The sequence below is a fragment of the Onishia niordana genome (assembly GCF_004798965.1).
GTDB lineage: Bacteria > Pseudomonadota > Gammaproteobacteria > Pseudomonadales > Halomonadaceae > Onishia > Onishia niordana.
On record NZ_SDSD01000004.1, the window covers coordinates 112,444 to 168,954 of the forward strand.

At 62.7% G+C, this 56,511-nt stretch carries 52 protein-coding genes and 1 other RNA gene (1 of these 53 only partly in view); 33 read left to right on the forward strand and 20 right to left on the reverse strand.

All coding sequences use genetic code 11. The features are described 5' to 3' along the window. Window positions 1-42 precede the first annotated feature (42 nt). From dnaN to gyrB, 3 genes are all read left to right on the forward strand, one after another. On the forward strand, window positions 43-1,146 hold the full coding sequence (dnaN, locus tag ETC27_RS09420; protein ID WP_136254742.1) for a DNA polymerase III subunit beta: 1,104 nt from the start codon (window positions 43-45) through the stop codon (window positions 1,144-1,146). A gap of 64 nt (window positions 1,147-1,210) precedes the next feature. Further along, window positions 1,211-2,320 (forward strand): DNA replication/repair protein RecF, encoded by a 1,110-nt coding sequence (gene recF, locus ETC27_RS09425; RefSeq protein WP_136254743.1) that lies wholly within the window; start codon window positions 1,211-1,213, stop codon window positions 2,318-2,320. A 3-nt stretch (window positions 2,321-2,323) separates the two neighbouring features. Then, a complete protein-coding gene (gene gyrB, locus ETC27_RS09430) occupies window positions 2,324-4,744 on the forward strand; it encodes a DNA topoisomerase (ATP-hydrolyzing) subunit B (protein WP_136254744.1) in 2,421 nt (806 codons plus the stop codon). A gap of 183 nt (window positions 4,745-4,927) precedes the next feature. On the opposite strand, the gene gmhB is transcribed toward gyrB, so the two are convergent. The 3 genes from gmhB to glyQ form a co-directional block, all read right to left on the reverse strand. Then, window positions 4,928-5,518 carry a D-glycero-beta-D-manno-heptose 1,7-bisphosphate 7-phosphatase gene (gene gmhB, locus ETC27_RS09435; protein WP_136254745.1) on the reverse strand — a complete coding sequence of 197 codons (591 nt, stop codon included), beginning with the start codon at window positions 5,516-5,518 and terminating at the stop codon, window positions 4,928-4,930. Between the two features lie 212 nt (window positions 5,519-5,730). After that, entirely contained in the window at window positions 5,731-7,797 is a 2,067-nt protein-coding gene (glyS, locus tag ETC27_RS09440) for a glycine--tRNA ligase subunit beta (protein ID WP_136254746.1), read from the reverse strand. A 3-nt stretch (window positions 7,798-7,800) separates the two neighbouring features. Beyond that, window positions 7,801-8,748, reverse strand: a complete 948-nt coding sequence (glyQ, locus tag ETC27_RS09445; protein WP_136254747.1) for a glycine--tRNA ligase subunit alpha — start codon at window positions 8,746-8,748, stop codon at window positions 7,801-7,803. A gap of 117 nt (window positions 8,749-8,865) precedes the next feature. Between glyQ and rfaD the strand changes: the two genes are divergently transcribed. Both rfaD and waaF read left to right on the forward strand, forming a co-directional pair. Further along, window positions 8,866-9,822, forward strand: a complete 957-nt coding sequence (gene rfaD / locus ETC27_RS09450) for an ADP-glyceromanno-heptose 6-epimerase (protein WP_136254748.1) — start codon at window positions 8,866-8,868, stop codon at window positions 9,820-9,822. After that, the gene (waaF, locus tag ETC27_RS09455; RefSeq protein ID WP_136254749.1) at window positions 9,815-10,855 is read left to right on the forward strand and encodes a lipopolysaccharide heptosyltransferase II; all 1,041 of its coding nucleotides are present in this window, start codon (window positions 9,815-9,817) and stop codon (window positions 10,853-10,855) included. Before rfaD ends, waaF begins: the two co-directional genes overlap by 8 nt. Here the strand turns inward: waaF and ETC27_RS09460 are convergent. Next, complete coding sequence (locus ETC27_RS09460; RefSeq protein ID WP_136254750.1) at window positions 10,839-11,603, reverse strand: glycosyltransferase family 2 protein; 765 nt, start codon at window positions 11,601-11,603, stop codon at window positions 10,839-10,841. The two genes, waaF and ETC27_RS09460, sit on opposite strands and share 17 nt — an antisense overlap. A gap of 281 nt (window positions 11,604-11,884) precedes the next feature. Between ETC27_RS09460 and ETC27_RS09465 the strand changes: the two genes are divergently transcribed. Continuing rightward, a complete protein-coding gene (locus tag ETC27_RS09465) occupies window positions 11,885-12,925 on the forward strand; it encodes a glycosyltransferase family 4 protein (protein ID WP_240724866.1) in 1,041 nt (346 codons plus the stop codon). Window positions 12,926-13,080: 155 nt separating this feature from the next. Further along, the gene (locus ETC27_RS09470; RefSeq protein WP_136254752.1) at window positions 13,081-14,061 is read left to right on the forward strand and encodes a glycosyl transferase family 90; all 981 of its coding nucleotides are present in this window, start codon (window positions 13,081-13,083) and stop codon (window positions 14,059-14,061) included. On the opposite strand, the gene ETC27_RS09475 is transcribed toward ETC27_RS09470, so the two are convergent. Further along, a complete protein-coding gene (locus ETC27_RS09475; RefSeq protein ID WP_306462163.1) occupies window positions 14,037-14,684 on the reverse strand; it encodes a 3-deoxy-D-manno-octulosonic acid kinase in 648 nt (215 codons plus the stop codon). The genes ETC27_RS09470 and ETC27_RS09475 overlap by 25 nt on opposite strands. A 130-nt stretch (window positions 14,685-14,814) precedes the next feature. Here ETC27_RS09475 and ETC27_RS09480 point away from each other — a divergent pair, with 130 nt between their 5' ends. The 3 genes from ETC27_RS09480 to waaA are packed head-to-tail and all read left to right on the forward strand — an operon-like array spanning window position 14,815 to window position 18,624. Beyond that, on the forward strand, window positions 14,815-15,885 hold the full coding sequence (locus ETC27_RS09480; protein ID WP_136254754.1) for a glycosyltransferase family 9 protein: 1,071 nt from the start codon (window positions 14,815-14,817) through the stop codon (window positions 15,883-15,885). Next, the gene (gene hldE / locus ETC27_RS09485) at window positions 15,875-17,305 is read left to right on the forward strand and encodes a bifunctional D-glycero-beta-D-manno-heptose-7-phosphate kinase/D-glycero-beta-D-manno-heptose 1-phosphate adenylyltransferase HldE (RefSeq protein ID WP_136254755.1); all 1,431 of its coding nucleotides are present in this window, start codon (window positions 15,875-15,877) and stop codon (window positions 17,303-17,305) included. The genes ETC27_RS09480 and hldE overlap by 11 nt, the downstream gene beginning before the upstream one ends. Continuing rightward, window positions 17,305-18,624 (forward strand): lipid IV(A) 3-deoxy-D-manno-octulosonic acid transferase, encoded by a 1,320-nt coding sequence (waaA, locus tag ETC27_RS09490; RefSeq protein ID WP_136254756.1) that lies wholly within the window; start codon window positions 17,305-17,307, stop codon window positions 18,622-18,624. Before hldE ends, waaA begins: the two co-directional genes overlap by 1 nt. Window positions 18,625-18,632: 8 nt before the next feature. Here the strand turns inward: waaA and rpiA are convergent, their stop codons facing one another. After that, window positions 18,633-19,313 carry a ribose-5-phosphate isomerase RpiA gene (rpiA, locus tag ETC27_RS09495; RefSeq protein WP_136254757.1) on the reverse strand — a complete coding sequence of 227 codons (681 nt, stop codon included), beginning with the start codon at window positions 19,311-19,313 and terminating at the stop codon, window positions 18,633-18,635. A gap of 214 nt (window positions 19,314-19,527) precedes the next feature. Here rpiA and ilvA point away from each other — a divergent pair, with 214 nt between their 5' ends. Beyond that, window positions 19,528-21,042, forward strand: coding sequence for a threonine ammonia-lyase, biosynthetic (gene ilvA / locus ETC27_RS09500; RefSeq protein WP_136254758.1), 1,515 nt, complete (start codon window positions 19,528-19,530; stop codon window positions 21,040-21,042). A gap of 541 nt (window positions 21,043-21,583) precedes the next feature. Here ilvA and ETC27_RS09505 read toward each other — a convergent pair. The 3 genes from ETC27_RS09505 to ETC27_RS09515 form a co-directional block, all read right to left on the reverse strand. Continuing rightward, window positions 21,584-22,273, reverse strand: coding sequence for a 5-formyltetrahydrofolate cyclo-ligase (locus ETC27_RS09505; RefSeq protein WP_240724867.1), 690 nt, complete (start codon window positions 22,271-22,273; stop codon window positions 21,584-21,586). A 35-nt stretch (window positions 22,274-22,308) separates the two neighbouring features. Next, a non-coding RNA gene (ssrS, locus tag ETC27_RS09510) (6S RNA) lies at window positions 22,309-22,493 on the reverse strand. Window positions 22,494-22,538: 45 nt separating this feature from the next. Continuing rightward, a complete protein-coding gene (locus tag ETC27_RS09515; protein WP_136254759.1) occupies window positions 22,539-22,838 on the reverse strand; it encodes a cell division protein ZapA in 300 nt (99 codons plus the stop codon). 141 nt (window positions 22,839-22,979) lie between these two features. Here ETC27_RS09515 and ETC27_RS09520 point away from each other — a divergent pair, with 141 nt between their 5' ends. The 4 genes from ETC27_RS09520 (at window position 22,980) to ETC27_RS09535 (ending at window position 27,537) form a co-directional block, all read left to right on the forward strand. Further along, window positions 22,980-23,555: a UPF0149 family protein gene (locus ETC27_RS09520; protein WP_136254760.1), complete on the forward strand. Its 576-nt coding sequence runs from the start codon at window positions 22,980-22,982 to the stop codon at window positions 23,553-23,555. A gap of 20 nt (window positions 23,556-23,575) precedes the next feature. Continuing rightward, complete coding sequence (pepP, locus tag ETC27_RS09525) at window positions 23,576-24,913, forward strand: Xaa-Pro aminopeptidase (protein WP_136254761.1); 1,338 nt, start codon at window positions 23,576-23,578, stop codon at window positions 24,911-24,913. A 77-nt stretch (window positions 24,914-24,990) separates the two neighbouring features. Further along, window positions 24,991-26,250 carry a 2-octaprenyl-6-methoxyphenyl hydroxylase gene (gene ubiH / locus ETC27_RS09530; RefSeq protein ID WP_136254762.1) on the forward strand — a complete coding sequence of 420 codons (1,260 nt, stop codon included), beginning with the start codon at window positions 24,991-24,993 and terminating at the stop codon, window positions 26,248-26,250. Between the two features lie 39 nt (window positions 26,251-26,289). Then, the gene (locus tag ETC27_RS09535) at window positions 26,290-27,537 is read left to right on the forward strand and encodes a UbiH/UbiF/VisC/COQ6 family ubiquinone biosynthesis hydroxylase (protein ID WP_136254763.1); all 1,248 of its coding nucleotides are present in this window, start codon (window positions 26,290-26,292) and stop codon (window positions 27,535-27,537) included. A gap of 284 nt (window positions 27,538-27,821) precedes the next feature. Here the strand turns inward: ETC27_RS09535 and ETC27_RS09540 are convergent, their stop codons facing one another. The 3 genes from ETC27_RS09540 to gpmI all read right to left on the reverse strand — a co-directional run bounded on the left by ETC27_RS09540 (window position 27,822) and on the right by gpmI (window position 32,023). Next, window positions 27,822-29,126 carry a S41 family peptidase gene (locus ETC27_RS09540; protein WP_136254764.1) on the reverse strand — a complete coding sequence of 435 codons (1,305 nt, stop codon included), beginning with the start codon at window positions 29,124-29,126 and terminating at the stop codon, window positions 27,822-27,824. Between the two features lie 78 nt (window positions 29,127-29,204). Beyond that, window positions 29,205-30,380, reverse strand: coding sequence for a murein hydrolase activator EnvC family protein (locus tag ETC27_RS09545; protein ID WP_240724868.1), 1,176 nt, complete (start codon window positions 30,378-30,380; stop codon window positions 29,205-29,207). A gap of 71 nt (window positions 30,381-30,451) precedes the next feature. After that, window positions 30,452-32,023, reverse strand: a complete 1,572-nt coding sequence (gene gpmI, locus ETC27_RS09550) for a 2,3-bisphosphoglycerate-independent phosphoglycerate mutase (RefSeq protein WP_136254766.1) — start codon at window positions 32,021-32,023, stop codon at window positions 30,452-30,454. Between the two features lie 238 nt (window positions 32,024-32,261). Between gpmI and ETC27_RS09555 the strand changes: the two genes are divergently transcribed. From ETC27_RS09555 to ETC27_RS09600, 10 genes are all read left to right on the forward strand, one after another. Then, a complete protein-coding gene (locus tag ETC27_RS09555) occupies window positions 32,262-32,684 on the forward strand; it encodes a rhodanese-like domain-containing protein (RefSeq protein WP_136254767.1) in 423 nt (140 codons plus the stop codon). 60 nt (window positions 32,685-32,744) lie between these two features. Further along, window positions 32,745-33,254 (forward strand): protein-export chaperone SecB, encoded by a 510-nt coding sequence (gene secB / locus ETC27_RS09560; protein ID WP_136254768.1) that lies wholly within the window; start codon window positions 32,745-32,747, stop codon window positions 33,252-33,254. 27 nt (window positions 33,255-33,281) lie between these two features. Next, window positions 33,282-34,016 carry a 16S rRNA (uracil(1498)-N(3))-methyltransferase gene (locus tag ETC27_RS09565; protein WP_136254769.1) on the forward strand — a complete coding sequence of 245 codons (735 nt, stop codon included), beginning with the start codon at window positions 33,282-33,284 and terminating at the stop codon, window positions 34,014-34,016. Window positions 34,017-34,147: 131 nt separating this feature from the next. Continuing rightward, a complete protein-coding gene (locus ETC27_RS09570) occupies window positions 34,148-34,906 on the forward strand; it encodes a CvfB family protein (protein WP_136254770.1) in 759 nt (252 codons plus the stop codon). 150 nt (window positions 34,907-35,056) lie between these two features. Then, complete coding sequence (gene gshB, locus ETC27_RS09575) at window positions 35,057-36,052, forward strand: glutathione synthase (RefSeq protein ID WP_136254771.1); 996 nt, start codon at window positions 35,057-35,059, stop codon at window positions 36,050-36,052. Between the two features lie 9 nt (window positions 36,053-36,061). Next, window positions 36,062-37,000 (forward strand): energy transducer TonB, encoded by a 939-nt coding sequence (locus ETC27_RS09580; protein ID WP_136254772.1) that lies wholly within the window; start codon window positions 36,062-36,064, stop codon window positions 36,998-37,000. 14 nt (window positions 37,001-37,014) lie between these two features. Further along, window positions 37,015-37,572: a YqgE/AlgH family protein gene (locus ETC27_RS09585; protein ID WP_136254773.1), complete on the forward strand. Its 558-nt coding sequence runs from the start codon at window positions 37,015-37,017 to the stop codon at window positions 37,570-37,572. Beyond that, entirely contained in the window at window positions 37,572-38,027 is a 456-nt protein-coding gene (gene ruvX, locus ETC27_RS09590; RefSeq protein WP_136254774.1) for a Holliday junction resolvase RuvX, read from the forward strand. The genes ETC27_RS09585 and ruvX overlap by 1 nt, the downstream gene beginning before the upstream one ends. A gap of 288 nt (window positions 38,028-38,315) precedes the next feature. Then, window positions 38,316-38,666 (forward strand): gamma-glutamylcyclotransferase family protein, encoded by a 351-nt coding sequence (locus ETC27_RS09595; protein ID WP_136254775.1) that lies wholly within the window; start codon window positions 38,316-38,318, stop codon window positions 38,664-38,666. Between the two features lie 381 nt (window positions 38,667-39,047). Then, window positions 39,048-40,712: a diguanylate cyclase domain-containing protein gene (locus ETC27_RS09600; RefSeq protein WP_136254776.1), complete on the forward strand. Its 1,665-nt coding sequence runs from the start codon at window positions 39,048-39,050 to the stop codon at window positions 40,710-40,712. A gap of 144 nt (window positions 40,713-40,856) precedes the next feature. Here ETC27_RS09600 and pyrB read toward each other — a convergent pair whose 3' ends face one another. From pyrB to uraD, 3 genes are all read right to left on the reverse strand, one after another. After that, a complete protein-coding gene (gene pyrB / locus ETC27_RS09605) occupies window positions 40,857-41,888 on the reverse strand; it encodes an aspartate carbamoyltransferase (RefSeq protein WP_136254777.1) in 1,032 nt (343 codons plus the stop codon). A 111-nt stretch (window positions 41,889-41,999) separates the two neighbouring features. Next, on the reverse strand, window positions 42,000-42,830 hold the full coding sequence (locus tag ETC27_RS09610) for an IclR family transcriptional regulator (RefSeq protein ID WP_136254778.1): 831 nt from the start codon (window positions 42,828-42,830) through the stop codon (window positions 42,000-42,002). Between the two features lie 165 nt (window positions 42,831-42,995). Beyond that, on the reverse strand, window positions 42,996-43,538 hold the full coding sequence (gene uraD / locus ETC27_RS09615) for a 2-oxo-4-hydroxy-4-carboxy-5-ureidoimidazoline decarboxylase (protein WP_136254779.1): 543 nt from the start codon (window positions 43,536-43,538) through the stop codon (window positions 42,996-42,998). 96 nt (window positions 43,539-43,634) lie between these two features. Between uraD and uraH the strand changes: the two genes are divergently transcribed. From uraH to ETC27_RS09630, 3 genes are all read left to right on the forward strand, one after another. Next, the gene (gene uraH / locus ETC27_RS09620; RefSeq protein ID WP_136254780.1) at window positions 43,635-43,985 is read left to right on the forward strand and encodes a hydroxyisourate hydrolase; all 351 of its coding nucleotides are present in this window, start codon (window positions 43,635-43,637) and stop codon (window positions 43,983-43,985) included. A gap of 21 nt (window positions 43,986-44,006) precedes the next feature. After that, a complete protein-coding gene (locus ETC27_RS09625; RefSeq protein WP_136254781.1) occupies window positions 44,007-45,197 on the forward strand; it encodes a urate hydroxylase PuuD in 1,191 nt (396 codons plus the stop codon). A 72-nt stretch (window positions 45,198-45,269) separates the two neighbouring features. Beyond that, the gene (locus ETC27_RS09630) at window positions 45,270-46,019 is read left to right on the forward strand and encodes a GntR family transcriptional regulator (protein WP_136254782.1); all 750 of its coding nucleotides are present in this window, start codon (window positions 45,270-45,272) and stop codon (window positions 46,017-46,019) included. Window positions 46,020-46,101: 82 nt separating this feature from the next. Here ETC27_RS09630 and ETC27_RS09635 read toward each other — a convergent pair whose 3' ends face one another. The 3 genes from ETC27_RS09635 to ETC27_RS09645 form a co-directional block, all read right to left on the reverse strand. Beyond that, window positions 46,102-47,559, reverse strand: coding sequence for an NCS1 family nucleobase:cation symporter-1 (locus tag ETC27_RS09635; RefSeq protein WP_136254783.1), 1,458 nt, complete (start codon window positions 47,557-47,559; stop codon window positions 46,102-46,104). Window positions 47,560-47,642: 83 nt separating this feature from the next. Then, window positions 47,643-49,007 carry an NCS1 family transporter gene (locus ETC27_RS09640; RefSeq protein WP_136254784.1) on the reverse strand — a complete coding sequence of 455 codons (1,365 nt, stop codon included), beginning with the start codon at window positions 49,005-49,007 and terminating at the stop codon, window positions 47,643-47,645. 135 nt (window positions 49,008-49,142) lie between these two features. Further along, window positions 49,143-49,889: an aspartate/glutamate racemase family protein gene (locus ETC27_RS09645; RefSeq protein ID WP_136254785.1), complete on the reverse strand. Its 747-nt coding sequence runs from the start codon at window positions 49,887-49,889 to the stop codon at window positions 49,143-49,145. Between the two features lie 382 nt (window positions 49,890-50,271). Here ETC27_RS09645 and ETC27_RS09650 point away from each other — a divergent pair, with 382 nt between their 5' ends. Together ETC27_RS09650 and ETC27_RS09655 are read left to right on the forward strand one after the other, a co-directional pair. Further along, on the forward strand, window positions 50,272-50,760 hold the full coding sequence (locus ETC27_RS09650) for an ureidoglycolate lyase (protein WP_136254786.1): 489 nt from the start codon (window positions 50,272-50,274) through the stop codon (window positions 50,758-50,760). Between the two features lie 109 nt (window positions 50,761-50,869). Further along, on the forward strand, window positions 50,870-52,072 hold the full coding sequence (locus ETC27_RS09655) for an amino acid deaminase (RefSeq protein WP_136254787.1): 1,203 nt from the start codon (window positions 50,870-50,872) through the stop codon (window positions 52,070-52,072). A gap of 95 nt (window positions 52,073-52,167) precedes the next feature. On the opposite strand, the gene trhO is transcribed toward ETC27_RS09655, so the two are convergent. After that, the gene (gene trhO / locus ETC27_RS09660; protein WP_136254788.1) at window positions 52,168-53,151 is read right to left on the reverse strand and encodes an oxygen-dependent tRNA uridine(34) hydroxylase TrhO; all 984 of its coding nucleotides are present in this window, start codon (window positions 53,149-53,151) and stop codon (window positions 52,168-52,170) included. A gap of 234 nt (window positions 53,152-53,385) precedes the next feature. Next, a complete protein-coding gene (gene serA / locus ETC27_RS09665; RefSeq protein WP_136254789.1) occupies window positions 53,386-54,636 on the reverse strand; it encodes a phosphoglycerate dehydrogenase in 1,251 nt (416 codons plus the stop codon). Between the two features lie 396 nt (window positions 54,637-55,032). Between serA and ETC27_RS09670 the strand changes: the two genes are divergently transcribed. The 3 genes from ETC27_RS09670 to dxs form a co-directional block, all read left to right on the forward strand. Further along, window positions 55,033-55,287 (forward strand): exodeoxyribonuclease VII small subunit, encoded by a 255-nt coding sequence (locus ETC27_RS09670; protein ID WP_136254924.1) that lies wholly within the window; start codon window positions 55,033-55,035, stop codon window positions 55,285-55,287. Window positions 55,288-55,349: 62 nt separating this feature from the next. Then, a complete protein-coding gene (ispA, locus tag ETC27_RS09675) occupies window positions 55,350-56,207 on the forward strand; it encodes a (2E,6E)-farnesyl diphosphate synthase (protein ID WP_439331804.1) in 858 nt (285 codons plus the stop codon). Window positions 56,208-56,223: 16 nt separating this feature from the next. Continuing rightward, window positions 56,224-56,511, forward strand: partial view of a 1-deoxy-D-xylulose-5-phosphate synthase gene (dxs, locus tag ETC27_RS09680; protein ID WP_136254790.1) — the start only. The gene runs 1,620 nt beyond the window's last position; 288 of the gene's 1,908 nt are visible here — the first part of the coding sequence; it begins with the start codon at window positions 56,224-56,226; its stop codon lies off the right edge, out of view.

The window sequence follows — 56,511 nt, forward strand, 5'->3', positions numbered from 1 at the left end:
CTCGCATCACGTCATCGAATTCAGGACAAGAGTGGAGCACACATGAAATTTTCCATCTCCCGGGAAGCCCTGCTGCGGCCTCTGGCCTTGGTCGCCGGTGTGGTCGAGCGTCGCCAGACCTTGCCAGTACTCTCCAATGTGCTGATCCAGGTCCAGGATAACCAGGTGGCTTTGACGGGTACCGACCTCGAAGTCGAGTTGATTGGACGCACTGCACCGACTCAGGTCGACGAACCCGGTTCGGCTACGGTACCCGCCCGTAAGCTGATGGATATCTGCAAATCGCTGCCCGAGCAGTCAGAGATCCAGTTCGTGCTGGAAGATGGGCGCGCCGTGCTGCGAAGCGGCCGTTCGCGTTTCACGCTGTCGACATTGCCGGTGGCGGAGTTCCCCAATATCGAGGACGGCCAGGGTAGTGCTGAACTTAGCCTGCCGCGGGGCACCCTCAAGCATCTTATTGACTCGACGTCCTTTGCCATGGCGCAACAAGACGTACGTTATTACCTCAATGGCATGCTGCTGGAGTTGCGTTCCAACCTGGTGCGCACTGTCTCGACTGACGGCCACCGTCTCGCCGTCTGCTCGCGCTCGGCGGATATCGAGGTCGAGCCGGCACAGAAACTGATCGTGCCGCGCAAGGGCGTGCTCGAGATGTCGCGCCTGCTTGATGACAGTGACGAGCCGGTCAGTCTGACGCTTGGCTCAACCCACGTGCGCGCTCACACCGGTGAGTTTACCTTCACCTCCAAGTTGGTTGACGGCAAGTTCCCGGACTATGAGCGTGTGGTCCCGCGCAATGGCGATAAGGTATTCATTGCAGACCGTGCCGAGCTGCGTCAGGTCCTGTCGCGTACCTCGATTCTCTCCAACGAGAAGTATCGTGGTGTTCGGCTGCACCTCGAAGAGGGCAATCTGCGCGTCATGGCCAATAATCCCGAGCAGGAAGAGGCCGAAGAAAACGTCGCCATCGAGTATAGCGGTCCGGCCCTGGAAATCGGCTTTAATGTCGGCTATCTCATTGATGTGCTTGGGGTTATTGACGAAGACCGCGTCCAGATGACCTTGGCTGACCCCAATAGCAGTGCCCTCATGGAAGAGCCTGGCGGCGGCGATGCCATGTACGTGGTCATGCCGATGCGCCTCTGATCTCTTCTTGTTCTGCGCCACGGTTAATGCCCGCCACGTCGGGCATTAACCCGGAAAGCCTGTCATGACCCTCGACCGTCTCGCCTTTATGGGCCTTCGCAACCTGGCCAGTCTGGAAATGGCACCCCGGCCAGGGATCAACATCATTGTCGGGGCCAACGGTAGCGGCAAGACCAGTATCCTCGAGGGTATCCACATCCTCGGTATGGGGCGCTCTTTCCGGACCCAGCAACTCAAGCATGCCATCGACCATGACGATCAGGCGATGATGTTGCATGGTCGCCTGGCCGGCGATCCGCCGCTACCGCTAGGTATACGCCGTCGCCGTGATCAGTCCGAGCTTGAGATGAGAATGGCCGGTGAAAGGGTGGCGCGGGTCGCTCAGCTGGTCGAAGCTCTTCCGCTGCAACTCATTAACCCCGATGCTTTCCGCTTGCTGGAAGGTTCTCCCTCCTCGCGTCGTGAATTTCTCGATTGGGGTGTGTTTCACGTGGAACATGATTTCCTCGACGCTTGGCGACGTGTGCGGCGAGCGCTGAAACATCGGAATGCGTTGCTCAGGCGTGATAGAATTGACGGTCGTTCACTGGATGTCTGGGACCATGAGTTGGCGCAGTGGAGTGAGCGAATTGATGCGTTACGACATGCCTACATGGAGGCTTTCCTCCCGGTCTTTGAAGATACCCTGGCCGAGTTGCTGTCACTGCCGGGATTGAGTCTTCGCTACTCTCGCGGCTGGGACCGTCAGCGTACTCTGGCTGAAGTACTTCAGCAGGGACGGGAGAGCGACAGCCAGATGGGGTTTACCCAACAGGGTCCGCAACGTGCGGATTTGAAACTTCGCATTCAGCGTCGGCCTGCGGCCGAGGTGCTATCGCGAGGCCAGCAGAAGTTGGTGGTGAGCGCGCTGAAACTGGCACAGGGTCGGCTCCTGGAAAAGGCAACAGGGCGGACCTGTATCTACTTGATCGATGATCTGCCAGCCGAACTCGATGCCGAACACCGCCATGTTTTCTGCCGATGGCTGGAACGCATGGAGTGCCAAGTGTTTATTACTACTGTCGACCCCGAGGTCCTGTCCGGGGTATGGCAGTCGACAACGCCAGTGGAAATGTTTCACGTGGAACATGGCCGGCTGGCGGCATACGGAATGAAAGACTTCACGACGGAGTAGTCAATGAGCGAACAGGCTTACGACTCATCGAGCATCAAGGTACTCAAGGGGCTGGATGCCGTGCGCAAGCGTCCCGGCATGTATATCGGTGATACCGATGACGGCACCGGCTTGCATCACATGGTGTTCGAGCTGGTAGACAACTCCATCGATGAAGCACTGGCCGGCCACTGCAGTGAAATTCGTGTCGTCATCCACCCAGACGAATCGATCACCGTCAGTGACAACGGCCGAGGCATTCCCACCGACATCCACGAAGAAGAGGGCGTGTCGGCGGCGGAAGTGATCATGACCGTGCTGCATGCTGGCGGCAAGTTCGATGATAACTCCTATAAGGTATCTGGTGGCCTGCACGGCGTCGGGGTGTCAGTGGTCAATGCGCTCTCGGAAGAGCTGAAGCTGACCATCTGGCGTGCGGGCGAGGTTCATGAGCAGATTTATAACCACGGCTTTCCCGCCTCGCCACTGTCAGTGGTCGGAAAAACGGAAAAGAGCGGGTCGCGCGTCCACTTCCGTCCGTCCCCTGAGACCTTTGCTAACATCGAGTTTCACTATGACATTCTCGCCAAGCGGTTGCGTGAACTGTCCTTCCTGAACTCCGGCGTGGCGATTCGTCTGATGGACGAACGAAGCGGCAAGGAAGAACTCTTTCATTACGAGGGCGGCCTCAAGGCCTTCGTCGATCACCTCAACACCAATAAATCGGTGTTGAATCCGGTCTTCCACTTCAATGTCGAGCGCGAAGACGGTGTCGGCGTTGAGGTGGCGATGCAGTGGAACGATACCTTTGCCGAGAATATCTTTTGCTATACCAATAACATCCCCCAGCGGGATGGTGGCACGCACCTGGCCGGGTTCCGCGCCTCGCTGACGCGCAGCCTCAATAACTACATCGAGGCTGAAGGGCTGCTGAAGAAATCAAAGGTCAACACTTCCGGCGATGACGCCCGTGAAGGCCTGACGGCAATCGTGTCCGTTAAAGTGCCGGACCCCAAGTTTTCCTCCCAGACCAAGGAAAAACTGGTGTCTTCTGAAGTGAAGACAGCCGTTGAGCAGGAGATGGGCCGGCAGTTTTCCGACTACTTGGTTGAGCGGCCCAATGAGGCCAAGGCAATCGTCAACAAGATGCTCGACGCTGCTCGCGCCCGTGAGGCCGCTCGCAAGGCGCGTGACATGACTCGGCGCAAGGGGGCCCTGGATATCGCGGGGCTGCCTGGTAAGCTCGCTGATTGCCAGGAGAAGGACCCGAGTCTCTCTGAGCTCTATCTTGTCGAGGGTGACTCGGCGGGTGGTAGTGCCAAGCAGGGAAGGGACCGTCGTACGCAGGCAATCCTGCCGCTCAAGGGTAAGATCCTTAACGTCGAGAAGGCGCGCTTCGACAAGATGCTGTCTTCAGCTGAAGTCGGCACTCTCATCACGGCGCTGGGGTGTGGTATCGGTCGGGAAGAGTTCAACCCTGACAAGCTGCGCTACCATTCGATCATCATCATGACCGACGCCGACGTGGATGGCTCGCATATCCGCACCCTGTTGCTGACCTTCTTCTTCCGCCAGATGTCGCAACTGATTGAACGTGGCCATGTTTTCATCGCTCAGCCCCCGCTTTACAAGATCAAGCGTGGCAAGCAGGAAAGCTACCTGAAGGACGAGCAGGCATTGGTCAATTACCTGACCACGACGGCTTTGGACGGTGCGGGACTGCACGTTAACGCCGATGCGCCGGGGATCAGTGGCGAGCACCTTGAGGCCCTCGTTAATCAGTATCGTGATGTCATGAACCGCATCGATCGTCTGGCTCGCGTCTATCCGAGCGAGGTGCTGAGAAAAATCGTCCATGTCGAGAGCCTGGCGGGTGAGGAAAGCCTCAAGGACCGAGCTCTGATGCAGCGCTGGATCGATCAGCTACAGGTTGAGATGGATGCGGTGATCGCCTACGAGGGGGGGCCGCGCTATACCTTCGAGCTTCAGGAAGATACGGAGCGAGGTCTTTTCCTGCCCGGCGTGACACTAACCGCCCACGGGGTTTCCACTGATTACGTCTGGGGCATGGATTTCTTCCGTAGCGCCGACTATCACGCGATGACCGGCCTTGGCGATACGCTGGAGGGTCTGCTGGAAGAGGGCGCCTACGTATCACGCGGCGAGCGCCAGCAGCCGATCACCACCTTCTATGATGCGCTTGAGTGGTTGATGAAAGAGGCACAGCGTGGCTTCTCCATCCAGCGCTACAAGGGTCTGGGAGAGATGAACCCCGACCAGCTGTGGGATACCACCATGAACCCTGATACGCGGCGTATGCTGCGCGTCACCATCGAAGATGCGGTGGCCTCCGACATGATGTTCAATACCCTGATGGGTGACGAAGTGGAGCCTCGTCGTGACTTCATCGAGCGCTTCGCCTTGGTGGCCAACTTGGATATATGATCTGGTTTAGTACCTGGGTCACGTTGATATGTTCCACGTGAAACATGGTATGGCTAGCTAACAAACGAAAGAGGCCGGCATATTATGCCGGCCTCTTTGCGTTCATGGCACACTCATTTTTGTGGGGAAGTGTTTCTCGACGTTGGCGACAGCGTCCCTTCGGCCGGGAGTGTGGCTACTTCATCACGCTCCGCTCGAGGCCGTCGTGCTGCTGATCGCGGCGTCTTCGCTCACAAGCCACGCCACGAAGGCTGCCAGGTCATCGAAGACCATGGCGTTTTCCAGGCCTTGATTCTTGGCCTCGGTGTCGCTTCCCTTGCCCGTTCGTACCAGCACGCAGCGACAGCCAATGACTTCTCCTGCCTGTAGATCGCGCAGACTATCTCCCACCATCCAACTGCGCGCCAGATCCGAGAGACCAAGACGATCGCGGATGGTCTCCAGCAGACCCGCTTTGGGCTTCCGGCACTGACAGTTATCAGCGGGATCATGGGGACAGTAGACGATTTGCTCGATCTTACCGCCGGCATGTTCTACTAGGGCATTTAGCCTAGTATGAATCTCCTCGACGACACTTTCATTGAAATACCCCCTGCCGATCCCTGACTGGTTAGTGGCTACCGCGACGGTCCAGCCTGAGCGGCTTAGCCTAGCGATGGCGTCGATGGCGCTGGGGTAGGGCGCCCATTCGTCCAGGGATTTGATGTACTGGTCGGAATCTTGGTTGATGACGCCATCACGATCGAGGATTACAAGTTTTGGGGCAATGGGCATGATGGAGTGTCTCAGTGGGTAGGCTCAATCGTTTAGTGTAGGTGGGTGTTTCACATGGAACAACTGAGTGATGAGATAACCATTGCGAATGGTTACACGATGTTCCACGTGAAACATGGTACGAGGCGAAAGCAAGGAAGATAGATGGCGGAATATAAAAAAGGCCCGGCAGTAATGCCGGGCCTTTTTGTTTCACGTGGAACGCTGCGTCTTTACTGCTGCAGTTCGGCGATATCGGCCACGCCCAGGAATAGCCCCTGAAGGTTAGCGAGTAGCGCCAGACGATTGCGACGGACAGCATCGTCATCGGCCATTACCATGACTTCATCGAAGAAGCGGTCTACAGGCTCACGTAGGCTGGAAAGGGCATCTAGTGCCTCAGCATAGCGGGCATCGGTCAGCAGCGGTGTCACAGCGACGCGACGTGCCTCCAGCGCTTCTGCCAGGGCATGCTCAGCGGGCTCCGCCAGCAGGGGGGTGTCGATATGCGTCGAGCCGTCATGCCCCTGCTTCGCCAGAATGTTGGCGACCCGCTTGTTGGCCGCAGCCAAGGCGGCGGCTTCCTCGCGTTGGCTGAAGGCATGCACGGCCTGTACACGACGGGCGAAGTCCAGCGGCTTGGACACCGGACGCGAGCGCACGGCGAGGTAGACCTCGACGGCGATGCCTTCGTCTTGGGTCCAGGCGCGGAAACGGTCGAGCATGTACGCGAAGACATCATCGACCAAACCATCGGATTTGGGCAGGCCGGAATGCTGGGCCGCGGCCCGCTCGAGCAGTTCGCGCAGGTCCAGGTCCAGCTCACCCTTGATCAGGATGTTCAACACACCGATGGCGGCACGGCGCAGAGCGAAGGGGTCCTTGGCCCCGGTGGGGCGTGCACCGATACCGAAGATGCCGGTCAGGGTGTCGAGACGGTCCGCGAGGGCTAGCGCCTGGCCTGCGCGCGTCTGGGGGATGACGTCACTGGCGAAGCGCGGCAGGTACTGCTCATAGAGCGCCTGGGCGACTTCCTCGGCCTCGCCGTCCTGGCGGGCATAGTAACAACCCATGATGCCCTGTAGCTCGGGGAACTCCAGCACCATCTCGGTGACCAGATCGCATTTAGCAAGCTCTGTAGCACGCTGGGCATGCTCGGTATCGCCACCGATATGCTCGGCAATATAGCGGGCGACCGGCACGCTGCGAGCGGCCTTGTCGGCCAGGGTGCCTAGCTGTTGCTGGAAAACCACACTTCCGAGGCCCTCGCGGCGAGCGGCAAGCGGCGTCTTGCGATCGATGTCGTAGAAGAAGGCCGCATCGGCGAGGCGTGGGCGAATGACCTTCTCGTTGCCAGCGATCACCTGCTGCGGATCCAGGCTTTCGATGTTGGCGATGGTGATGAACAGCGGCTTGAGATGGCCATTGTCATCGAGCAGGTGGAAGTACTTCTGGTTAGCCTTCATCGAGGAGATCAGGCACTCCGGCGGCACCTCGAGGAAGCGTTCGTCGAAGCTGCCGGTCAAGGCGACCGGCCATTCGACGAGGCCACTGACTTCGATCAGCAGCGCTTCGTCGATGACGGCTTCGCCATCCTGACACTCTGCCTCGGCCAGCACCTGTTCGCGGATACGCTCGCGACGCCGCTCGCGGTCGGCGAGTACGTAGGCTTCTTCAAGAGCGCCCAGGTAGTCATCGGGGTGGCCAAGGTCAATCGCCTGGGGCGCATGGAAACGATGTCCATAGGTCGTGCGACCAGCGTCGAGTCCCAATACGGTCGCCTCGACGACCTCACTGCCGTAGAGCATTACCAGCCAATGGACCGGACGCGAGAACTCGATGCGTGAGCTTCCCCAGCGCATGTTCTTGGGGACTGGCAGGCCATCGATGGCCTTGGCGACGATATCCGGCAGCAGGGCAGTGACGACCTCGCCCTGCTGTTGCTCACGAAAGCCCAGCCAGGTGCCCTTGGGGGTTTCGAGGTGGATCAGGTCCTCGACGCTGACACCGCAGGAGCGGGCGAAGCCTTCGGCGGCCTTGGTGGCCACGCCGTCCTTGAATGCGGCAGCAAGCGCTGGGCCGCGGCGCTCAACTTCGCGGTCCGGCTGCTTGTCGGCCAGCGCCTCGATGCGAACCGCGAGCCGTCGGGGGCTGCCATAGGCCTCTACCGCGGCGAAGGGCACCTCGGCCTCGGTGAGACCCTGGCGCAGGCTCTTGGCCAGGGCGTCCGAGAGGCTGTCGATGGCGCTCGGGGGAAGTTCCTCAACGCCAAGTTCGATCAGAAAGGTATCGGTGGCCATGGCTCAGGCGTCTCCTTGTTCGGCTAGCAGTTCGCGTTTCAGGGCGTCCGAGGCCATCGGGAAGCCGGCGGCCTTGCGTGACTCGTAATAGGCATGAGCCACGTCGCGGGCCATGGTACGGACACGCAGAATGAAGCGTTGGCGTTCGGTGACCGAGATGGCGTGGCGGGCGTCGAGCAGGTTGAAGGTGTGGGAAGCCTTGAGGACCATTTCATAGGCCGGTAGTGGCAAGCCCGCCTCCAGCAGCTTGCTGCACTCGCGCTCATGGTAGTCGAAGGCATCGAACAGGACCGGCACGTCGGCATGTTCGAAGTTGTAGGCCGACTGCTCGCGCTCGTTCTGCAGGTAGACGTCGCCGTAAGTGACCTGGGAGCCATCCGGGGCGATGGTCCAGATCAGGTCGTAGACACTATCGACGTCCTGCAGGTACATGGCGATGCGCTCGAGGCCGTAGGTCAGCTCGCCGGTGACCGGGTAGCATTCGATACCACCGGCCTGCTGGAAATAGGTGAACTGGGTCACCTCCATGCCGTTGAGCCACATCTCCCAGCCAAGGCCCCAGGCGCCCAGGGTCGGCGACTCCCAGTTGTCTTCGACGAAGCGGATATCGTGGACCAGCGGGTCGAGGCCGAGACGCTCCAGGGAGCCCAGGTAAAGTGCCTGGAAGTCAGCGGGCGAGGGCTTCATCACCACCTGGAATTGGTAATAGTGCTGCAGGCGGTTAGGATTCTCGCCATAGCGACCGTCGGTTGGCCGGCGGGAGGGCTGCACATAGGCAGCGTTCCAGGTTTCCGGGCCGATGGAGCGCAGGAAGGTGGCCGGGTGGAACGTGCCGGCACCGACTTCCATATCCAGCGGCTGCATGATGGCGCAGCCCTGTTCGGCCCAATATTGCTGCAGGGCGAGGATCAGGCCCTGGAAGGTTTTCACGTCTGGCGTCGACTGTGTCATTGGTGAAGCACCGTTGGCCCATGAATTCAAGAACTGCCAAGTATACAATCAGAGGTTAATCGGATATAGGCGCACGGACGGATTGAGCCGGGTGCTCGGATATAAGAGGGTTTGACGATGATCGTAGTCACAGGCGGTGCCGGCTTTATCGGGGCCAATTTGGTCAAGGCGCTGAATGCACGTGGCCGGGAAGACATACTCGTGGTGGATGATCTTTCCGACGGTACCAAGTTCCTCAACCTGGCTGACTGCACGCTGGGAGACTATCTCGACAAGGATGATTTCCTGATGCGCGTCGAGGCCTCAATGCGTGGCGACGATGCGGGCCTGCCGGAGATCGAGGCGATCTTCCACGAGGGTGCCTGCTCCGATACCACCGAGTGGGATGGTCGCTTCATGATGGAGAACAACTTCGAGTACTCGAAGGTGCTGCTCCACTTCTGCCAGGCCAAAGGCATTCCCTTCCTGTATGCCTCCTCGGCGGCGACCTACGGTGGTAGCGAGGTGTTCTTCGAGGCCCCCGAGCATGAGAAGCCGCTCAACGTTTACGGCTACTCCAAGCTCCTGTTCGATCAGTATGTGCGTGCACGCTGGGACACCTTCACCAGCCAGGTGGTCGGATTTCGCTACTTCAACGTCTATGGTCCTCGGGAGCAGCACAAGGGCAAGATGGCGAGCGTGGCCTATCATCACCATACCCAGGTCCAAGCCGGCCAGAATCCCAAGCTGTTCGGCGCCTGGGACGGCTATGAGGCCGGCATGCAGAGCCGCGACTTCGTCTATGTCGGCGATGTGGTGGACGTCAACCTGTGGTTCCTCGACCACCCGGAGCGCTCGGGTATCTTCAACCTGGGCACCGGCCGGGCGGAGCCGTTCAAGGCGATCGCCGATACCGCGATCGACTACTACGGCAAGGGCCAAATCGACTTCATCGATTTCCCGGACGAACTCAAGGGCCGTTACCAGAGCTATACCCGTGCGGATATCACGCGGTTGCGCGAGGCTGGCTACACGGCCGAGTTCAAGACCGTCGCTGAGGGCGTGCGCGAGTATCTGGAGTGGCTGAATGGCTAACGCCGGCGAGCGGATTCTGGTGGTAGGGCCATCCTGGGTCGGTGACATGGTGATGGCCCAGAGCTTGTTGATGACGCTCAAGGCGCGCCACCCTGGCTGCACACTGGGTGTGATCGCTCCCGGCTGGTCACTGCCGATTCTCGAGCGCATGGCGGAGGTCGACGAGACGCTGGCTCTCGAGGTGGGGCACGGCGAGTTCGGCCTCGCCGCTCGCCGCGAGCTAGCGCGTCAGCTCAAGGGGCGCTTTGATCGCGCCATCGTGCTGCCGCGTTCCTGGAAGTCAGCGATGGTGCCTTTTCTGGCGCGTATCCCCAAACGTCGGGGCTTTACCGGCGAGCAGCGGCTATGGCTGCTCAATGAGCGGCGACGCCTGGACAAGACGGTACTCGATCAGACCGTCAAGCGTTTCGTCTCCTTGGGGTTGCCCGAGGATGAGGCGGCCAGTGGTACGTTCGCTATTCCGCGTCCCCGTCTGGCGGTAGACCCAGATAACCTGGTCGAACTCAGGCTCACGCATCAGCTATCGTCACGTCCGGCCATCGGCATGATGCCGGGTGCCGAATATGGTCCTGCCAAGCAGTGGCCACTCGCGCATTTTCATGCGCTGGCGACTCAGCTTGTGGCCGCGGGCTATGAAGTACGGGTCCTGGGGGGGGGCAAGGATGCATCTGACGGTGAGGTGATCTGCGCGGGCCTCTCTCACGCTCATAACCTGTGCGGGCGCACGCGGCTGGCCGATGCCGTGGACCTGCTCGCCGACTGTGAACAGGTGGTGACCAACGATTCCGGGTTGATGCACGTGGCTGCCGCGGTAGGCACACGGGTGCATGCCATCTACGGTTCTTCGTCGCCTGAGTACACGCCGCCGCTGACCGAGAATACCCGGATTCACTACCTGGCGCTGTCCTGTTCGCCGTGTTTTGCAAGGGATTGTCCGCTTGGCCACACCAATTGCCTCAAGCACATCACACCCGAGCGAATGCTGGCAGCCATTCTGCCTGAATCGCCGCAAGTGCTTACGCCTGCCGGTTGACCCGCTCGTTCTCGTAGAGTTCGTTGAGCTTGGCGTATTTCATGTAGGCCCTGAAAGCGGTGGTCATCGCCACCGTCATGCCATCGCTGCCCTGAAAGATGCCGCCCTTGAGGATCAGCTTGCGCAGGGTGGCTGTCAGGGCATGCAGTGCGGGCGCCCAGCTCGAGGCGGGAACACCACGGTCCTTCATGGCCCAGGCATCGCGAGATGAGAGCTGATTGATGCGCTCGATCCAGTGCTTGAGGTCATGATAGGTGAAGTGGTGCAGGTGGGCGCCGGTCTGCTTGACCTTGGGGGCCTTGACGGCGGCATGGCCTTTCTTCGGCTCATAGCCGGCCTGGGTGCGGTTATAAAGGCGCGCCACCGCATCGGGATAGAAGCCTGCCGCTCGGATCCAGTGATGGCCGACGTAATTCTTGCGCCGAAAGCCATAGGCCGTAGACGGATCATCGAGGGTAAGTGACTGAATTTTGGCGACCGCATCGTCGTCCAGACGCTCATCCGCGTCCAGGGCCAGGATCCAGTCATGGCGTGCATAGGGAACGCCGAAGGCCTTTTGTGGCCCGTCTCCCAGGTAGGCCTGTTCGATGACCCGGGCACCTTCAGCCTCGGCGATTCTGACGGTATCGTCCTGACTCAGGGAGTCCACCACGATAACCTCGTCACAGACCCGAAGCAGCGAGCGGATACAGTCGGCAATCTGTCGTTCTTCATTGAGAGTGATGACCACTCCGGTAATCGGCGTCATGGTGTGATCTCTTATTGAGCGGGTACTTTGAGCATGGTGGCGCTGTATCAATCCTTGAGCAATGCACGGCAAGGGAAAGCTTCTTCACCTTAAGTCCAGTCGGGCAAACGCGTATATTACCCTTGGGTGCCCATGGCAGACCATGATCAGATACCTGAGGCCCTTGCGGGTCTGGAAGAGGCTTTTTCATGGACTGTTCACGGCCACCTACCGTCGACTCATGCACAGCGAGTCCGCTATCGGCATGCGCTAACAGAGCCAGTTTCAAGTGGGAGTCATTGTTGAAGATCATCCATGTCAATCTGGCCAAGGGCTATCGTGGCGGTGAGCGTCAGACCGAACTGCTGATTCGCGCCCTGTCATCATACGATAATGCCGAGCAATGGCTGGTGTGTCGGCGAGATTCACCGCTGCGTTCGCGCCTGGCGAGGGTGCCCGAGTTGGGTTTCATCGATGCCGATCATCAGCTAGCGGGACATGGGGTAGCAGGCCGCCTGCGGGCCGATATCGTTCATGCCCATGATGCCAAGGCGGTGCATTGGGCGGGATTGCACCGCTTATGGCATGGCGTGCCTTACCTGTTGACTCGCCGGGTCGATGCCCCGGTCAAGGACAGGATCAGCAACCGCTTCTTCTATCGGGGCGCTGTTAAGCGAGTCGCCATCTCGTCATTGATTCAGCATCAACTCGAGGCGCGTGAGTGGGGGGAGGTGGCGTTGATTCCAAGCGCCCTGTCAGGGCTCAAGGCAGACCCCGAACAGGCCAAGGCACTGCGTGCCGACTTTCCCGGCAAGTACCTGATCGGGCATGTCGGCGCGCTGGTCGACCGCCACAAGGGGCAGCGGGTGCTGCTTGAGGCGGCACGTCACCTTGAACAGATCAAGCCCGATGTGCAGGTGCTGTTCTTTGGCCAAGGAGAAGATTCAGAGGCACTGGAGGCAGAAGCGGCGGGACGTAGCAACGTTACCTTCATGGGATTCAAGGACAACATAGGCGATTACCTGCCGGGACTCGATCTCTTTGCCTTTCCTTCACGCAACGAAGGGCTCGGTTCGGTGCTGCTGGACGTAATGGATGCCGGTGTGCCGATTGTGGCCTCAAGGGTCGGGGGGATTCCTGATATCGTCCGTGATGAAAAGACGGGATTGCTGGTGCCGCCAGGAGATGCCGAGGCCCTTACCGACGCCATCGCCCGCTTACATGATGATGCCGAACTTGCAAAGACCTTGGCAGCAGGGGCGAGTGCCCAGCTCGCGCATTATACGCCAGAGGCCATGGCCGACGCCTACTGGATACTTTATAAGAGCCTAATCCAGTGTTAGTTGGCATAGGTAGTCATAATGCAGTGATTGATGTTTTAGCCAGACAGCAATAGTGGCGATGTTGGCACTGCACTATCAGAAAATGTCCCCCTGGCGCCCATAAGGATGTTGGGAAGCGCTCACCAACGAATGATAATAGCCATGCGGTGGCCTGTATGAAGACGCTACTGGCGCAGTTGCACAAGAACGCTCACAAGTTCCGTTTCTATGGCTGGCACGCGGCGGGCCTGGCGGTGCCCTTGGCCGCTAATCAGCGTCGTTTGGCAGCGATATTGGCCGAATTCGACTCACTCGATGCGTCGGAACGAGAGGAGATCCAGGCACGGGTCGACTACTACAACCAGTGCGATTCTTGCGTCGAACTTGGGCAAGAGGCGACGACTATTGCCGATTTTACCCGGGAAAAGAGCTGGGCCTACTATCTCGATATGTGGCGTTATCTACGGTTCTTTCCGGGGCATCTGCGTTTTCATTATCTTTTCGGCGATATCCGCGAGGTGCCAGAGCGGCCCACCTTTCTTAAAAGTCGGCCGCTGGGCGGCGATAACCGGCACTCAGTACTACTTAAGCTCAATGCCGTTCGCCACTACTATGTCTTCCCTGACCGCACGCCCTTTGTCGCCAAGAAGGACAGGCTGGTGTGGCGGGGCGCCTGTCATCAAGCGCATCGTCAGAGGTTCGTCGAGCACTTCCATGATCACCCGCTGTGCGATGTAGGAGATGTGCGTCGCAGTGCGCAGGGCAAGCCCTATCATCGGCCCTTCATGAACATCGAGGAGCAGCTCCAGTACAAGTTCGTACTGAGCATCGAAGGCAAGGACGTGGCCAGTAACCTGAAGTGGATCATGGCCTCGAATTCCTTGTGTTTCATGACGGCACCGCGCTTCGAGACCTGGTTCATGGAGGGCCGATTGATCCCCGACTATCATTATGTCCAGCTCGCCGACGATTACGGGGATATCGAGGAGAAAGTCGCCTACTATCGGGATCATCCCGACGAGGCCAGGCGCATCATCGCCAACGCCAACGCCTATGTAGCGCAGTTCAAGAATGAAAGGCGTGAGCGTTTGGTCAGCCTTTTGGTAATGGACAAGTACTTTGCCCGTTCGGGTCAGTCATCGGTCTTGGCGTGGTAGCCGTCGAGAATAGCGGGCAGCGACGCTTTGGCGTCGAACTTCTCGAGCGAGCGCTCCAGGCGGCTCAGATTGTCCGCTTGCCAGCGGCCCGTATGACGCAGGCGACAGCGGTCCAGATCGATCAGGAAGACCGCGCCATCCGGAGCGACGAGCAGGTTGCGGGCGTTGAGGTCCACATGGTCGAGGCCGGCATGATGGAAGCGGCGAATGGTGGCGCCGACGCGCTCGAGTAGCGCCTCGTCGGCATCCGCCAGGCAGTCGGCCAGGGCGCGGGCGCCGGCCAGGCGCACGGTGATCAATGCGGCCCGATAGACCAGGCCGCGTTGCCAGACACCAGCGGCCACCGGGCGTGGCACCGGCAGGCCTTGCGTGTATAAGGCAGCGGTCAGGCGCAACTCGCGAAAGGCGCGGGTGCGTTCACGTCCGGTCCACAGGTAGCTCGCGTCATTCAGCTGGGCGATCAGCCCCCCGCGCCGGTAAGGGCGCAGCACCCACTGCTCATTTGCCCGGTCGGGTGCCTTGAGAAAGAGACTTGCGCCTCGGCCTGGAGCCTCGCCGGTTACGGCGTCCTGCTCTCGCCAGTAGTCCGGACAGAACCAGCGCGGCTCCAGGGGCAATGGCATTGCTTCGCCTGTGGTATCGGACGCGCCTTGGATGGCAAGGCCGGCGGCTTGTCGTGAGCTTCCCCCGTCACAAAAGCGTCCTGCATCATATAGAATGCAGGTATTTTCTTTCTGGAACGTTGCCAACTGCATGAAGCATCCTCTGCCCGTTCACCCCACGCACCTGTGCGTGCTTAGGCTCTCGGCCCTGGGCGATGTCTGTAACCTGGTGCCGACCGTGCGTGCCCTGCAGCGTCAGTGGCCGGGCGTGCGTATTACCTGGATCGTCGGCAAGGCCGAGCACAGTCTACTGTCGGGCCTGTCCGGGGTCGAGTTCGTGGTCTATGACAAGTCGACCGGTCTCGCCGGCATGCGTGAGATCTGGCGTGCGCTCAAGGACACGCGTTTCGATGCGCTGTTGCACATGCAGCAGTCGCTGCGTGCCAGCGTGCTGTCGCTAGGGCTTCGCGCCGGGGTACGCATCGGTTACGACAAGGCCCGATCCAAGGACTGGCAGCACTGGTTCACCCAGCATCAGCTGGCGCCGCATCCACGTGCGCATGTGCTTGAATCCTTCATGGACTTCGCCCGTGAACTGGGCGTCGAGGACCTGACGCCTGAGTGGGGCCTGGCGATTCCCGACGATGCCCGGCGCGAGGCACGCGAGGTGAGCGGTGAGCGGGACTATGTGCTGATCAGTCCCTGTGCCAATCCGCGCTTGCGTAACTTCCGCAACTGGTCCGCCGAGGGCTATGCCGCGGTGATCGAACACCTGTGGAATCATGGCCTGGTGACGGTGATGAGTGGCGGCGGTAGTACCCAGGAGCGCGAGATGGGCGCACGCATCAAGGCGCTGTGCTCTGAAGGGGCGGTGGTCGATGCCATTGGCGGCACCTCCCTGAAGGGGCTTATGGCGCTGATTGACGGTGCACGAGCCGTTGTTGCCCCCGACTCCGGCCCGGTGCATATGGCCAATGCCCTGAATACGCCGACCGTAGGGCTCTATGCCACTACCAACCCGCAGCGCGCCGCTCCCTATCGCTGGCGGGAGCACGTCGTCAATCGCTACCCCGAGGCCGTACGCACCTACTTGCACAAGTCGCCCGACGAAATCGTCTGGGGGACGCGTGTGCGCCATCCCGATGCCATGTCGCTGATCCACGCCGACGATGTGATCGCTCACCTCGATGCCCTACTGATGGAGCCCCGTGATGAAGCTTGACCTGACCGCTCTTGAACAGGCCCGCCTGCTGGTGGTGGGCGATGTGATGCTCGATCGCTACTGGCACGGCGGAACATCGCGGATATCTCCAGAGGCGCCAGTGCCGGTGGTCAAGGTCAACGGTGGTGAGGATCGCCCCGGCGGCGCCGCCAACGTGGCCCTCAATATCTCTTCGCTAGGTGCTCGTGCCGCTCTGGCGGGACTGGTCGGCGACGATGACAATGCCGATCTGCTAACCCACCGGCTTGAAGACTCCGGAGTAAGCACTCACTTTCAGCGTAGCGCTGATATTCCAACGATCGCCAAGCTCAGGGTCATGAGTCGTAACCAGCAGCTGATTCGGCTGGACTTCGAAGAGCCGCTGGACGAGGTCGATACCCGGGATCTTGAAGCCAAGGTGGCGGCACAGCTTGGCGATGCCGATCTGGTGATCCTCTCCGATTACGGCAAGGGCACCCTGAATCGGGTCGAATCACTGATCCGGCTGGTGAAGGAGGCGGGTAAGCGGGTGCTGGTCGATCCCAAGGGCAGCGACTTTCGCCGTTACCGCGGGGCCAGCGTGGTTACGCCCAACCTGACCGAGTTCGAGGCCGTGGTCGGCCCCTGCCGCAGCGATGAGGAGCTGGCTGCCAAGGGCGAAGCATTGCGGGTCGAGCTCGACCTGGAGGCCCTGCTGATCACCCGCAGCGAGAAGGGCATGACCCTGATCCGCGGCGATCATGCCCCTCTTCACCTGCCGACTCGGGCGCGTGAGGTCTATGACGTGACTGGCGCCGGCGATACCGTGATCGGTGTATTGGGGCTGGCGCTGGCCGCGGGTCATGGCTTCCCTGAGGCCATGACGCTTGCCAACCTGGCGGCCGGCCTGGTGGTGGCCAAGCCGGGCACTGCGACCCTCTCGATCGCTGAACTCTACACCGCCCTGCACGGCGACAAGCTTGCCGAGTTCGGCCTCATCGAGGCGGCGCCGCTGGCCGAGGCGGTGCGCGCCGCCCAGGCCCGCGGCGAGAAGGTGGTGATGACCAACGGCTGCTTCGACATCCTGCACGCCGGCCACGTGGCCTACCTGGAGCAGGCCCGCCGTCTCGGTGACCGACTGATCGTGGCGGTCAACGACGATGCCTCCATCGCCCGCCTCAAGGGCCCCACGCGGCCGATCAACCTTCTCAAGCGACGCATGCAGGTGCTCGCCGGGCTCGGCGCTGTAGACTGGGTGGTGCCCTTCGGCGATGACACCCCGGCGTCGCTGATCGAGACCGTGCTGCCCGACGTGCTAGTCAAGGGCGGTGACTACCTGCCCGCCGATATCGCCGGCGGCGAGGCAGTGATCGCCAACGGTGGTGAAGTGCGGGTGCTCGACTTCGAGGACGGTGTCTCTACCACGGCGATGATCTCGACCATCCTCGACCGGGAGCGCTGATGCCTGCCCGCTGGCCACGACTCGCCTACTCGGCGGTACTCTATGGCCTCGCACCGCTTATATGGCGAAGGGTGTGGCGTGAGCAGGCGCTTGCTCACCCCAGGCGTGAACGCCTCGGGCTGATCCCTCACTCGTCTCCGGCCGCATCGGCCGACGACCACATCAAGCGTCCCGTGACCTGGCTGCACTGCGCGTCTGTCGGCGAGGTACTGGGCGCCCGGCCGCTGATCGAGGCACTGGCGACAAGCCGCCCGGCACACCGCCTGGTCGTGACCACCATGACCGCCACCGGTGCCGTGCAGGTGCAAGCACTGGCCGATAAGCTCAACGCTAAAGGGGTTGGCGCCGAAGTGAGTCATCACTTCGTGCCGCTGGACTTTCCCGGTGCGGCGCGGCGCTTCGTTGCTCGCCTTGCGCCGATGCAGGCGATCTTCTTCGAGACCGAGCTATGGCCCAACCTGCTGGCGGCCTGTCGCCGTCGTGGCGTGCCGGTTGCCGTGGTCAACGGTCGCCTGTCACCTCGCGCCTACGCACGCTATATGAAGATTCGCCCGCTGATGGCGGCGGCGCTCGCCAACGTCGACTGGCTGGCCGCCAAGTCTGACGAGGACGCCGAGCGCTACCGGGCGCTCGGCATGGCCCGGGCGTGTATCAGTGTGGTGGGGTCCCTCAAGTTCGATATGTACGCTTCTGACGAGGATCTTAAAAGAAGTGAGCGCTTACGCGCCTGGCTCGGCGAGCGACCGGTCTGGGTCGGCGGCTCGACGCACCCCGGTGAGGATGAGCCGTTGCTCGCCGCACATCGGCGCCTGCTCGAAACGCATCCGCAGGCGCTGCTGATCCTCGTGCCTCGTCATCCGCAGCGCTTCGACGAAGTGGCCTCGCTCTGCGAGACCCAGGGCATGCTCATGGCGCGGCGATCGAGGGACGAGCGTCCAGGGCCGGATACGCAGATCTACCTGGCTGACACCATGGGCGAGCTTGCCACGCTCTACGGGGCGGCGGATATCGCCTTCGTCGGCGGTAGCCTGGTGCCGATCGGCGGACACAACCTGCTTGAACCCGCCGTGCAGGGCGTGCCGGTCGTGACCGGGTCATCGCTTGAGAATTTCAGCGATGTTGCCGCGACTCTGCGCGAGGCCTCGGCGCTTGCCGAGGTGGACGATGCCGAAGGGCTGGCAGCGACGCTGGCTGCGCTATTTGACGCTCCCGCGGACAGGGCCCGCCTCGGCGAGGCAGGCCGCCAAGTGGTAGCGGCCAATCGGGGTGCGCTGTCGCTCACCCTGAAAGGCCTGAGCGCAATGCTAGAAGCGAAGTGAGCATTTACTCACTCTGGGTCTTTCTCGATGCGCTCCACGCCCTGTGGACCACCGAGCAACAGCACATCGGCGCCGCGAGCGGCGAACAGGCCGTTAGTGACCACGCCGACGATGGCATTGAGGCGGGCCTCCATGGCAACCGGGTCCTCGATCGTGAACTCATAGCAGTCGAGGATCTGGTTGCCGTTGTCGGTCACCACGCCTTCGCGATAGACCGGCGTGGCGCCGAGCTTGACGAGTTCCCGAGCCACGTAGGAACGCGCCATGGGAATGACCTCGACCGGCAGCGGGAAGTCACCCAGCACCTCGACCCTTTTCGATGCATCGGCGATGCACACGAAGCGCTCGGCGCAGGCGGCGACGATCTTCTCTCGGGTCAGGGCCGCGCCGCCGCCCTTGATCATCTCGAGGCGACCGTTGATCTCGTCGGCGCCGTCCACATACACCGGCACGCTGCCGGCGACGTTCATCTCGACCACGTCGATACCGTGGGACCTGAGACGCTCAGCGGTGGCTTCAGAGCTCGCTACGGCGGCCTTGAAGTCATCGCGCAGGGCGGCCAGACGATCGATGAAACGATCGGCGGTGGAGCCTGTGCCGATGCCGATGATGACGTCGCGGCCGAGCAGCGGGCGAATTTCCTCGATGGCGGCGGCGGCCACCGCCTCCTTCAGTTCGTCTTGGGTCATGAGAGCTCGCTTGAGATTGTCGGACTTGGGAGTGGCGGAAGAAGCGTCGCGATTATAGGCCAGTTCGGCGGCGGTGTTGATGCCTCCTTGCCTGGCCGATCAGGTGTCGAAGGCGCTGGACGCCACGGCAGCGGGTCTGCTACCAATAGAGGTTTTGCCACGCACGCGATTATCGCATGACGCTCAGTCATGACGACGCCCTTGGGATATCAGGATGCTCGAAGAAACCGTCAAGAAAATACTCACCGCCCGTGTTTACGATGCCGCACGGGAAACGCCGATCTCACCGGCGACCATCCTTTCCAAGCGCCTTAATAACCAGATTCTGATCAAGCGCGAAGACTTGCAGCCCGTCTACTCCTTCAAGATTCGCGGCGCCTACAACAAGATGGCGCAGCTGACCGACGAGCAGAAGAGCAAGGGTGTGATCGCCGCCTCGGCCGGTAATCACGCCCAGGGGCTGGCGCTCGCCGCCAAGCTGATGGGTGTCAAGGCGGTGATCGTGATGCCGCGCATCACGCCGGAGATCAAGGTACAGGCGGTGCGCGCCCGGGGCGCCAAGGTGATCCTCAAGGGCGACGCCTTTGCCGCCGCCGCCGCCCATGTCCAGGAATTGATCGCCGAGCACGGCTACACCTATATCCCTCCCTTCGATGATATCGACGTGGTGGCCGGCCAGGGCACCATCGGCGTGGAGATCCTGCGCCAGCACGGGGGACGTCTGGACGCCGTCTTCGTGCCGGTGGGGGGCGGTGGCCTGATCGCCGGCGTGGCCGCCTACATCAAGTACCTGCGGCCCGAGATCAAGGTGATCGGGGTCGAATCCGAGGATAGCGCCAGCTTCAAGGCGGCCATGGAGGCCGGCGAGCGGGTGGTGCTGGATCAGGTCGGCGTCTTCGCCGAGGGCGTCGCGGTGGCGCAGGCCGGCGAGGTGCCCTTCGCCGTCGCCAAGGACCTGATCGATGAGATCATCACCGTCAACGCCGACGAGATGTGTGCCGCGGTCAAGGATATCTTCGAGGACACGCGGGCGGTGGCCGAGACCTCCGGCGCCCTGTCGCTGGCCGGCCTCAAGAAGTACATCCAGCGCGACGGCGCCGAGGGTGAGACGCTCCTGTGCATCAACTCCGGAGCCAATACCAACTTCGATCGTCTGCAGCATATCGCTGAGCGCACCGAGCTAGGGGAACAGCGCGAGGCCATCTTGGCCGTGACCATCCCTGAGCGCCCGGGTAGCTTCAAGCGCTTCTGCAAGGTTATCGGCAAGCGCATGGTCAGCGAGTTCAATTACCGCTATGCCGATCCTGACTGTGCACATATCTTCGTCGGCGTGCAGGTCAAACCGGGCGGTGACGACCGCCAGGCCGTTATTACCAAGTTGCGTGAAGAAGGTTATCCGGTGGTGGACCTCACTGACGACGAGATGGCCAAGCTGCATATTCGCCACCTGGGCGGCGGTCGTCCCAAGGAGCAGTTCGAGGAGGAAGTCTATCGCTTCGAGTTCCCGGAGCGCCCGGGGGCGCTGATGAACTTCCTGACCCACCTGCCGGCCGACTGGAACATCTCCTTGTTCCATTATCGCAACCACGGTGCCGCCTATGGCCGAGTGCTGGTCGGCATGCAGTTGCCAAGCGATGATCGCTCCCACGTCGAGGAGTACTTCGATGCGATTGGCTATCGCTACTGGAAAGAAACCGATAATCCGGCCTATCGACTCTTTATGGCCTGATGCGATCTCATCGTAACGGTAGGTAAGTATTGACTAACGGCTAGCCGTAGAGGTAGCAGGCGTTTTATCATGTGCTTAGACTATTGAGGCGATGGTCATTCTTTAGACTTAGCCTTATAGTCTGAAACGTCGTTAGTCAGGCGACACTTTCATCTATTGTTACGACATCACGGAGTGGTTAATGAGACGCAAGCCCGATTTGGTCATGGCGCTGGTACTGGTATTCGGCCTGGGAGTGGTTGCTACCGGTTACGCTCAGGCCCTGGTCGGTAGCTGATTCCGCAGAGGGCCCTGCCGCGATGCAATAGATGCCTTCAAGAGGCGTTGCAGTCGCCAAAGCCCCCGAGCCGACAGGCTGCCCATAGGGCCTTACGTGCTCAGTTAGCCTCACCAGCTCAAGTCAAAAAGACCGGCCGCTGCCCATCACAGGCAGCGGCCGGTCTTTTTTGTGCTGCATTGTTTACGTCGCGGCCATGCAGGTTTCAGCTATACAAGACCTTGAGCGCCCTCAATCAAGGTGCTGGGACCATTAAGGCTGCCATCAGGGCCTCAACACGCGGGCATCGCTTACGATGGCATCCAGCGGCACGTCCCAGCTCTCCACCGGCAGCGTTGTCACACGCTGGCAGTCATGGGCCAGGCCGATCAGTCGTGGGCGTGGACCGCCCCGGCGCGTGAAGGCGAAGCTGCGGTCATAGAAGCCGCCGCCCATGCCCAGCCGCTGGCCTTGATCATCGAAGCCAACCAGCGGCATCAGCACCACCTCAAGTGCCCAGGCGGGCAGGCGACGAGCACGATGGGCGCCGTGGCGCGTATCGGGCTCGGCGATACCGAAGCGATTGGTGATCATCGGTGTGCCTGAGTGATAACGCACAAACCAGAGCCGGTTGAGGGTCAGAGGGGCCAGCACGGGAAGGTAGACCTTTGCTCCGCGGCGCTCGAGCCAGGCGATCAGCGGTCGTGGATCTATCTCGCCATCGTTGGGCAGATAGAGCGCGACATGTCGGGCGCGACGGAGTTCCGGAAGACCGCGCAGGCGAAGACACAGGTCCTTGGCGGCCTGACGTTGCTGTCTGGGTGTCAGCGCGCGGCGGCGGCGGCGCAGGGAGCGTCTCAGTTCACGGCGTTGCTTCGGGATGTCGGCGGCCGTCGGAGATGACGTGCCTGGATCCCCATCGCTTTGCAGTGCGTCGCTAGGGGGTGTCATATCAGACAGGGACGCATGAGGCATGATTTTACGAGCTCACGGCGGGCGGCAGATGATTGAGGTTCCCCAGAATGCCGCTGTCGTTCTGGCCCTTGAACCCATTGGTTCAAGGTGGGTGGCCGCAGACAGACCGTCAGGCTTTCCGTCGCGCGGACATGCACACGGGTCTGTCTAGCAATTGGCCCCCTGGGTAATGCGCATAGGCTCGAGGGACTGTAACGACTGGCGTACATTCCAGGGAACGCCTTCATCCTACCAGAGCAGGGCTAGGCGCCAAAGTGCAGATTGCTCAGTTGTCCTTGCCGTCATCCAGCACCCGCTCGAGCCGCTCGTTGAGGCGGTTGAGGCTTTCCTCTCCTTCCTTGCGCTCGTCGAGCACCTGCAGGAGCTCATGGGTAATGTTCAGTGCCGCCATGATGGCGGTTTTCTCGGTGCCGAGCACCTTGGACTGAGAGTGGATGCCGTGCATGGCACGATCCAGGTAGCGGGCGGCGCGGTCGAGCTGGTCCTGCTCCTCTGGCGGGCAGGCGATGACGTAGCTGCGGCCCAAAAGGGTGATATCGGCAGTGCGCCGGGCGTCATCGGTCATCGGTGGGCTCCAGATCGGGCCAGCGACGGGCCCGATGCGTTACTATGAAAGGTGTTGATTCACTATAAGAGAGCCGCTCGCGAGCGGTCAACGCAAGCCACGTTCGCCGTCCGTCGTGTCGGCCCGATTCAAGAGTTCTTCATGTCCCTTATCAACGATCGCCTCGACTTCTCCACCGTCGCCGACGTCTTCCTGATTCACGGCAGCATGCAGTCACCGGCCTTCCAGGACGGGCGCCTCGCCGGTGCCCTGGCGCTCAACGACCTGAGCGCCGAAGCCTGGCTGGATGAGCTGTGCGCCACCTTCGGCATCGAGCAGCCGCGGGACCCGGAAAGCGCCGAGGTGCTGCTTGGCTGGCGTCGCCAGGCCCTCGACGCCCTGGCGGCCGCCGATCTCAACTACGAACCGCTGTTGCCCGATGATCTCTTCTCCCTGGCCGAGCGTGCTCAGGGTCTCAAGGACTGGACCCTGGGCTTCCTGGAACTGGTCCAGACCGTCGATAGCGAGACCCGCAATGCCTGGACAGCCAATCTGCGCGAGGCGCTGGATGACCTGCAGACCCTGGCGAGCATCGAGGTCGACCTGGACGACAGCAGCGAGAACGAGAACGACCTCTTCGCGCTCACCGAGCATGCGCGCATGGCGGCCATGCTGCTCTATACCGAGCAACATCCCGGCCAGCCGCAGGTCGAAGAGGCTGACGCCCCCACTCATTGAACCCCCTCTCAGGAGGCGAGATGTCACCCGAACTGCTTTCCCGCCCGGCCGCCATCGGCCGGGATGAGTATCGCCGGCGCTGCCAGGCCCTGATGGCGGCCCTGCCCGAAGGCAGCGCCGTGCTGCTGCCAGCGGCCAGCCTTGTGACTCGCAGTAACGACAGCGATTACCCTTTTCGCCAGCGTAGTGACTTCCATTACCTGACCGGTTTTCCCGAGCCTGATGCCCTGCTGCTGTTACTGCCTGGCCGCGAGGCCGGCGAGATCGTGTTGTTCTGCCAGGAGCGCAACCCGGCCATTGAAGCCTGGACCGGCATTCGACTCGGCACCGAAGGCGCCCTCGAGCACTTCGCCATCGACGAGGCCTTTGAGAATCCGGCACGCGTTGAGCGGCTCGCCGAGCTGATCGATGGTCGCGAGACGTTGTATCTGCTGCTGGATGACACCGAGAGCCTCGCGCTTGCCGACCAGGTACGCAGCGAACTCAAGGGGCGTGCTCGGCGCGGTGCCGTCGCCCCCCAGGCACTGGCCGACCTGGCGCCGCTGCTGCACGAACAGCGGCTTATCAAGAGCCAGGCGGAACTCGCCCTGCTGCGTCATGCCGGCGAGATATCGTCACGCGCCCATGTGCGTGCGATGCGCACGGCTCGCCCGGGGCTCAACGAGTACCACCTCCAGGCCGAACTCGAACATGAGTTCCGCTGGCAGGGGGCCAATGGCACGGCCTATGACAGCATCGTGGGTGGCGGCGCCAACGCCTGCGTGCTGCACTACATCGAGAATCGCGATGCGCTCAAGGACGGCGAGCTGGTGCTGATTGATGCCGGTGCCGAGTTCGACCTCTATGCCGGCGACATCACCCGCACCTTCCCGGTCAATGGCCGCTTCTCCAGTCCCCAACGCCAGCTATACGACATCGTGCTGGCGGCGCAGGAGCGTGCCATCGAGGCGGTGACTCCCGGGGCTACCCTGGCGGCCATCCACCAGGGCGTGGTGCGTGATCTGTCTCGGGGCCTCGTGGAGCTCCGCCTGGTCGAGGGCGAGCTCGAGGCGGTGATCAGCGAGGAGCGCTACAAGCGCTTCTACCTGCATTCCACCTCGCACTGGCTGGGACTGGATGTGCACGACGTGGGCAGCTATCGCCGCAACGGCGAGCCGCGCCCCCTGGCCCCCGGCATGGTGCTGACAGTGGAGCCCGGCCTCTATATTCCAGATGACGATGACATTCCGAAGGCTTTCCGCGGCATTGGTATTCGTATCGAGGATGATGTCGCGGTGACGAGCGACGGGCACGAGGTGCTGACGGCGGGTGTCCCCAAGCGAGCGTCGGAAATTGAAGCCGTGATGGCCAAAGAATGAGCAGTTCAGGCGACTGCCAATAGTGCCTTACGTAAATTACGTAATGGCGGGATTTTCTTTACGTTGAGCGGATGCGTATGCAAGAGCGCGTGAACCCAGACGCCCACGGTTCGCAGACCCAAGGTTCGCAGGATAGGGGCGGTCAGCGGGTCGATATCGCCATCGTCGGTGGCGGCTTGGTGGGGGCCAGCCTGGCCTGTGCCCTGGCACCGCTGATCGAACGATCAGGGCTCAGGGTGGCGGTGATCGAGGCCAACCCTCTGCCTGCTCTCGATGAGGCGAGCTACCAGCCGAGCTTCGATGCCCGGGCAAGCGCTATCGCACAGGGCTCCCGTGATCGCCTGGAAACCCTGGGGCTTTGGGCAGAGATGGCCGAGGAGGCCGAGCCAATCCGGCGAATCCATGTCAGTGAGCGAGGACGGCTGGGTGCGACCCGGCTCAGTGCCGAGGAGTTCGACGTTGAGGCGCTGGGCTTTGTGCTGCCCAATGCCTGGATGGGCCAAGTGCTGCACCGGCGATTGGCTGGGCTCACGATCGACTGGCATTGCCCGGCGCGGGTGGCCTCGATCACCCCGCAGGCCGGAGGTCATCGATTGGTGCTGGACGATGGCAGTGCGCTTGAGGCCGACCTGACGGTGCTGGCCGATGGCGGGCGTTCCGGGCTCAAGGAGCGGCTCGGCATCGACAGCCGTCACGAGGCCTATGATCAGGTGGCTGTCATCGCCAACCTCGAGGTCAGTCGTCCGCATGGTGGCGTGGCCTTCGAGCGCTTCACACCCGAAGGGCCCATGGCACTGCTACCGCTGCCTGGACAGCGCATGGAGCTGGTGTGGACCCATCAAGGTGGAAGTGAAGCGACTGCCATGGCGGCGAGTGACAGCGCGTTCCTGGCGCGTTTGCAGCAGGCCTTCGGCGATCGGGCCGGCCACTTTCGCCGGGTGGGCCAGCGCCACGCCTATCCGCTGTCGCTGGTCACCGCCACCGAGCAGGTACGCCCCGGGCTCGCGGTGCTCGGCAATGCCGCTCATGCGCTGCATCCGGTCGCCGGTCAGGGCTTCAACCTGGCGTTACGTGGCGTCGTTGATCTGGTGGCGGCCCTCGAGAAAGGGCTGGACGCCGGTCGCACCCCGGGCGACATGGTCACCCTGCAGGCCTTCGAGGCGCAGCGTGCCGCCGATCGCCAAAGCGTCATCCGCTTCAGTGATGGCCTGATCCGACTGTTCGGTATCGATCATCCGCTGCTTTCTCATGCCCGGTCAGCAGGGCTCGTCGGCCTCAACCTGATTGGGCCGCTGCGCCGAGCCTTGGGGCGACGCGCCATGGGCCGCGAGCGCTGAGCGTTAACCAGCGGCGACGTTACGACACGGGAGAACGAAATGCGCGAACAGCAAGGTAGGCCGGACGAGGCGATCATCGTTGGTGCCGGCATGGTGGGTGCGACGCTGGCATTGTTGCTGGGGCAGGCCGGCGTCGCGGTCCGGCTTCTGGATGCGCGGCCGGAAAGCCTGCCCGATGAGTCCGCCGGCCGCGGACGACCGGGACTCCGCGTCAGTGCCCTGACGCCGGTCTCTCAGCGCTTGCTGGAAGGCCTCGGGGTCTGGTCGGTAATGGCAAGGCGTCGCCTGTCACCCTACACCGGCATGCAGGTGTGGGATGCAGAAGGCAGTGGTGAGATTCGTTTCAGCGCCGACCAGGCCGGCGTGCCGGTGCTTGGCCATATCGTCGAGAATGATGTCACCCAGGCCGCGTTGGAGGAGCGCCTTAGCGTGCTACCCAATGTGCGCCGCGAAGCCGGGGCACGGGTCGTCGCTCTCGAACAAGCGCCGCACGGGGCTGACAACCGTGTGCTTTGCCTCGAAGACGGTCGGCGCCTCAGCGCGCCGCTGATCGTTGCCGCGGATGGCGCCCGCTCGCCCTTGCGCGAAATGGCGGGTATCGGGACGGCCGCCACGGAGACCGGCCATGTTGCTGTGGTCACCACCGTGCGGCTGGCTCGCGATCATGGCGGCGTGGCGCGTCAGGCCTTTCTGTCCACTGGCCCTCTGGCCTTTCTGCCGCTGCGCATCGAGGGTCGTGATGATCACTGCTCAATCGTCTGGTCGACCAGCCCCGAGGAAGCCGCTCGGTTGACTCGACTCACGCCCGAGGCGCTGGGCGAGGCGCTCGCGTCAGCCATCGATCATCGCCTGGGGGCGGTCACGCCCATCGATCGCGCGGTCAGTGTGTCCCTGACTCAGCGCCATGCCCGGGACTATGTGCAGCCGGGCTTGGCACTGGTCGGCGATGCGGCCCACAGCATCCATCCGCTGGCCGGCCAGGGCGTCAACCTGGGGCTGATGGATGTGGCGGTGCTGTCCGAAGAGTTACTGGCCGCCCGCGAACGCGGCGTGACCATGGGTGATGAGCGGATACTCGCCCGCTATGCAAGGCGTCGGCGCGGCGATAATGCCAGCATGCTGATGTTGATGGATGGTTTTCGGTTGCTGTTTGGGGCGCGGGCGCCGGCGTTGACCCTGGCCCGCAATCTGGGGCTCGCCGGCCTCGATAGGCTGACGCCCCTCAAGCGCCTGATGATGCGTCAGGCAATAGGCGAGCGTGGCCGCCTGCCCGTCAGTTGCCGTTAATCTGACCCTCGCCCATCTGGAGATGCACCCATGCCTCGGGAGTCACCCATAAAGAGGCCAGCGTGAGGTTGTCGGTACGGCCAGTTCGGTACGACGTGTCAGGTACGACAGGTTAGGCACGGCCAGTTCGGCACGGCCAGTTCGGCACGGCCAGTTCGGTACGGCCGGTTCGGCACGGCCGGTCTAGTCTGAGCAGCACGGCATAAGTGGCATGGCATAAGAAAGGGCGCATCGATCTTGGATCGATGCGCCCTTTCTGTTTCAAGCCAGATCCTTTCGGCTAGTTAATTGCTTTCGGCGCGGTGTCCGGCCTGGGGGCCAAGGACCTTGAGGGCCTTGAGCAGGTTCAGCGCTTCGCCGAGTTGATAGTCGTCGCGCACTTTCTGTGAGGTATCGGCGCTGGCACCGCCAGCGCCGCTGCCCTGGAGGTGGCCGGAGAGGTCGGCTTCACGCAGACGCCGGGCGGAACTGTCAGCGACTTCGAGTCGTCCGCGCACGACCTCTACGTCCGGCGCGATGCCCTGTGCCTGGATCGAGCGGCCGTTGGGGGTGAAATAGAGTGCGGTGGTCAGCTTCAGGCCGTCGTCGTTCCCCAGCGGCATGATCTGCTGCACCGAGCCCTTGCCGAAGCTCTCGGTGCCCATGATCACCGCCCGGCGTTGATCCTGCAGGGCGCCGGCGACGATCTCCGAGGCCGAGGCGCTGCCACCGTTGATCAACACGACCATCGGCACGTCGGGCGCAGCGGTCTCCTCGTTTGCCGAGAAGCTCATCTGGCTGTCGGCGAGCCGCCCCTCGGTATAGACGATCAGGCCTTCACTGACGAAGGCATCGACGACATCTACTGCCGCCTGCAGCACGCCGCCGGGATTATTGCGCAGATCCAGCACCAGGCCGTTCAGGTCGCCCTCTTGCTGCATGTCATCGAGGGCCTCATTGACCTGCTCGCCGGTACTACTCTGGAACTGGCTGATGCGCAGATAACCATAACCGGGCGCCAGGAACTCGTGCTTGACGCTCTCGGTGCGAATCACCTGGCGTTCAAGGGTCAGCTCACGGGGCATGTTCTCGTCTTGACGCAGGATGGTGATGCGAATCTCACTGCCGGGCTCGCCACGCATCAGCTCCACCGCTTCCTGCAGCGACAGGCCGTCGGTTGCGGTGTCATCGATGCGCAAGATGGCATCTTGAGACTGAAGGCCGGCACGGGCCGCGGGCGTATCGTCGATGGGGGCGATCACCATCAGCTGGCCGTCGCGCATGCCGACCTCGATGCCGATGCCGCCGAACTCGCCCTCGGTGCTTTCCTTGAGGCTCTGGAATTCCTGGGGGTCGAGGTAGGTCGAGTGCGGGTCCAGTTCGCTGAGCATGCCACGCATGGCGTTATGCAACAGGGTGCTGTCGTCGACCTCATCGACGTAGGTGCGCTTGATGCGCTCGAAGACCTCGGCAAAGGTCTGGACGTCGGCGACGGGCAGGTCGTCATCGGATGTCGGCGACTGTGCGGCCGCCGGCAGTGCCAGCAGGGCCGTGCACAACCAGGTCGTAAGCATCCGGGTCGTGAAGATAAGGGGGGCCTTGACGCGCATGCGGTCTCCGGTCGCGGAACTGGGGGCGATGCCCCAGCATAGCGTTACAGTGGGGCGGGAATCCATTGATGGTAGTGACTAGCGTCGGGCAATCCATTGTTCAGGATCGATCGGTTCGCCGTGACGGCGCACCGCGAAATAGAGCGCCGGGGTCGAACGACCACCACTGACGCCGACGACGGCGATAGTCTGGCCCGCACTCACAGCGTCACCCGCAGAAACCTTGAAGTGCTGCAGGTGCGCGTGCAGCGTCATCACGCCGTCGCCATGATCGATGATCAGGAGGTTGCCAAAACCGCGCATCCAGTCGGCGAATACCACCCGTCCGGCATGCACCGCCTTGACTGGACTGCCCGCGGCGGCCTTGATCAGCAGGCCGTCGCGGTCGACCCCTTCGCCGGCACCGAAGCGTGACAGTACCTGGCCCTGAGTCGGCCAGGGCAATTCGCCGCGCGTCGAGTCGATGGCGGTGGTCGGCGGCGGTTGCTTGAGCGCCGCGAGGCGCTCGCGCACCTCGCCGAGCACCTGCTCGGCATTCTCCCGCTCTTCCTCGAGGCGCGCCTGACGCGAGCGGCCTCGACGAATATCGGCATCGAGCTCGGTGAGCAGGGCCTCGCGCTCGGCTCGCTTCGAGGCAAGCGTCTGGCTGCGTGCCTCGACGTCTTCACGCACCCGGGCCAGTTGGTCGATCTGGGTGGTGAGAGCTTGGCGGTTGTCGGCCAGTCGCTCGTTCAGCTGGGCGAGCTCGTCCAGGCGGGCCTTGCGCGCGCGCGACAGATGATTGAGATAGGTCTGCAGGCGATCCAGCCGTGTCGGGTCGTCCTGGTTGAGCAGCAACTTGAGCTCGGGGCTGGCGCCGAGACGGTAGAGGGCGTCGAGCTGTTCGGCGAGAGCCGCCTCCAGGGCACGGCGTTCGTCTTCCAGCAGGCGCTTGCGTTCCTCGAGATCGGCGATGGCATCATTCAGCGAGCGCCGCTGGGTCTGCAGGGCATCCAACCGGCGGTGTGTCTCGGCCAATGCCGTCTCTACTTCGGAAAGTGCGTCGGCCGCATCGTCGCGTGCCTCGCGGTGCCCCGAAAGCTCACGCTCCAGGGCCTGAATGTCTTCAGCCAGCGCATCCACCCGTGCCTCGGCTGCCTCTTCATCTGGGGCGGCCATGGCGGGGGCGCAAAGGCCGCTAGCCAAGCCGGCGATCAACAGTAACGACCGCCCGCAGCGGGGTATCGCCGACAGCGTGTCGCTGAGTCGGAGCAAAAGACGACGCCCCGCCGTCGGGGACGGGGGGCGCCGAAAGGTTGACGAAGCATGGGGGAGGCGAGGCGGCATCACGACAGTTCGGTTAGCACCTGGCCGGTCATTTCTTCAGGGATCGCTTCGCCCATCATGGTCAAAAGGCTCGGTGCCAGGTCGCACAGCCGGCCATCCTCGCGCAGCTTGGCCTGGCGCTTGGTGACCCAGATCAGCGGTACCTCGCAGGTGGTGTGTGCGGTCTGCGGTGCACCGGTGTCGGGGTTGACCATCTGCTCGGCGTTGCCGTGGTCGGCGGTGATCAGGCACTCGCCGCCGACACGCTCCAGGGCCTCGACCACGCGGCCGATACAGGCATCCACCGCCTCGACGGCCTTGACGGCGGCCGCGAAGTTGCCGGTATGGCCGACCATGTCACCGTTGGCGTAGTTGCAAACGATCAGGTCATAGCCGCCGCCATCGATGGCTTCGACCAGCTTGTCGGTGACCTCGACCGCGCTCATCTCGGGCTTCTCATCGTAGGTCTTGACGTCCTGCGGCGAGGGAATCAGCTCGCGGGTCTCGCCGCTGTAGGGCTCCTCGCGACCGCCGGAGAAGAAGAAGGTCACGTGGGCATACTTCTCGGTCTCGGCGATGCGCAGCTGGGTCATGTCGCGCTTGGCGATCACCTCGCCCAGGGTGTTGGTGAGCTCCGCTGGCGGGAAGGCGGCCGGCGCCGGGATGTCGGCGGCGTACTGGGTCAGCATCACCAAGCCATCGCCTGCTAGTGCGGGGCGTGCCTGGCGCTTGAAGCCCGAGAAGTCGTCCTCGGCGAAGGCGCGGGTCAGCTCGCGGGCGCGGTCGGCGCGAAAGTTCATGAATATGGCCGCGTCGCCGTCGGCCATATTCACCGGCTTGCCCTGGGGGCGAATGCTGGTGGCCGCCACGAATTCATCGGTTTCGTCACGCGCGTAGGCGGCCTCGAGGCCCTCGGCCGCGGAGACGGCGACGTGCTCGCCCGCCCCTTCGGTGGCCACACGGTAGGCCTTTTCGACCCTATCCCAGCGGTTGTCGCGATCCATGGCGTAGTAGCGGCCGATCAGCGAGGCAATGAAGCCGTTGCCTTCGCCGACCAGTTCGGCGAGCTTGGCATCGGCGCGCTCGATGGAGGCCTTGGCACTCTTCGGCGCGGTGTCGCGGCCGTCGAGGAAGGCGTGCAGGTAGATCTCTTTGGCGCCACGGGCAGCGGCCAGTTCGGCCACGGCAAGGATGTGATCCTCATGGCTGTGCACGCCACCGGGCGACAACAGCCCCAGCAGGTGGACGGCGCGACCTTCCTTGATCGCCGCGTCGATCGGCGCGGTCAGGATGGCGTTGTCCTTGAGGGTGTCGTCCTCGACGGCCTTGGTGATGCGGGTAAAGTCTTGGTAGACGACACGTCCTGCGCCCAGGTTCATGTGGCCAACCTCTGAGTTGCCCATCTGGCCGTCGGGCAGGCCGACATACTTGCCGTCCGTATGAATCAGGCTAGAGGGGTAGTCCCGGCTCAGGCGGTCCATGACGGGCGTGTTGGCGGCGGCGATGGCGTTTGATTCAAGCGTCTCGCTGTGGCCATAGCCATCGAGGATAATCAGGGCCACCGGGCGTGGGCGGGAATTGGCATCGGACATGAAAAGGCCTCGTTGGTAAACGTCGGAGAGTCCCCGGTCGGCGTTGCCGGCCCGGGGTCGCGACTCACGGCTCCTTCGGGCATCATATCCTAGGGCGGTGCGCAACGTCAGCCGCCCGGGTGCCAGACGCGTCAGGACGCCTTGTGTATACTGGGCGCCGCCCCGGCGGCGGGGCATCCAGTGATTCCCAACAGTGATTCACAACACCAGTTATTTCCAACGAGAGTGTTCCGGACCCATGATCGATCAGTTGTTCGAATTCGTGCAGAACCACCCGCTGCTGGTGGGTGCCTTCGTGATCGTGCTGGCGACCTGGATCGCCTATGAAGTCATCCAGGGCGGCCGCAACGGCGTCGACACCAGCGAAGCTACCCAGCTGATCAATCGCGAGGACGCGGTGGTGCTCGATATCCGCGATGCCAAGGACTTCAAGCAAGGTCATATGACAGGTGCGCGCAATATCCCCCAGAGCAAACTCGACAATCGCCTTAATGAACTCGACAAGGTCAAGGACAAGCCGGTGATCGTGGTCTGCAAGCAAGGTCAGGCCTCCGGTGCGGTGATCACCAAGTTGACCAGTGCCGGCTTCAGCCGGGCCTACAAGCTCAAGGGCGGCATGGCCCAGTGGCAGGCAGATGGTCTGCCGGTGGTGCGCAAGTAAGTCGCTGCGCGCCTCTTCAACCCCTTTATATCAATACGCACGCTTCAAGGAACAAAAGCCATGGCGGAAGACAATAATCCAACCACTGCTGGCGCCGAAGGTGCCGCCTCCGGCGAGCAACAGAACCAGCCGCAGTTCTCCCTGCAGCGCATCTATGTCAAGGATATCTCCTTTGAGTCGCCGAACTCGCCGGGGGTGTTCCAGCAGCCGTTCAAGCCCAAGGTCAGCCTCGATTTGAGCACCACCAGCAGCCAGGTTGGTGAAGGTCTCTATGAGGTCGTGATCAAGGTGACGGCCCAGGTCTCTCACAGCGAGACCGGCAACACCTCCTTCCTCGCCGAGATCGAACAGGCTGGCCTGTTCCGCATTGCCAACATCGAAGGCGAGCAGCTTGAGCACACCCTGGGCGCCTTCTGCCCGAACCTGCTGTTCCCCTATGCACGCGAGTGCATTGATAACCTGGTCAACCGTGGTGGCTTCCCGCCGCTGATGCTGGCGCCGGTCAACTTCGAGGCGATGTATGCCCAGAAGAAGCAACGCCAGGCTCAAGCCAGCGAGACCACCCAGTAAGATGCGCCCGACCATTGGAGGACGGCCGTGAGCGGCCCGCGTATCCATGTCGCCGCCGGCTTTGAGGCCGGCGGCGAATTGGTGCTGCCCGAGGGTCCCGCGCGTCATCTGGCGGTGGTGCTGCGCTTGAAGGAAGGCGCAGCACTGACGCTATTCGATGGCGCGGGCCTTGAGGCCAGTGCGGTACTGGTAGAGGTCACCCGCAAGCGCGTGGTGGCGCGTCTCGACTCGGTGGCGCCAGGGCGTGGTGAGTCGCCCCTCGGGGTGCATCTGGGGCAGGCGATCTCCAAGGGCGATCGCATGGACTACGCCATCCAGAAGGCGGTGGAGCTTGGCGTGGCGGCGATTACGCCGCTCTACACCGAGCACGGTGACGTGCGCCTCAAGGGGGATCGGGCGGCCAAGAAGCTCGCTCATTGGCAGGCAGTCGCCGCCAGTGCCTGCGAGCAGTGCGGCCGCGCGACACTGCCACCGGTGCATGCGCCCATGGCCTTGAGCGACTGGCTGGCGATCCGTGACGAATCCCTGCGCCTGGTGCTGCACCCCGCCACCGAGGGCGTCTTCGACGCCAACCGCCAGGCAGCGATGCCTGACAGGGCGGCGCTGCTGATCGGCCCCGAGGGTGGGCTCTCGCCAAGCGAGGTCGAGTGTGCGCTGGCCGATGATTTCGCCCCGCTGACGCTTGGGCCGCGCATTCTGCGCACCGAGACCGCCCCGGTCGTGGCACTCACGCTGCTGCAGCACCACTTCGGCGATCTCTAGCCAAGCCGGCACTATCCTTGGGTGTGACGCTTGGCACGCCTGCCGAGCGCCTTCATGGTTGGCGCGTACGGCTCCCTTCAGTTTCCTTTGTCTCCATTTTCGCTACATACGGCTTCGCCCAGGATATGCCCATGACTCGATCTTCTCAGGATCGCCCCGCCCCTCGTGGCTCTCGTGATTCGGCTAATGTCAGCGCTGCGCCGCTGGCCGAGGTCGGCCAGGTGGCCTATCTGGAGGTGGTGGCGGTCAACAACACCGGTGCCTTCCTCGGCTGGGGCCGCCCCAAGGACCTACTACTGCCCTTCAACGAGCAGCCCTACCGTCCGACGGAGGGCAAGCGCGTGCTGGTGATCATCTTCGAAGATGATCAGGGCCGTCCCACCGCCTCGATGCGGCTGGATGACTTCCTCTATGACAGCGTCGATGAAGCCCAGCGTGAAGGTGGCCTCAGTGAGGAAGCCGCCAACGCCATGGCACCCGGCAAGACGGTAACGCTTGTCATCGGTGATCGCACCGACCTGGGGCTCAAGGCGGTGGTCGACGACCGTGTCTGGGGCCTTCTTTACCACGGCGAGCTGCCTCGCCAGGTGCGCCGCGGCGAACGCCTGACCGGCTACGTGAAACAGCGGCGCGAGGATGGTCGTCTCGACCTTTCGCTGATGCCGGCGGGCGGCGTCAAGCGCGACATGGCCACCGACAAGGTGCTGGCGGCCCTCGATGAGGCGGGTGGGTTTCTACCGCTGACCGACAAGAGCCCGGCGCCTTCGATCAAGGCCCGGCTGGGTGTCAGCAAGAACGCCTTCAAGCAGGCGATCGGCGGCCTCTACAAGGCACGCCAGATCACCCTGGAAAGCGATGGCATCCGCCGGCGCGAGAACGACGAGGACTGATGCTCTGCCGGGATGTCGGCAAGCGCCGTCGATCTTGGTGATGATCGCGCTGCTGCGGCATACTGCGCCCATCATGCCCGTTGCGGCATTCCTCCTTAGCCGAGAGTCCTCTCGATGAACGAGCCGATGAACACGCCCAGGAACGAGTCGATGAACACGCCCACGCAGGCATCACGGGGCGAGCGTGCCCTCAGGATCGGGGTGGTGATGGATCCCATCGCCGACATCAGCTACAAGAAAGACACCACCCTTGCCATGCTGTGGGCCGCCACGGCCCGCGGTGCCTCGCTTCACTACATGGAGCAGGAAGATATCTATTTGCGCGACGGTCGTGCCCATGCCCGGCTGCGTGATCTCGAGGTCTTCCACGACCCCGAGGACTGGTATCGCCTCGGCGAGCCGGTGGCCACACCGCTTGCCGAGCTCGACGTGATCCTGATGCGCAAGGACCCGCCGGTCGACGGCAACTTCCTCAATGCCGTGCACCTGCTGGGCTTCGCCGAGCGTGAAGGCGTGCTGGTGGTCAACCCGACCCGGGCATTGCTCGAGTGCAACGAGAAGCTCTTCGCCCAGCAGTTCCCCGATTGCTGCACCCCGACATTGGTGTCCTGCAGCGAGCCGGTGCTGCGCGCCTTTCAGGCCGAGCATGGCGACGTTATCTTCAAGCCGCTGGACGGCATGGGCGGCAGCGGTATCTTTCACGTGCTGCCGGACGGGCGCAACATCGGCGCCATCATCGAGACCCTGACCGACCGCGGCCATCGACAGATCATGGCCCAGCGCTATCTTCCCGAGATCAAGGACGGCGATACCCGCATCCTGCTGGTCGATGGCGAGCCGATTCCCTATGGCCTGGCACGGGTGCCGATGGCCGGCGAGACTCGCGGTAACCTGGCCGTCGGTGGACGCGGTGTCACTCGTGAGCTGACCGCGCGTGACCACTGGCTGATCGAACAGGTAAAGCCGATGATCCGCGAGAAGGGGCTGTTGTTCGTTGGTCTCGATGTGATCGGCGACTACATCACCGAGATCAACGTCACGAGCCCCACCTGCGTACGCGAGATCGACGATCAGCGTGGTACCGACATCGCCGGCACCCTGCTGGACGCCATCGAGCGTCGCCTCGACGCCCATCGGGCCGGCTAGCGTCTGGCCATGGCAGGGCTCGGTGATGTTGTCGGTGTGCCCGTTGGCGTGGCCTCTCTGGGGGGCCATGCCCCGGTGACACGCGGCTATCGCCATGCCCTTGCCTGGGCGTTGGCGATTGGCCTGCATCTCATGTTGCTGGCGCTGTTCACGACTGTTTCGCTACCGACGACAACGTCGGCCCCTTCAACGACCTCGAGTCTTGATGTGGTGCTGGTCAGTCGCCCGGCCGTCGCGCCCGATCAGGCCCGCGCGATTGCCGAGACCGCACAGCAGGCAGCGAGCCTTGATGCCGAGCCTGAAACAGCGCCTGAGCCTGCGACGCAAGCCGCCAGCGCAGCATCCTCACCCGGACAAGCGTCAGAGCAGGTGCCCGCCCCCTCACCAGCGGACACCGTCGATGCGGTGCCTGAGGCCACCGAGTCCGAGGTAGCATCAGAGCCCGAACCGGCCTCTGAAGCTGTCTCTGATCCCGAGCCCGCCGCACCGGCGCGGGAGCCTCAGCATGAGGCCAAGGCGTCGTCACTCTCCGGTCGTGAGTTGGCGGCCAATGCGACGGCCTCGCTGCGCGAGCAGGACTTCACCATGAGCGAGCCGTCTGTCGAGCTTGCCGACCGCGAACAGCAGGCCGCCCGCGAAGCCGCCGAGGCTCGCTATGTGGATGCCTGGACACGTCGGGTGCAGGACTTTGGCAATCGCTTCTACCCGGCACCGCCGGATCTGGATGGCCAGTTGAGGGTGCGCGTGGTCATCGACCATCAGGGGAAGCTCCTGCAGGCAGAGGTGGTACAATCGTCGGGACATACCGAACTCGACCAGGCGGCGCTGGACACCATTCGTGGCGCTGCACCTTACCGGCCCTTCGACTCTGGCATGGCCGGTCTCGACCGCCTGTCCATCAGTCGCGTCTGGCGATTCGGCACTGGCAATGAATTCGGCGTACGTTGACGCCCGGGAGGCCCATGCAAAGCTTGAAGCATCATTTTCTGCTGGCGATGCCCCATCTCGAAGATCCCAACTTCGCGGGCAGCCTGAGTTATCTGTGTGATCACGACGACAATGGCGCCATGGGGGTGATCGTCAATCATCCTCTCGACATGAGCCTCGATGCCTTGTTCGAGCAGCTGGAGCTGGATGCCAGCGACAGCAAGCACCGCAATGCCCCGGTCTATTACGGTGGCCCGACGCATCAGGATCGCGGCTTCATCCTGCATCGCGGCTCCAGCAAGCCCTGGGATTCCAGCATCCAGGTCGACAACGACGTCGCCCTGACCACCTCGATGGATATGCTCTCGGCGATGGCTGAAGGGCGCGGCCCCGACGACTTTATCGTCTGCCTGGGCTGCAGTGGCTGGGAAGCCGGCCAGCTCGAAGACGAGCTCAAGGACAACGCCTGGCTGACCGTCGAGGGTGGCAGTAACATTCTCTTCGAGACGCCCTCGGAGCAGCGTCTGAACGCCGCCGCCGGTGTGCTGGGTATCGACCTGAACCTGATGAGCCGCGAGGCGGGACATTCCTGATGGCCAACCCAGGCGAACGGCTGATTCTGGCCTTCGACTTCGGCACCCGGCGCATCGGCGTGGCAGTCGGTAACGAGATGCTCCGGCGCGCCACGGCCCTGGAGCCGCTGCCGGCCCGGGACGGCATCCCCGATTGGGCCCAGGTTACGCGCCTGATCGAGGAGTGGCGGCCGGATTTGTTCGTGGTCGGCCTGCCGATCAACATGGACGACAGCGAGTCTTTAATGAGCACCCGCGCCCGCAAGTTCGGCAACCGGTTGTATGGGCGTTACGGCAAGCCCTGCGAGATGGTCGACGAGCGCGGCTCTACCCGTGAGGCCAAGACCTTGGCGCGCGAGGCTGGCCATCGCGGCAATTATCGCGAAGACAGCGTCGACGGCCTGGCCGCCGCGCTGATTCTCGAGGGCTGGTTCGCCCATGACGAAGGCCTACCCGGCGGGCGCACAACGCTTTGAGTCGAGGCGTTCTCCCAAGAGTCACGAGCCCTTTGCTATTCCTGCAATGGCCCCGTCGCCCTTACCCCTTCTCGGAGACTGTCCGGCTTTCAGTGGCTGGGCGGGCCTCGGTGCGCTAGGACAGTCCTGCGTATGGCATGGTCTGGCATCTTGCAGGATGAGGCGACTGTCTGGGTTCTAGATGTAAGACAGACAGTAGCATGACATGGCAGAGAACGCGCTGGACTTGCCCTTCCGGGGGCACTTCACCAAAATCTTCGCCCTTTCCAGCTAGCCAGGAGACATACCATGGAACGCCTTTTTATCTACGGGACGCTTGGCCCAGGTGGACCGAACGAGCAAGTCATGCAGAAGATCGGTGGCACCTGGGAGTCGGGAAGCATCAAGGGCCGGCTAATCGAAGCGGGTTGGGGCGCCGAGATGGGGTTCCCCGGCTTGGTACTGGACGACGCCGGCGACGATATCGAAGGCCATGTCTTTGTGTCGGAGAACCTGTCTCAGCATTGGACCGCGCTAGACGACTTTGAGGGGGAGGAGTACCAGCGCCAACCGACAAAGGTGAGGCTCTCTGCCGGAGGCACCATTAACGCCTACGTGTACGCCCTGCGAGATGGTCGACGAGCGCGGCACCACGCTTGAGGCCAAGCCCCTGCCCGCGAGGCCGGCCATCGAGGCAATTATCGCGAGGACAGCGTCTACGAGGTTGTTGTTGCCAAAAAATAGCCAACTCTTTGATATTCCTTCAATGGTTCCGCTGACTCGGCCTCTTGGGCTGAGTCCCCCCGTTTGTCGCTGGTTGGCTGGGCTTTGCCGTGCGGGGAGTCGGTATCTGGTATGGCCTGGCGCCCTGCGGAAATTGCAGCCTCTCCGGATTCTCCGAGTGCCAGTTGAAACTCAGACAGCGTATTCTGGCCGTATTCGACGGTGCGGCCTATGCAACGCAAGCACCAAACGACGATTAGTCTGCCATGCTGAACGGTGCCCCCTCTGCACTGACTATCGCAAAGGAGACATGGCGTTTTGAACCAACAAGAGTGGTTGAGTGAGGTGCTATCCCTTTCTCAATCGGCCTATCTGCGCATCTCGCGCGACCAGCGGGTTACCGAGGCGTTAGGCAATACCCAGTTACTCCTCGGTCGCGATCCGGATGAGTTGATAGGTTTGGCCTCAGGTGAACTGAAGGATATACGCACGCAGCTCGGCGTCGCTGTCTCTGAGTGCCTAGCTAGGCGTGATATGCGGCAAGGAGAGCCCTGGGCGTTCGAAGACATTGCCGGCAGCTATTATGGGCTCTCTGATGGCAGCATCGTGATCAAGCTTACGGCTTCGCTCCAGGGGGATCAGGGCATTGTCGGGCGGCTCGCTGACCAACTGCCTGTCATGGTGGCTTACGTTGATCGAGGGGGCTGCTTTCGCCTCAATAATCAGGCCTACGTGGATTTCATCGGCCTTAGCAGGGAGGCGCTCTATGGCCAGCCAGTGTCATCCGTCCTCAATGCCGACTCCTATGCAAAGGTATGGCCACGCCTTCAAAGAGCCCTCACGGGGCAAGAGGTCAACTATGAAGACCGGCTTTCCCTCACGGATGGGCGCGAGTTTTACTTCAAGGTGAAGTACGTCCCCGACTTCCTAGAAAACGAAGTGATCGGGTGCTACGCGGTTATCCAGGATGTCACAGAAGATCGCGCCATGATTCATCTGCTGCGTGATATCCACAGCAGCGTGAATCGTACCGATATCAGCACCAGCGAGATCATCGATCGACTGCTCCGCGATGCGTTGGACACCCTCTCTCTGCAGATTGGTCTCGTCAGCCGCATCATCGATGATCAGTATATCGTCAAATGGGCTGCGTCAGATGGCGGTATCTCGCCGGGTGACACCTTCGCCCTGGGGGATACCTACTGTCGTTTGATGCTCGATGCCGAGGATGTCTTGTACACCAACCAAGCGGGTCAGGACGCTCGCATCAGTGGTCACCCCTGTTATCAGCAATTTGGCCTCGAGACCTATATCGGCACGCCGCTACGTTTGAATGGTGAGGTCTGGGGAACGCTCAATTTCTCGAGCCCAAGCCCGCGTCAAGCGCCTTTCACTCAGGTGGAAATCGAGTTGGTCAGGCTGATTGCCGATGCGGTGGAGCGTGTCATCACCAACGAAGCCGAGATCGAGCAGGTACGTCAGGAACTCGACCTGATGGCCGACAAGGCGTCCCGGGATTATTTGACGGGACTACCCAATCGCGCGTTTCTCGATCAGCACTTGGAGACATTGATCGCTCGGGCGGAGCGCTTCTCGCTTGCGGTGATCGATATCGACCACTTCAAGCAAGTCAACGATACCCATGGTCATGATGTTGGGGATATCGCGCTCCAGTGGCTGAGTGGCCGTATCTCGGAGTGTCTCCGTGATGGCGACATCGTGGCTAGAACCGGGGGCGAGGAGTTCGTTGTCGTGATGCGACAGGCGAGCCTAACCGCCGCAGAGAAGGTCATGGAGCGGGTACGCCAACATATCAAGGCCGGCGCTGTCATTTTGCAGGACGACAGAGAATTGCCCATCACCATTAGTATCGGTCTCAGCGAGTATGCTCAGGGAGAGGCGTTCTCGGAGTTGTTCAAGCGTGCGGATACTGCGCTCTATGCCGCCAAGCGCGCAGGCCGGGATCAGATCTGCTCTGAGTAGGCGGCGTGGCGGTTTGAGATTCAATGGTTAGCTGGACCGTTATCTAGTCCCAATCCAGTATCGAATCGTCTCTAGTGGCAATACGCAACGGCCCGCTCATTGAGCGGGCCATTTAGTGTTCAGGTAACGAGTGTCGGTCGTGTATCAGCCGCGCAGGTCGTCGACGCCGACGGTGTCGGGCACGAACCAGGGTACATCGCGCAGGTCGCGCTCGATCAGGTGATCGACCTTGAGCAGGGTGGCAAATATCGCCATGCGCACGGGAATGCCGTTGTCGGTCTGACGGAAGATCGCCAGGCGCGGGTCGCCGTTCAGGTCGACGTCCAGGTCGTTGGCCTCGGGGCGGCTGTCACGGGGCAGCGGGTGCATGACGATGGTGTCTCGCTGGCAGTAACGATCCATGAAGCCGCGATCGACGGTGAAGTCGCGGGACAGGCCGCCGAAGCTCTCGCTCATCTCGGCGGTGAAGCGCTCCTTCTGGATGCGGGTGGTGTAGACCACATCCAGATCGCTGAAGTCGCTGGCCAGGCTCTCGCGCGTCTCGACGCGATGCCCACGGTTGCTCACCAGGTCGATCAGGTGGCTCGGCATCTCGAGGCCCGACGGGGCGACCAGGGTGATGCGCATCGGCTCGTACAGTGACAGGAGCTTGATCAGCGAGTGCACGGTGCGCCCGTGTTTTAGATCGCCAGTCAGCAGAATATGAGCACCGGAAAGCGACTTGCCGAGCCGAGCGAATTCCTTGTCGATGGTATAGAAATCAAGCAGTGCCTGGCTCGGGTGCTCGCCGGGGCCGTCGCCACCGTTGATCACCGGTACGTTAGTGGCCTGGGCAAATTCGGCGACCGCGCCCTGCTCCGGGTGGCGCAGCACGATGGCGTCGCAGTAGCCGCTCATCACGCGGCTGGTGTCGTAAAGCGATTCACCCTTGGCCATCGACGAGAAGGTGAAGCCGGTGGTGTCGCATACGCTGCCGCCGAGGCGGCTGAAGGCGGCGTGGAAACTGACGCGAGTTCGGGTACTGGCTTCGAAGAAGAGGTTGCCGAGCACCGCTCCCTCCAGCACGCGGGTGATCTTTCGGCGTTGGGCGACCGGTTCCATCAGCGCGGAAACGCGCATCAGGTGATCGACATCGTCGCGTGACAGGGAATCGACGGAGAGGAGATGGGAGCTCATCGCGGGCCTCGGCTGGCTGGATACGGTGGGCATTAGTGTACGCTGCGTGGCGCCGCGCTTCAGCCTTGGCGTCGTCTGCGCGAGGTGTTTAGTGTGCTCGCTTGTTGGTGCCTAGGGTTGGCTGGTGGGCTGCCGGCCGCCCAGCTGGGCGGTGATCTCATCGGCGGCTTGGCGAACCAGTTGGCCGAGCTCGTTCAAGCGCGTTTCGGGAATACGAGCCATGGGGCCGGAGACCGAGATCGCTGCCAGGGGGCGGCCGTGCTCGTCGTGAATCGCCGCGGCCACGCAGTGCAGGCCGATCGCGTGTTCTTCGCGGTCACAGGCATACCCCGCGTGGCGGATCTCGGCCATCGCCGACTCGAGTGCGGCAGGGGTGTCCAGGCTGTTGGGTGTGATGCGTGGCAGGCCATGAGCGTCGATGATGCGCGCTATCTCTGCCTCGGGCAGCCAGGCCAGCAGCGCCTTGCCGACGCCGGAGGCGTGCATCGGCGCCCGTGAGCCAAGCCTTGTGATCATGCGCATCATCTGAGGTGATTCGGTCTGGGCCAGGAAGACGGCCTGGCCGCTGTCTTCGATGCCGAGGTTCGCGGACTCGCCGCTGGCCTCGGTCAACCGGCGCAGGAAGGGCCGGGCAGTGGCGATCAGATCGCGAGCCTCGAGGAAGGCGTTACCGATGCGGAAGGTCTTGACGTCGATGCACCAGCGGCCGAGCTCGGCTTCCTGGGTGATAAAGCCCTGGCCGTGCAGCGCCTGCAGAAGCCGGTGGGTGGTCGAGGGAGCGAGCTCCATGCGGGTAGCGATGTCCGAAAGCACCAGCCCCTTGGGCTCCGTGGCCAGCACCTCGAGGATGTTCAGCCCGCGCACCAGCGACTGGCTGTGGCCGCCGCCGGTCTTGCCTGTGCCGGCGGGGCGTCCCACTGTCTTGCGTTTGCCGTCTGTCACGCCTTGCTCCTCATGGCCTGCCTGATCGGCTCACAGGATACCGCCTGGAAGGACGTCTGTCGTGAGAGCGAAAACGCCTTCCACTGTGTGACGAGAGGCCCTCGCGTCCCTTTTGGCCTCCCATCGACGTCGCGACCGGGTGACTGCTGCCGGAGGCGGCGATGCTCAGTCCTCAGCGCGCGCCTCTAGCCGTTGCCTTGCGATGCTGTGGATCTGCGCGATGGCGGTATGACGTTCCTCGTTCGGCGTATTGTCGAGCCGGGCCTCGAAGGCGTCGAGGATGGCGTGGCGATCCTTGCCCCTGACCGCGATCACGAAGGGAAAGCCGAAGCGTCCCCGGTAGGCGGCATTGAGGCGTGTGAAACGCTCAAGTTCCTCGGGGCTGCATTGATCGAGGCCAGCCCCGGCCTGTTCCTTGAGCGAGTCGTTGCTGACCTCGCCGGCCAGTGCCGCCTTGCCGGCGAGGTCCGGGTGGGCCCGAATCACGGCAAGTTGCTGTTCTTCATCAGCCGCATCAAGGACGCGGGCGAGGTGCCCGACAAGACCATGAACACTATCTTCGTGTTCGCTGAGGCCCTTGTCCCAGGCCGTTTCGGCGATCCAGGGCGAGCACTCGTAGAGATCGCCGAAACTGGCGATAAAGGCCTCCCGGCTTAAGTGGCTGGGGCGGGGGAAGAGCGGGCAGGCGGTGGAGGTATGGTCGACCATGGTGACTCCTTTGCGCAGCGGCGGAAGATATGCGATACAGTAACTGTATACAATAATCAGGGACGCGACACGTCTCGATCACCCACAGGAGGTTTCATGGGGTATCTGACCACCCATGTGCTCGACACCGCCCAGGGACGTCCGGGCCGCGGCATTCGCGTCGAGCTATTTCGTCTCGACGGCGAGACCCGCACCCCCCTCAGCGATGCCGTGACCAATGCCGACGGCCGTTGCGACGCGCCGCTTCTCGAGGGCGACGCCTTTAGGCAGGGCGAATACGAGCTGCTCTTTCATGCCGGTGACTATCTTGGTGCGCAGGGCGAGCCGGCGTCGGGCGTCTTTCTCGAGCGGATTCCGCTGCGCTTTCGGGTCGCCGATGCCGATGAGCATTACCACGTTCCTCTACTGCTCTCGCCCTACGGTTATACCACCTACCGCGGCAGCTGACGCGCCCCTCAAGAGACGCTTATGGATTATCTTCACGACTGGGCCAGCCTGCTGCTGCGCTGGGGTCATCTGATCGTCGGCGTGGCCTGGATCGGTGCCTCGTTCTACTTCAACTGGCTCGAGAATCATCTCGAGCGCCAGAAAACATCGCTTAATGAGGGGGTGGCCGGCGAGCTGTGGGCCATCCATGGCGGCGGCTTCTACCACCTGCAGAAGTACGAACTGGCGCCGCCGAGCCTCCCCGAGCCCCTGCACTGGTTCAAGTGGGAGGCCTATACCACCTTCCTGACCGGCTTCGCGTTGCTGTGGGTGGTCTACTACCTGAATGCCGGCACCATGCTGCTGTCGCCGGGCTCTTCCATGGCGCCCTGGCAGGGGGTGCTGCTGGGGCTTGGCGTGGTGTTCGGCGCCTGGTTTGTCTACGACGCCCTGTGTCGCAGTGCGCTGAGTCGGCGCCCGACCTGGCTGGCGGTCAGCGGCTTTCTGTTGCTGGTCGGGCTGACCTGGGGCCTGATGCAGGTCTTCAGCGGACGGGCGGCCTATATCCATGTCGGGGCGGCAATCGGCACCTGCATGGTCGCCAATGTCTTCCGCGTGATCATCCCCGGGCAGAAAGCACTGGTGAGTGCGATGCAGACCGGCGCCGAGCGAGACCCGGTTCATGGTCGCCACGCCCTGCTGCGCTCGCGCCACAATAATTACCTGACCCTGCCGGTGCTGTTTTTGATGATCAGCAGCCACTATCCCATGACGTACGCATCCGAGTGGGGCTGGCTGGTGCTGGCGGGACTGATGGTGTTCAGCGTGCTGGTGCGCCACTACTTCAATATTCGCCATCTGGCAGGTCGCAAGGTGTGGGTGCTGCCCGCCGCCGGCCTGATACTGGTGACCCTGATGGCGGCGATGGCACCTGGCGCTGCTCCGTCGCGGGAGGCCAGCGAAGGCGAGGTAGACGTTATCGCCTTCAGTGAGGTGTCGGCCATAGTCGAGGAGCGCTGCGCGGGTTGTCATGCCGCTGCGCCGAGTTTCGGTGGTTTCGCCGCCGCACCGGCCGGCGTGCAGTTGGACAGCGGCGAACAGATTCGCCGCCACCTGAACGATATCCAGCGCGTTGCTGTCACCACCCGGTATATGCCGCTTGGCAATGTCACCGGCATGACCGACGCCGAGCGGGCCACCGTTGGTGCCTTTATCGAGCATACTGCCCCCTGATGGGGCGGTGTGAGCGGGCAAGTCATATACAATGGCCACTTTAGTGAGGGCAGTCTGCAGCGAGGAGTGGGCATGAACCAGCGCCAGCGAGGGACCGAAAGCAAGGGGAGTGCTGTCCCGAAGGCGGCGAAGCGCCGGGGCAAGAACGGCGATGGGGCCGAACGCCACGAAGCGATCTATCAGTCGATCAGCGATGCCATTATCGAGCACCGCCTCAAGCCCGGGGCGCGGCTGCGCGAGGATGCGCTGTCTGAGGTCTTCGGCATTAGCCGTACCGGCATTCGCAAGATTCTGCAGCGTCTGGCGCTGGAGGAGCTGGTCACGCTGACCCCGCGCCGCGGTGCCAGCGTGACGCGGCCCACCGCGGCCGAGGCCAAGGATGTCTTCGATGCGCGCCAGATGATCGAGTGTGGTCTGATGCCCGAAATCGCCCGGCGCATCACCGCCGCCGACCTCAAGACCCTGCGCGACATGGCAAGTCGCGAGCACCAGGCCCTGAAGGCCGGCGAGCAGAGTGCTGCGATCAAGCTGTCGGCAGCCTTCCATGGTCATCTGGCAGAGCTCTCCGGTAACGCGACTCTGGCGGCCTTCGTCGAGCGCCTGTGCTCGCGCTCCTCGCTGATTCTCGCGGTCTATGGCAATCCGGGCCATTTGGGCTGTGGGTCCCATGATCACGATGACCTGCTCGGCCACCTCGAGCATGGCGACGGTGAGCGCGCCAGCGCCTTCATGGGCCGTCACCTCAAGGCCATCGAGGCCTCGCTTACCCTTCAGGCCGAGGAAGATGAAGCGCCGGATCTCTACTCGATCTTTTCGCACTGAGCGAGCCGCCGCTGAATGCCCTCAATGCAAAAGGCCCTCGCCATTGGCGAGGGCCTTTTTTTGGTACTTCAGTGATGATCGATCAGCGTCCTGGCTTCTGTTCTCCCTGCGTTTTCATCAGCCCGTAGTAGAAGGCGCCGCCCAGGCCGGCACCGATTAGCCAGGCGTAGCCGCCCAGTGCCTCAAGCGCGGGCACCCAGACCGAGGAGATCGAGAACAGTGCGGCGAGGCCGAAGGCCATCAGGGCACGCTGGTTCCAGCCCTTGACGTAGTGGTAGGCGCCGTCGGGATCCGTGGAGAAGATGTCCTGCATGTCCAGCCGCTGGTGTTTCACCAGATAGTAGTCGACCACGATGATGCCGTAGAAGGGGGCGACCACGGCTCCCAGCGCGTTAACGAAACCGGCGATGCCAATCTGGCTGATGAACGCCACCCACAGCGCGCCGACGAAGAAGGCGATCACCGCCGTGAGCACACCGCCGGTGCGAAAACTGATCTTGCTCGGAAAGAGGTTGGCCAGGTCATAGGCCGGGGGAATGAAGTTGGCGACCAGGTTGATGCCTACCGTGGCGGCGAAGAAGGTGATCGCAGCGAGGATGGTCAGTGGCAGCGAGTCGACCCGCTCGATGATGTCCGAGGGGTTGGTCAGCGTCTCGCCGAAGAGCACCAGGGTACCGGCGGTGATGATCAGGGCAATGAAGGAGAAGACGGCCACGTTGAGCGGCAGCCCAAGCAGGTTGCCGATCTTCATGTCGCGTTCGCTTTTGACGAAGCGCGAGAAGTCACCGAAGTTGATCACCACCGCGGCGAAGTAGGCAATCATGGTGCCGGTGATCGCCAGGAAGGCCCCGACCGCGCTGCCCTCGTAGTCGCTCTGGCCCTCGAAGATGGTGCTGACCGCGGGCAACAGGTCGCTACCGGCCTTGAACCATACGATCAGCATCAGCAGCAGCATCACGCCATAGACCAGCGGCCCCGCCCAGTTGAGGAAGTGCTTGATGCGCTCGATGCCGGCCCAGAACAGGGCCATCTGGAAACACCAGACGATGATGAACGAGAGCCAGCCGACCGCGGACATGCCGAGTAACTGGCCTCCGGGGTCGCCGATCAGGGAGGTGATCAGCAGGGCGACTGCGGTAGAGGCGAAGTAGGTCTGCACCCCGTACCAGAAGATGCCGATGATGGCGCGCAGCATGGCCGGCAGATTCGCACCATGCACCCCCATGCTGGCGCGAACCATCACCGGGAAGGGGATGCCGTACTTGACGCTTGGCTTGCCGGAGAGATTGACCAGTGCCATCACCACCACGCCGGCGAGGATGATCGCCGCCATCACTGCCCAGCCATTCAGGCCATAGGAAATGAACAGCGAGGCGGCCAGGGTATAACCGAACAGACTCTGGATGTCGTTCGACCAGACGTTGAAGATCTCGAACCAGCCCCATCGGCGGTCTTTCTTCTTGAGAGGAGCCAGGTCGTCATTGTAGAGGCGTGGGTCGATGCGCCGGATGTCCAGCTCTTTATCGCTTAGGTCCGTCATGGAATCGCCTTGGTGTCCTGATCATGGAAAGCGGCTCGCCCCGAAGGAGCGAGGTGCCCGGGCGTTGCCCGGGCCGTGATTCATCAGTCGCGGAAGCGCTGGCAGGGGGCCCAGTACTTCATCAGCAGGTAGTAGGCCAGCCCGGCTGGAATCAGGCTTGCATACCAGGATACGGTGGAAAGGCTGAAGGCCGCGATGACGCCTACCAGGGTGGCAATCAGTGCTCCGTGGTTGATACCGCGGTAGGGGCCGTTCTCGTCGTAGAGCTTGCCCAGATCCAGGGTGCGGCGGCGAATCAGGTAATAGTCGACCACCAGGATGGCGAAGATTGGGCCGAGGAAGGCGGAATAGGTCTGCACGAAGACCTGCAGGCCTGCGGCGGACTCGTCCTTGACCAGCTCCCAGGGGAAGGTGGCAAAGGCCAGCAGGCCGACAATCACGGTGGAGGTGCGGTATTTCAGCTTGAAGGTGTCCATCAGCACATAGGTCGGCGGCACCACGTTGTTGAGCACGTTGGTAGTGACCTGGGCGAAGGCGATGAACAGCAGGGTGGTCATCAACAGCGGTGTGTTGTCCACGGCGTTAGCAAACACCTTGATGGGGTCGGCGACGCCGGTGGCCTCGGAGACCATGTAACCGATCAGGCCCATGAAGAGGGTGCAGGGCAGAATCGACATGGCGTAGAGAGTGGTCAACAGCCCCGGCCCGCTACCTTCCTTATGTTCGCGGGAATAGTCGCTGACGTTGAGCATCATGGTGCTGTAGATACCCAGGAACAGCATGGTGGCGCCCCAGAAGGGCATGCCCCAGGAGCCTTCCATGGTCAGCATGCTGGCGGAGAGTTCGTCGCCGTAGCGCTGCACGGTGCTATAGAACATGTAGACCAGCGAGGCCAGGATGAAGGCACTGCCGATGTTCTCGAGCCATTTGATGCCCTGAAAGCCCAGCACCGACAGGGCAATCTGCAGGAACTGGAAGGCAATGAAGAAAAATATCAGGTTGTCGAAGCCGAACAGGGTCGCCGAGACCATGTTCAGGGCACCGGCACCGATCCAGCTCTGAAAGCCATACCATACGATGGCCGGTACGGCACGGACCAGTCCCGGCAGGCGGGTGCCGGCGAAGCCGAAGGCACTGCGTGCCTGGACCATGAAGGGGATGCCGTACTTGTAACCGGCGGCGCCGTTCAGCGCCAGGGCGATCCCGATCACGAAACAGCCGATCGCGATGGCAAGCGTGGCCTGGAGCAGGTTTAGGGTCCCGACCACGCTTGAGCCCATGGTGAAGGTGCCGATCGACACACAGCCACCGAACCAGGCCAGCAGGTAAGAGGTTCGCCCCATGATGCGGGTCTTCTGGGGGGCCAGCGATTCCTGACCGGCGGCCTTGGTGTTCGTGTCGGATGGCCCGGCCGGTATGGCCTGGTCCGGGGTGGATTCATGACTCATGTTGTTGTCCTCGCAAGGTGGGATCACTGTTGTTGTTGTCCCGGCCGTGAAGCCGGGCTGACTCTTGCGGCGTGCTACTCATGCGTTATTTTTTTATGTGCTGCTGTGTCGAGTGTTGCTGTGGGTAGGTGGTCCTTAATCCCGCGCGGGCATGTGAGACAGGTGCTCGAAGCGTCCGGTGAATGCCTTGGGACGCGGGAAGGCCAGGTCGCCGAACTTGCTGGTCGCCAGTCCCAGCCCCACCAGGGCCTCGGTCAGCTTGACCGCGGCGGTAACTCCCTCGACCACTGGCAGGCCGACCGCTTCGCTGATCTCGGCCGTTAGATCGGCCATGCCACCGCAGCCCAGTACGATGGCACCAATTCCGTCCTCGTCGCGGGCTCGCCGGCACTCGTCGATGATGCGTGATAGCGCGGCCTCGCCATCGTCTTCCAGGTCGAGCACCGGGATTTCGGCAGCGCGGATTCGGCGACAGTGATGACGGAAGCCGTAATTCTCCAGCAGGTGCTCGGCGATAATGCCGGTGCGACCCAGAGTGGTGACGATGGAGAAGCGCGTGCTGATCAGCGATGCCATGTGAAAGGCCGCCTCGGCGATGCCAATGACCGGGGCGCGTGTCAGCTCACGAGCGGCCAGAAGTCCTGGGTCGCCGAAGCAGGCGATGATGTAGGCATCGACCTGCTCGCGCTCACCGGCCATCACCTCCTCGAGCACGCCCACTGCACTGATGGCTTCATCGAAGTGGCCTTCGATGGAGACCGGCCCACTCTCAGGTGTCGTGGCAGTGATGTGAGTGCCCGGTGAGGCGATCCGCGAGGCAGACTCACCCATGGTGCGCGTCATGGTCGCCGTGGTATTGGGGTTGATGAGACGAATCCGCATCGTGGGAGGCTCCTGTCATAGGCTCGATTGATAGCGGGTGTTTTGTATACAAAAGCTAGGCGAGATTTCCCTGGAACGCAAGGAAGGACACCCTTGCAGATGACGCCTGTCTTCATTTGCAGCAAGGTTTTTTTAGACGTTTATTCGATTTTCGGGGGTGTGCGTGGTTATAAGGCGTAATGCTGCTCTATGTTGTCGTGTAAAGAGCGCGATTAAGGCCATCGATAACGAGACGCTTGCAAGCGAGGTCATGGCGCAGGAATGCAAAAAAATTGAATACAATTTTTTTGCGTTGTCTGCCAAAACCTCGATCGAGATATGGCGCTAAACGCCTTCACGGCCTATCGTGGCCTGACACGTCAATCTGGCTAAGGAGACTGCCATGCTCGAGCTGATCGCCCGTCCTCTGACCCACGAGGCCTTCGCGACCTTCGGAGACGTCATCGACAGCCGGGGGACGGCGTCCTTCCCCATTAATGCTGGGCGGACTCAGCGCCATCACGACCTGGCCCGCGTCGAGACCCTTGGCGACGGCGCGCAGCCGTTGATCAGCATCTTTGTCAGTCAGCCGGTCAGCCTGCCTCTCGAGATTAGCCACCTCGAGCGTCATCCGTTGGGCAGCCAGGCCTTCATGCCGCTGCATGAGGAACGCTTCCTGATCGTGGTGGCGCCTCCAGGTGAGGTCATCGACTCCGGTCAGGTGTGCGCCTTCGTCACCGATGGCCGCCAGGGCGTGAATTACCACGCCGGCACCTGGCATGCCGTGCAGTCGGTGCTCGAGCGTGAGGGGGAGTTTCTGGTCGTCGATCGGGGCGGCCCTGGCAACAACTGCGACGAGCAGGCGCTGTCGGTTCGGGTGAGCCTGAGTTAAGACGTCGCTGAACGGGAGCTGACGGGGTCGCTCTGTTCGTTTCCCCTACGCGGTTGGGAATGGGGAACGTCAGCTTTTTTGCCTGCCTTTTGTTAAGAGCCTTGCCATCATGCACACCGAAAAGGGTACCACCGAGACCGGCCCGCACCTGGTCGACGGCGTCAGCCTGCCTGCCGCAGCGGTCTTCGAGACGGCACTTGCCCATAATATCGCCTGGATGCAGGCCTTCGCCGACGCCCATGGCGCGCACCTGGCCCCGCACGGCAAGACCACCATGACCCCGGCGCTCTTTAAGCGTCAGCTAAAGGCCGGTGCCTGGGGGATCACCCTGGCGACGGCCCCTCAATGCCGCGCCGCCTTCGCCCATGGCGTCAATCGGCTGCTGATGGCCAATCAGCTGATCGGCGAGCCCAATATGGCGATCATCGCTGAGTTGATCGACGCCGGTGCCGATTTCTACTGCGTGGTCGACGGGGCGGACAACGTCGCTGCGTTGGGGCGTTACTTCGCGGCGCGCGGGCAGAGGCTCAACGTGCTAATCGAGCTAGGCGTGCCGGGCGGGCGTTGCGGTTGCCGCGATGCCGATCAGCTCGAGGCGCTAGTAGCGGCCATCGCCGAGCAGCCGGCACTGGCGTTGGTCGGGGTCGAGGGTTACGAGGGAATGATCGCTGGCGGCAACCAGGTCGCCGCGGTTCGCGCCTACGGCGAACGTCTGGTGGAAACCGTCAAGGCGCTGCGGGCAAGCGGCGTACTACGACGCGAGGCGCCGATCGTCACCGCCTCCGGGTCCAAGTGGTTTGACCTGATCGCCGAAGCGTTCGATCAGGCGGAGCTGCGCGAGGGCTACACGCCAGTGCTGCGCCCGGGCTGCTACGTGGTCCATGATCACCGGCTCTATGCCGGTGCCATGGCGGACGTGAAGGCGCGTCAGCCACAACTGGAAGGCGAGCTTAAGCCAGCACTCGAGGTGTTCGCTCATGTTCAGTCGCTGCCCGAGCCGGGGTTGGCGATCGTCGCGCTCGGCAAGCGCGACATCGGCCACGAACCGGACCTACCGCTGCCGTTGCGGCTCTATCCGTTGGCGTCGAATCCCGAGGTTTTCAGGGAGCCGGTCGATGTCCGCAGCTGGCAGACCACTCACATCATGGATCAGCACGCCTTCCTTAAGATCCCTGAAGGTGCCGCTATCGCCGTGGGCGATGTGATCGCCTTCGGTACCTCGCATCCCTGCCTGACCTTCGACAAGTGGCGCCGCGTCTGTCGGGTTGGTGCGGCGCTCAATGTCATCGAAGAGATGCCGACCTGTTTCTAGATGGGGCCGACATGATGGGCCATCAGGACGCGACGTCTTCGGCGGACCGACCTGTGGCATCCTTCCCCGGCGATGCGGCAGTCGATCCTGTGCACCTATTCGGCCTGTGCTGTCGCGTCCTTCGGTGACGTTTCCTTCATCTGGCGCGGGTCGCGACCCAGCGGATGCGGCTCGCCGCGCTGCTTGGCGAGCTGTATCTGGCGCTGGCGCTCACGGGCGCCGGCCCGGGTCTTCTCGGGAAGCGAGTCGAAGCAGTGCGGGCAGCTCACGCCAGGCTCATAGGTCTCGGCGCGTTGATCCTCGGCGGAGATCGGCATGCGGCAGGCATGGCACTGGTCGAACACGCCTTCGCTCAGGTCGTGACGCACCGTCACCCGGTTATCGAAGACGAAGCAGTCGCCGCGCCACAGCGACTCACTCTCGGGCACCTTGTCGAGATAGTTGAGGATGCCGCCCTTGAGGTGGAAGACTTCCTCGAACCCCTCGTGGAGCATGAAGCTCGAGGCCTTCTCGCAGCGAATGCCGCCGGTACAGAACATCGCGACTTTCTTGTGCTTAGCCGGGTCGTAGTGCGCCTTCACGTAGTCGGGAAATTCGCGGAACGATTTGGTCTGCGGGTCGACAGCACCCTCGAAGGAGCCAATCGCCACCTCGTAGTCGTTGCGGGTGTCGATGACCAGCACCTCCGGGTCGGCGATCACCGCATTCCATTCCTCGGGGTCAACGTAGGTGCCGACCGTGGCATTGGGGTCGACCTCGGGCACCCCCATGGTGACGATCTCACGCTTCAGCTTGACCTTGGTGCGATAGAACGGATGTTCGTCGCAGTAGGACTCCTTGTGATCGACGTCGGCAAGGCGTGGGTCACGGCCAAGCCAGTCGAGCAGGCCGTCGATGCCCTCGCGGGTCCCGGAGACGGTGCCGTTGATGCCCTCGCGGGCCAAGAGCAGGGTGCCCTTGACGTCGTGCTCGAGCATGGCTTTTCGCAGCGGCTCGCGCAGGGCCTCGAAATCATCGAGTGCAACGAACTTGTACAGGGCGGCAACGACGATGCCCCCCGTGGAATGGGGTGATGTCATGAGACTCTCCTGGTTGTCGTCCTCGCAAAGGACGGACCGGGGTTGAAAGTGGGTCACATTTTACCCGCCCGGCGCGACGGGCGCATCCCGTGGGCCTTGATCTCGATCAGTCGGGCGGTGGGTTGCGGTGATCACATACTGCTCAGACGCAAACGACCCCGGCCTGATGAGGCCGGGGTCGTCAGCGATGGCAACGAGCGCATGGCTCGCCTGAGCGGTTCTCGCCTGACCGGTTCAGTCCGCGTAGTTGGTTTCGGAATAGAGCGTGCGAATGCGCAGGGTATGCTTGACCTGCTTGAGAGAGTCGAGTGCCTGGGGGCCATAGGCCTTGTCGACGTCGATCACCACGTAGCCAACCTCTTCATTGGTCTGCAGATACTGGCCGGAGATGTTGATGCCGTCCTCGGACAGTACGCGGTTGATCTCGGACAGCACGCCGGGCACGTTCTCGTGAATATGCAGCAGGCGGTGCTTGTCCGGGTGCGCCGGCAGGGCGACCTCGGGGAAGTTGACCGAGGTGATGGTGGTGCCATTGTCGGAGTAGGTGATCAGCTTCTCGGCCACTTCGACGCCGATGTTCTCCTGGGCCTCCAGGGTCGAACCGCCGATATGCGGGGTGAGGATCACGTTTTCCAGACCGCGCAGCGGGCTCGAGAACTCCTCGTTATTGCCCTTGGGTTCGACCGGGAAGACGTCGATGGCTGCCCCCAGCAGTCGGCCTGCCTTGAGGGACTCGGCCAGTGGCTCGATCTCCACCACGCTGCCGCGCGAGGCGTTGATCAGGATGCCGCCCTGTTTCATCAGGGCAATCTGCTCGGTGCCGATCATCCAGCGGGTCGAGGGCAGGTCCGGCACGTGCAGGGTGACGATATCGGCCCGGGCCAGCAGTTCCTCGAGGCTGCCTACCTGGCGGGCGTTGCCCATGGCCAGTTTGGTGACCACGTCGTAGTAGATGACGTCGAAGCCCAGAGATTCGGCGAGCACCGAGAGCTGAGCGCCGATACTGCCGTAGCCGACGATCCCCAGCGTCTTGCCTCGCGCCTCGTGGGAGTTGCTGGCGCTCTTCAGCCAGCCGCCCTTGTGGGCCTGAGCGTTCTTCTCCGGAATGCCACGCAGCAGCATGATCGCTTCGGCGAGCACCAGTTCGGCCACCGAGCGGGTGTTGGAGTAGGGCGCATTGAAGACCGGGATGCCGCGCCTGAGCGCCGCGTTCAGGTCAACCTGATTGGTGCCGATGCAGAAACAGCCCACCGCGACGAGTTTTTCAGCGGCGGCGAAGACGCGCTCGTTCAGCTGGGTGCGCGAGCGCAGGCCGATGAAGTGAACATCGCGGATCTTCTCGATCAGCGTCGCTTCATCGAGCGAGGTGGATAGATGCTCAATGTTGGTGTAGCCGGCATTCAGGAAGTTGTCCACCGCGCTCTGGTGGACGCCCTCGAGCAGCAGGATCTTGATCTTGCTCTTGTCCAGGGACGTTTTGGCCATTGTTGAATCAACCCTATCGTTGGCGTGAGTCGCCTAGTTCTGCGAGACCCGGCCAACCTCGGGCACGGCGCCTCTGTTCATGACATATCGTCTGTTGTTGGCCTGTCGAGATGCTATCCCACGGCGCACGCCCGATGTTCAGGCGTTGCCACATCCAGCGAGAAGCAGGGTCAACAGGGCGCATATCCTAGCATAGACCCGCCCTGAGACGTTCGGGGGTGGCATGAAAATGCTGGGTTCTGCTCATGAACGGGCTGCATGAACGTGGTGCAAGTCTGGACCGGGGCAGACGCACCCCCGGGGGTTGCGTGTATACTGGCGGCCTGGATTTTTTGACGCGCGCGGGCCTGGGAGCCTGCCCACGACAGTGAGATGCCCATGGCCGATCAGGACAGCATGCCGGATGCCGGTACGCCCCCTCAGGATTTTGCCTCGACCCTTGAGCGGCTCGAAGCCTTGGTGACGCGACTCGAGTCCGGTGAACTGAGCCTCGAGGACTCTCTTGCGGCCTTCGAGCAGGGCGTGGGCCTGACCCGCGAGGCTCAGCATCGCCTTGATAGTGCCGAGCTCAAGGTACGCAGCCTGGTTGAGGGCGATGATGGCTCGCTGGATGAGGCACCCTTCTCGGGTGGCACGGAGGATGCGCGGTGAGTGCCCAGCACAGCCCCCCGAGTAAGGCGCCGACGCTTGATGAGAAAGCGTCGCTCCAGAAGCTGTTGAGCGCTGATCAGGCCCGCGTCGATGCCTGGCTCGATGCTCTCTTGTCGACGCCGGGCGCGGCCGAGCGCCTCGATGCCGCCATGCGTCATGGCGTGCTGGGCGGTGGCAAGCGCCTTCGTCCGGTGCTTGTGTATGCGGCGGGTCGCGCCCTGGGCGCGACCGATGAGGTGCTTGATCCGGTCGCCGCGTCGGTAGAGCTGATACATGCCTACTCGCTGGTGCATGACGACCTGCCGGCAATGGACGATGATGATCTGCGTCGTGGCCAGCCGACCGTGCACCGGGCTTTTGACGAGGCCAGTGCCATTCTCGCCGGCGATGCCCTACAGACGCTGGCTTTCGAAGTCCTGGCACATCAGGCCCACCCGCGACTGGCCGCCATGGTGACGACCCTGGCCGAGGCGTCCGGGCGCACTGGCATGGCGGCTGGCCAGGCCCTGGATCTTGCCGCGGTAGGGCAGCCGGCCGATCTCGACGCGCTGGCGCGCATGCATCGGCACAAGACCGGTGCACTGATTCGCGCCGCCGTGCGATTGGGCGGGCTCACCGCTGTCGATGCCGACGACCCGCGTGTGATGGCGCTGGACGCCTATGCGGCGGCCATTGGCCTGGCGTTCCAGATTCAGGACGACATTCTCGACGTCACCGGTGATACGGCGACGCTGGGCAAGACCTCGGGGGCCGATGCTGCCCGTGACAAACCGACCTATCCGGCCCTGCTCGGCCTCGATGGCGCTCGCGCCATGGCCGATGACCTGCTCGATGAGGCCCTGACGGCGCTTGAGCCATTGGGCGATGATGCCGCCACCCTGGCCGCCCTGGCTCGCCATATGATCGAGCGCGACCACTGACACGATAGATGCCCACATGAAGCTGTTCGACGAGATTCCTGCCGAGCGCCCGGCGACGCCGCTGCTCGACACCCTGGATACGCCCGCTGCGCTGCATGCGATGAGCGCGAGTCAGCTTGCCCAGCTGGCCGATGAGCTGCGTGCCTATCTGCTATATAGCGTTGGCGTCAGCGGCGGCCATTTCGGTGCCGGGCTTGGCGTCGTGGAGCTCACCGTGGCCCTGCACCAGGCGCTGGACACCCCCCATGACCGGTTGGTCTGGGACGTTGGCCACCAGGCTTACCCACACAAGATCCTCACCGGC

Bases quoted from the DNA above. Each gene is read 5' to 3' on its own strand.
- ETC27_RS09460 (WP_136254750.1), bottom strand. From the start codon at position 11,603: ATGACGCCGATTACCGGAGTGGTCATCACTCTCAATGAAGAACGACAG.
- hldE (WP_136254755.1), top strand. From the start codon at position 15,875: ATGAAGCTTGACCTGACCGCTCTTGAACAGGCCCGCCTGCTGGTGGTG.
- ubiH (WP_136254762.1), top strand. From the start codon at position 24,991: ATGCAAGAGCGCGTGAACCCAGACGCCCACGGTTCGCAGACCCAAGGT.
- ilvA (WP_136254758.1), top strand. From the start codon at position 19,528: ATGCTCGAAGAAACCGTCAAGAAAATACTCACCGCCCGTGTTTACGAT.
- uraH (WP_136254780.1), top strand. From the start codon at position 43,635: ATGGGGTATCTGACCACCCATGTGCTCGACACCGCCCAGGGACGTCCG.
- ETC27_RS09585 (WP_136254773.1), top strand. From the start codon at position 37,015: ATGCAAAGCTTGAAGCATCATTTTCTGCTGGCGATGCCCCATCTCGAA.
- ETC27_RS09475 (WP_306462163.1), bottom strand. From the start codon at position 14,684: ATGCCATTGCCCCTGGAGCCGCGCTGGTTCTGTCCGGACTACTGGCGA.
- ETC27_RS09645 (WP_136254785.1), bottom strand. From the start codon at position 49,889: ATGCGGATTCGTCTCATCAACCCCAATACCACGGCGACCATGACGCGC.
- ETC27_RS09555 (WP_136254767.1), top strand. From the start codon at position 32,262: ATGATCGATCAGTTGTTCGAATTCGTGCAGAACCACCCGCTGCTGGTG.
- ETC27_RS09635 (WP_136254783.1), bottom strand. From the start codon at position 47,559: ATGACGGACCTAAGCGATAAAGAGCTGGACATCCGGCGCATCGACCCA.
- trhO (WP_136254788.1), bottom strand. From the start codon at position 53,151: ATGACATCACCCCATTCCACGGGGGGCATCGTCGTTGCCGCCCTGTAC.
- ETC27_RS09515 (WP_136254759.1), bottom strand. From the start codon at position 22,838: ATGACCGATGACGCCCGGCGCACTGCCGATATCACCCTTTTGGGCCGC.
- gyrB (WP_136254744.1), top strand. From the start codon at position 2,324: ATGAGCGAACAGGCTTACGACTCATCGAGCATCAAGGTACTCAAGGGG.
- ruvX (WP_136254774.1), top strand. From the start codon at position 37,572: ATGGCCAACCCAGGCGAACGGCTGATTCTGGCCTTCGACTTCGGCACC.
- pepP (WP_136254761.1), top strand. From the start codon at position 23,576: ATGTCACCCGAACTGCTTTCCCGCCCGGCCGCCATCGGCCGGGATGAG.
- ETC27_RS09640 (WP_136254784.1), bottom strand. From the start codon at position 49,007: ATGAGTCATGAATCCACCCCGGACCAGGCCATACCGGCCGGGCCATCC.
- secB (WP_136254768.1), top strand. From the start codon at position 32,745: ATGGCGGAAGACAATAATCCAACCACTGCTGGCGCCGAAGGTGCCGCC.
- ETC27_RS09595 (WP_136254775.1), top strand. From the start codon at position 38,316: ATGGAACGCCTTTTTATCTACGGGACGCTTGGCCCAGGTGGACCGAAC.
- waaF (WP_136254749.1), top strand. From the start codon at position 9,815: ATGGCTAACGCCGGCGAGCGGATTCTGGTGGTAGGGCCATCCTGGGTC.
- ETC27_RS09650 (WP_136254786.1), top strand. From the start codon at position 50,272: ATGCTCGAGCTGATCGCCCGTCCTCTGACCCACGAGGCCTTCGCGACC.
- ETC27_RS09505 (WP_240724867.1), bottom strand. From the start codon at position 22,273: ATGCCTCATGCGTCCCTGTCTGATATGACACCCCCTAGCGACGCACTG.
- serA (WP_136254789.1), bottom strand. From the start codon at position 54,636: ATGGCCAAAACGTCCCTGGACAAGAGCAAGATCAAGATCCTGCTGCTC.
- ETC27_RS09655 (WP_136254787.1), top strand. From the start codon at position 50,870: ATGCACACCGAAAAGGGTACCACCGAGACCGGCCCGCACCTGGTCGAC.
- gpmI (WP_136254766.1), bottom strand. From the start codon at position 32,023: ATGTCCGATGCCAATTCCCGCCCACGCCCGGTGGCCCTGATTATCCTC.
- pyrB (WP_136254777.1), bottom strand. From the start codon at position 41,888: ATGAGCTCCCATCTCCTCTCCGTCGATTCCCTGTCACGCGACGATGTC.
- ETC27_RS09470 (WP_136254752.1), top strand. From the start codon at position 13,081: ATGAAGACGCTACTGGCGCAGTTGCACAAGAACGCTCACAAGTTCCGT.
- ETC27_RS09520 (WP_136254760.1), top strand. From the start codon at position 22,980: ATGTCCCTTATCAACGATCGCCTCGACTTCTCCACCGTCGCCGACGTC.
- gshB (WP_136254771.1), top strand. From the start codon at position 35,057: ATGAACACGCCCACGCAGGCATCACGGGGCGAGCGTGCCCTCAGGATC.
- ETC27_RS09535 (WP_136254763.1), top strand. From the start codon at position 26,290: ATGCGCGAACAGCAAGGTAGGCCGGACGAGGCGATCATCGTTGGTGCC.
- rfaD (WP_136254748.1), top strand. From the start codon at position 8,866: ATGATCGTAGTCACAGGCGGTGCCGGCTTTATCGGGGCCAATTTGGTC.
- rpiA (WP_136254757.1), bottom strand. From the start codon at position 19,313: ATGACCCAAGACGAACTGAAGGAGGCGGTGGCCGCCGCCGCCATCGAG.
- ETC27_RS09625 (WP_136254781.1), top strand. From the start codon at position 44,007: ATGGATTATCTTCACGACTGGGCCAGCCTGCTGCTGCGCTGGGGTCAT.
- ETC27_RS09540 (WP_136254764.1), bottom strand. From the start codon at position 29,126: ATGCGCGTCAAGGCCCCCCTTATCTTCACGACCCGGATGCTTACGACC.
- recF (WP_136254743.1), top strand. From the start codon at position 1,211: ATGACCCTCGACCGTCTCGCCTTTATGGGCCTTCGCAACCTGGCCAGT.
- ETC27_RS09480 (WP_136254754.1), top strand. From the start codon at position 14,815: ATGAAGCATCCTCTGCCCGTTCACCCCACGCACCTGTGCGTGCTTAGG.
- glyQ (WP_136254747.1), bottom strand. From the start codon at position 8,748: ATGACACAGTCGACGCCAGACGTGAAAACCTTCCAGGGCCTGATCCTC.
- glyS (WP_136254746.1), bottom strand. From the start codon at position 7,797: ATGGCCACCGATACCTTTCTGATCGAACTTGGCGTTGAGGAACTTCCC.
- ETC27_RS09630 (WP_136254782.1), top strand. From the start codon at position 45,270: ATGAACCAGCGCCAGCGAGGGACCGAAAGCAAGGGGAGTGCTGTCCCG.
- waaA (WP_136254756.1), top strand. From the start codon at position 17,305: ATGCCTGCCCGCTGGCCACGACTCGCCTACTCGGCGGTACTCTATGGC.
- ETC27_RS09670 (WP_136254924.1), top strand. From the start codon at position 55,033: ATGCCGGATGCCGGTACGCCCCCTCAGGATTTTGCCTCGACCCTTGAG.
- ETC27_RS09570 (WP_136254770.1), top strand. From the start codon at position 34,148: ATGACTCGATCTTCTCAGGATCGCCCCGCCCCTCGTGGCTCTCGTGAT.
- uraD (WP_136254779.1), bottom strand. From the start codon at position 43,538: ATGGTCGACCATACCTCCACCGCCTGCCCGCTCTTCCCCCGCCCCAGC.
- ETC27_RS09580 (WP_136254772.1), top strand. From the start codon at position 36,062: ATGGCAGGGCTCGGTGATGTTGTCGGTGTGCCCGTTGGCGTGGCCTCT.
- dnaN (WP_136254742.1), top strand. From the start codon at position 43: ATGAAATTTTCCATCTCCCGGGAAGCCCTGCTGCGGCCTCTGGCCTTG.
- gmhB (WP_136254745.1), bottom strand. From the start codon at position 5,518: ATGCCCATTGCCCCAAAACTTGTAATCCTCGATCGTGATGGCGTCATC.